Annotated in this window: 48 protein-coding genes and 1 pseudogene; 27 read left to right on the top strand and 22 right to left on the bottom strand. The window is 70.8% G+C overall.

Annotated elements, in window-relative coordinates; translation table 11 throughout:
- Positions 1 to 414: 414 nt before the first annotated feature.
- On the top strand, positions 415 to 873 hold the full coding sequence (locus tag ACFYWM_RS38300; RefSeq protein WP_389924651.1) for a hypothetical protein: 459 nt from the start codon (positions 415 to 417) through the stop codon (positions 871 to 873).
- A 213-nt stretch (positions 874 to 1,086) separates the two neighbouring features.
- Here the strand turns inward: ACFYWM_RS38300 and ACFYWM_RS38295 are convergent, their stop codons facing one another.
- Entirely contained in the window at positions 1,087 to 2,184 is a 1,098-nt protein-coding gene (locus ACFYWM_RS38295) for a hypothetical protein (RefSeq protein WP_389924648.1), read from the bottom strand.
- A gap of 228 nt (positions 2,185 to 2,412) precedes the next feature.
- On the opposite strand from ACFYWM_RS38295, the gene ACFYWM_RS38290 reads away from it, so the two are divergent.
- Positions 2,413 to 3,321: a recombinase family protein gene (locus ACFYWM_RS38290; protein ID WP_389924645.1), complete on the top strand. Its 909-nt coding sequence runs from the start codon at positions 2,413 to 2,415 to the stop codon at positions 3,319 to 3,321.
- Here the strand turns inward: ACFYWM_RS38290 and ACFYWM_RS38285 are convergent.
- Entirely contained in the window at positions 3,318 to 3,809 is a 492-nt protein-coding gene (locus tag ACFYWM_RS38285; protein WP_389924642.1) for a hypothetical protein, read from the bottom strand. The two genes, ACFYWM_RS38290 and ACFYWM_RS38285, sit on opposite strands and share 4 nt — an antisense overlap.
- An 85-nt stretch (positions 3,810 to 3,894) precedes the next feature.
- Here ACFYWM_RS38285 and ACFYWM_RS38280 point away from each other — a divergent pair, with 85 nt between their 5' ends.
- The 3 genes from ACFYWM_RS38280 (at position 3,895) to sigJ (ending at position 6,393) form a co-directional block, all read left to right on the top strand.
- Positions 3,895 to 4,548: a TetR/AcrR family transcriptional regulator C-terminal domain-containing protein gene (locus tag ACFYWM_RS38280; protein ID WP_389924639.1), complete on the top strand. Its 654-nt coding sequence runs from the start codon at positions 3,895 to 3,897 to the stop codon at positions 4,546 to 4,548.
- A 260-nt stretch (positions 4,549 to 4,808) separates the two neighbouring features.
- Positions 4,809 to 5,249 carry a hypothetical protein gene (locus ACFYWM_RS38275; protein WP_389924636.1) on the top strand — a complete coding sequence of 147 codons (441 nt, stop codon included), beginning with the start codon at positions 4,809 to 4,811 and terminating at the stop codon, positions 5,247 to 5,249.
- Between the two features lie 223 nt (positions 5,250 to 5,472).
- On the top strand, positions 5,473 to 6,393 hold the full coding sequence (gene sigJ, locus ACFYWM_RS38270) for an RNA polymerase sigma factor SigJ (protein ID WP_389924633.1): 921 nt from the start codon (positions 5,473 to 5,475) through the stop codon (positions 6,391 to 6,393).
- A 46-nt stretch (positions 6,394 to 6,439) separates the two neighbouring features.
- Here the strand turns inward: sigJ and ACFYWM_RS38265 are convergent, their stop codons facing one another.
- From ACFYWM_RS38265 to ACFYWM_RS38245, 5 genes are all read right to left on the bottom strand, one after another.
- The gene (locus ACFYWM_RS38265; RefSeq protein ID WP_389924630.1) at positions 6,440 to 6,577 is read right to left on the bottom strand and encodes a hypothetical protein; all 138 of its coding nucleotides are present in this window, start codon (positions 6,575 to 6,577) and stop codon (positions 6,440 to 6,442) included.
- 111 nt (positions 6,578 to 6,688) lie between these two features.
- Positions 6,689 to 8,041: a cytochrome bc complex cytochrome b subunit gene (locus tag ACFYWM_RS38260; RefSeq protein ID WP_389924627.1), complete on the bottom strand. Its 1,353-nt coding sequence runs from the start codon at positions 8,039 to 8,041 to the stop codon at positions 6,689 to 6,691.
- A gap of 163 nt (positions 8,042 to 8,204) precedes the next feature.
- Positions 8,205 to 8,567: a DoxX family protein gene (locus ACFYWM_RS38255; RefSeq protein ID WP_389924624.1), complete on the bottom strand. Its 363-nt coding sequence runs from the start codon at positions 8,565 to 8,567 to the stop codon at positions 8,205 to 8,207.
- Positions 8,568 to 8,739: 172 nt separating this feature from the next.
- Positions 8,740 to 9,312: a sigma factor-like helix-turn-helix DNA-binding protein gene (locus ACFYWM_RS38250; protein WP_389924621.1), complete on the bottom strand. Its 573-nt coding sequence runs from the start codon at positions 9,310 to 9,312 to the stop codon at positions 8,740 to 8,742.
- Between the two features lie 197 nt (positions 9,313 to 9,509).
- Entirely contained in the window at positions 9,510 to 10,535 is a 1,026-nt protein-coding gene (locus ACFYWM_RS38245; protein ID WP_389924619.1) for a patatin family protein, read from the bottom strand.
- 427 nt (positions 10,536 to 10,962) lie between these two features.
- Here ACFYWM_RS38245 and ACFYWM_RS38240 point away from each other — a divergent pair, with 427 nt between their 5' ends.
- A complete protein-coding gene (locus tag ACFYWM_RS38240) occupies positions 10,963 to 11,187 on the top strand; it encodes a hypothetical protein (protein ID WP_389924617.1) in 225 nt (74 codons plus the stop codon).
- Positions 11,188 to 12,290: 1,103 nt separating this feature from the next.
- Here ACFYWM_RS38240 and ACFYWM_RS38235 read toward each other — a convergent pair.
- On the bottom strand, positions 12,291 to 14,549 hold the full coding sequence (locus ACFYWM_RS38235; RefSeq protein WP_389924657.1) for an ATP-binding protein: 2,259 nt from the start codon (positions 14,547 to 14,549) through the stop codon (positions 12,291 to 12,293).
- A gap of 291 nt (positions 14,550 to 14,840) precedes the next feature.
- Positions 14,841 to 15,500: pseudogene (locus tag ACFYWM_RS38230) on the bottom strand (BTAD domain-containing putative transcriptional regulator); the annotation flags it as partial.
- 168 nt (positions 15,501 to 15,668) lie between these two features.
- Here ACFYWM_RS38230 and ACFYWM_RS38225 point away from each other — a divergent pair.
- Positions 15,669 to 16,169, top strand: coding sequence for a hypothetical protein (locus tag ACFYWM_RS38225; protein ID WP_389924614.1), 501 nt, complete (start codon positions 15,669 to 15,671; stop codon positions 16,167 to 16,169).
- A 106-nt stretch (positions 16,170 to 16,275) separates the two neighbouring features.
- Here the strand turns inward: ACFYWM_RS38225 and ACFYWM_RS38220 are convergent, their stop codons facing one another.
- From ACFYWM_RS38220 to ACFYWM_RS38210, 3 genes are read right to left on the bottom strand one after another with little or no spacing between them, the layout of a single operon-like run.
- Positions 16,276 to 16,446, bottom strand: a complete 171-nt coding sequence (locus ACFYWM_RS38220) for a hypothetical protein (RefSeq protein WP_389924612.1) — start codon at positions 16,444 to 16,446, stop codon at positions 16,276 to 16,278.
- Positions 16,443 to 16,862 (bottom strand): hypothetical protein, encoded by a 420-nt coding sequence (locus ACFYWM_RS38215; protein ID WP_389924609.1) that lies wholly within the window; start codon positions 16,860 to 16,862, stop codon positions 16,443 to 16,445. Before ACFYWM_RS38215 ends, ACFYWM_RS38220 begins: the two co-directional genes overlap by 4 nt.
- Positions 16,862 to 17,305: a serine hydrolase domain-containing protein gene (locus tag ACFYWM_RS38210; protein WP_389924606.1), complete on the bottom strand. Its 444-nt coding sequence runs from the start codon at positions 17,303 to 17,305 to the stop codon at positions 16,862 to 16,864. The genes ACFYWM_RS38215 and ACFYWM_RS38210 overlap by 1 nt, the downstream gene beginning before the upstream one ends.
- A 200-nt stretch (positions 17,306 to 17,505) precedes the next feature.
- Between ACFYWM_RS38210 and ACFYWM_RS38205 the strand changes: the two genes are divergently transcribed.
- From ACFYWM_RS38205 to ACFYWM_RS38190, 4 genes are all read left to right on the top strand, one after another.
- Positions 17,506 to 18,189, top strand: coding sequence for a BTAD domain-containing putative transcriptional regulator (locus tag ACFYWM_RS38205; protein WP_389924604.1), 684 nt, complete (start codon positions 17,506 to 17,508; stop codon positions 18,187 to 18,189).
- Between the two features lie 23 nt (positions 18,190 to 18,212).
- Positions 18,213 to 19,181 (top strand): tetratricopeptide repeat protein, encoded by a 969-nt coding sequence (locus tag ACFYWM_RS38200; protein ID WP_389924602.1) that lies wholly within the window; start codon positions 18,213 to 18,215, stop codon positions 19,179 to 19,181.
- A complete protein-coding gene (locus ACFYWM_RS38195) occupies positions 19,181 to 19,504 on the top strand; it encodes a hypothetical protein (RefSeq protein WP_389924599.1) in 324 nt (107 codons plus the stop codon). The genes ACFYWM_RS38200 and ACFYWM_RS38195 overlap by 1 nt, the downstream gene beginning before the upstream one ends.
- 174 nt (positions 19,505 to 19,678) lie before the next feature.
- Positions 19,679 to 20,575, top strand: a complete 897-nt coding sequence (locus ACFYWM_RS38190; protein ID WP_389924596.1) for an NAD(P)-dependent oxidoreductase — start codon at positions 19,679 to 19,681, stop codon at positions 20,573 to 20,575.
- A gap of 45 nt (positions 20,576 to 20,620) precedes the next feature.
- Here the strand turns inward: ACFYWM_RS38190 and ACFYWM_RS38185 are convergent, their stop codons facing one another.
- The 4 genes from ACFYWM_RS38185 to ACFYWM_RS38170 form a co-directional block, all read right to left on the bottom strand.
- Entirely contained in the window at positions 20,621 to 21,496 is an 876-nt protein-coding gene (locus ACFYWM_RS38185; protein WP_389924594.1) for an AraC family transcriptional regulator, read from the bottom strand.
- 47 nt (positions 21,497 to 21,543) lie between these two features.
- Complete coding sequence (locus tag ACFYWM_RS38180; RefSeq protein ID WP_389924591.1) at positions 21,544 to 22,269, bottom strand: SDR family NAD(P)-dependent oxidoreductase; 726 nt, start codon at positions 22,267 to 22,269, stop codon at positions 21,544 to 21,546.
- A gap of 1 nt (position 22,270) precedes the next feature.
- A complete protein-coding gene (locus ACFYWM_RS38175) occupies positions 22,271 to 23,020 on the bottom strand; it encodes an exo-alpha-sialidase (RefSeq protein ID WP_389924588.1) in 750 nt (249 codons plus the stop codon).
- A gap of 277 nt (positions 23,021 to 23,297) precedes the next feature.
- Positions 23,298 to 23,546 carry an alpha-L-rhamnosidase C-terminal domain-containing protein gene (locus ACFYWM_RS38170; protein WP_389924586.1) on the bottom strand — a complete coding sequence of 83 codons (249 nt, stop codon included), beginning with the start codon at positions 23,544 to 23,546 and terminating at the stop codon, positions 23,298 to 23,300.
- Between the two features lie 57 nt (positions 23,547 to 23,603).
- Between ACFYWM_RS38170 and ACFYWM_RS38165 the strand changes: the two genes are divergently transcribed.
- The 3 genes from ACFYWM_RS38165 (at position 23,604) to ACFYWM_RS38155 (ending at position 25,623) form a co-directional block, all read left to right on the top strand.
- On the top strand, positions 23,604 to 23,888 hold the full coding sequence (locus ACFYWM_RS38165; protein WP_389924582.1) for a hypothetical protein: 285 nt from the start codon (positions 23,604 to 23,606) through the stop codon (positions 23,886 to 23,888).
- A 255-nt stretch (positions 23,889 to 24,143) separates the two neighbouring features.
- Positions 24,144 to 24,647, top strand: a complete 504-nt coding sequence (locus ACFYWM_RS38160) for a hypothetical protein (RefSeq protein WP_389924580.1) — start codon at positions 24,144 to 24,146, stop codon at positions 24,645 to 24,647.
- Positions 24,648 to 24,945: 298 nt separating this feature from the next.
- A complete protein-coding gene (locus ACFYWM_RS38155; protein ID WP_389924577.1) occupies positions 24,946 to 25,623 on the top strand; it encodes a hypothetical protein in 678 nt (225 codons plus the stop codon).
- A 64-nt stretch (positions 25,624 to 25,687) separates the two neighbouring features.
- Here the strand turns inward: ACFYWM_RS38155 and ACFYWM_RS38150 are convergent, their stop codons facing one another.
- Together ACFYWM_RS38150 and ACFYWM_RS38145 are read right to left on the bottom strand one after the other, a co-directional pair.
- Complete coding sequence (locus ACFYWM_RS38150; RefSeq protein ID WP_389924574.1) at positions 25,688 to 26,350, bottom strand: response regulator; 663 nt, start codon at positions 26,348 to 26,350, stop codon at positions 25,688 to 25,690.
- Entirely contained in the window at positions 26,347 to 27,477 is a 1,131-nt protein-coding gene (locus ACFYWM_RS38145; protein WP_389924571.1) for a sensor histidine kinase, read from the bottom strand. The genes ACFYWM_RS38150 and ACFYWM_RS38145 overlap by 4 nt, the downstream gene beginning before the upstream one ends.
- Positions 27,478 to 27,707: 230 nt before the next feature.
- On the opposite strand from ACFYWM_RS38145, the gene ACFYWM_RS38140 reads away from it, so the two are divergent.
- Positions 27,708 to 28,130 (top strand): DUF6223 family protein, encoded by a 423-nt coding sequence (locus ACFYWM_RS38140; protein ID WP_389924569.1) that lies wholly within the window; start codon positions 27,708 to 27,710, stop codon positions 28,128 to 28,130.
- 129 nt (positions 28,131 to 28,259) lie between these two features.
- Here the strand turns inward: ACFYWM_RS38140 and ACFYWM_RS38135 are convergent, their stop codons facing one another.
- Positions 28,260 to 29,693 carry a serine hydrolase domain-containing protein gene (locus ACFYWM_RS38135; RefSeq protein WP_389924567.1) on the bottom strand — a complete coding sequence of 478 codons (1,434 nt, stop codon included), beginning with the start codon at positions 29,691 to 29,693 and terminating at the stop codon, positions 28,260 to 28,262.
- A 175-nt stretch (positions 29,694 to 29,868) separates the two neighbouring features.
- Between ACFYWM_RS38135 and ACFYWM_RS38130 the strand changes: the two genes are divergently transcribed.
- Positions 29,869 to 30,810 carry a LysR family transcriptional regulator gene (locus ACFYWM_RS38130; protein ID WP_389924564.1) on the top strand — a complete coding sequence of 314 codons (942 nt, stop codon included), beginning with the start codon at positions 29,869 to 29,871 and terminating at the stop codon, positions 30,808 to 30,810.
- A 61-nt stretch (positions 30,811 to 30,871) separates the two neighbouring features.
- Here ACFYWM_RS38130 and rox read toward each other — a convergent pair whose 3' ends face one another.
- Positions 30,872 to 32,419: a rifampin monooxygenase gene (gene rox / locus ACFYWM_RS38125; RefSeq protein WP_389924561.1), complete on the bottom strand. Its 1,548-nt coding sequence runs from the start codon at positions 32,417 to 32,419 to the stop codon at positions 30,872 to 30,874.
- 683 nt (positions 32,420 to 33,102) lie between these two features.
- Between rox and ACFYWM_RS38120 the strand changes: the two genes are divergently transcribed.
- The 3 genes from ACFYWM_RS38120 to ACFYWM_RS38110 are packed head-to-tail and all read left to right on the top strand — an operon-like array spanning position 33,103 to position 35,575.
- The gene (locus ACFYWM_RS38120) at positions 33,103 to 33,903 is read left to right on the top strand and encodes an alpha/beta fold hydrolase (RefSeq protein ID WP_389924558.1); all 801 of its coding nucleotides are present in this window, start codon (positions 33,103 to 33,105) and stop codon (positions 33,901 to 33,903) included.
- Complete coding sequence (locus ACFYWM_RS38115) at positions 33,903 to 35,153, top strand: PP2C family protein-serine/threonine phosphatase (protein WP_389924555.1); 1,251 nt, start codon at positions 33,903 to 33,905, stop codon at positions 35,151 to 35,153. The genes ACFYWM_RS38120 and ACFYWM_RS38115 overlap by 1 nt, the downstream gene beginning before the upstream one ends.
- The gene (locus ACFYWM_RS38110) at positions 35,150 to 35,575 is read left to right on the top strand and encodes an STAS domain-containing protein (RefSeq protein WP_389924553.1); all 426 of its coding nucleotides are present in this window, start codon (positions 35,150 to 35,152) and stop codon (positions 35,573 to 35,575) included. The genes ACFYWM_RS38115 and ACFYWM_RS38110 overlap by 4 nt, the downstream gene beginning before the upstream one ends.
- 152 nt (positions 35,576 to 35,727) lie before the next feature.
- On the opposite strand, the gene ACFYWM_RS38105 is transcribed toward ACFYWM_RS38110, so the two are convergent.
- Positions 35,728 to 36,942 (bottom strand): RNA polymerase sigma factor, encoded by a 1,215-nt coding sequence (locus ACFYWM_RS38105; RefSeq protein WP_389924550.1) that lies wholly within the window; start codon positions 36,940 to 36,942, stop codon positions 35,728 to 35,730.
- A complete protein-coding gene (locus ACFYWM_RS38100; protein WP_389924547.1) occupies positions 36,942 to 37,328 on the bottom strand; it encodes a YciI family protein in 387 nt (128 codons plus the stop codon). Before ACFYWM_RS38100 ends, ACFYWM_RS38105 begins: the two co-directional genes overlap by 1 nt.
- An 861-nt stretch (positions 37,329 to 38,189) precedes the next feature.
- Between ACFYWM_RS38100 and ACFYWM_RS38095 the strand changes: the two genes are divergently transcribed.
- From ACFYWM_RS38095 to ACFYWM_RS38060, 8 genes are all read left to right on the top strand, one after another.
- A complete protein-coding gene (locus tag ACFYWM_RS38095) occupies positions 38,190 to 39,008 on the top strand; it encodes a helix-turn-helix transcriptional regulator (RefSeq protein WP_389924654.1) in 819 nt (272 codons plus the stop codon).
- A 95-nt stretch (positions 39,009 to 39,103) separates the two neighbouring features.
- Positions 39,104 to 40,159 (top strand): aldo/keto reductase, encoded by a 1,056-nt coding sequence (locus ACFYWM_RS38090; RefSeq protein WP_389924544.1) that lies wholly within the window; start codon positions 39,104 to 39,106, stop codon positions 40,157 to 40,159.
- Between the two features lie 9 nt (positions 40,160 to 40,168).
- A complete protein-coding gene (locus ACFYWM_RS38085; RefSeq protein ID WP_389924541.1) occupies positions 40,169 to 40,531 on the top strand; it encodes a nuclear transport factor 2 family protein in 363 nt (120 codons plus the stop codon).
- A 63-nt stretch (positions 40,532 to 40,594) separates the two neighbouring features.
- A complete protein-coding gene (locus ACFYWM_RS38080; protein ID WP_389924538.1) occupies positions 40,595 to 41,464 on the top strand; it encodes a helix-turn-helix domain-containing protein in 870 nt (289 codons plus the stop codon).
- A 116-nt stretch (positions 41,465 to 41,580) separates the two neighbouring features.
- Positions 41,581 to 42,609: a saccharopine dehydrogenase family protein gene (locus ACFYWM_RS38075; protein ID WP_389924535.1), complete on the top strand. Its 1,029-nt coding sequence runs from the start codon at positions 41,581 to 41,583 to the stop codon at positions 42,607 to 42,609.
- A gap of 34 nt (positions 42,610 to 42,643) precedes the next feature.
- Complete coding sequence (locus tag ACFYWM_RS38070) at positions 42,644 to 43,021, top strand: hypothetical protein (protein WP_389924532.1); 378 nt, start codon at positions 42,644 to 42,646, stop codon at positions 43,019 to 43,021.
- A gap of 81 nt (positions 43,022 to 43,102) precedes the next feature.
- Entirely contained in the window at positions 43,103 to 43,858 is a 756-nt protein-coding gene (locus ACFYWM_RS38065; protein WP_389924529.1) for an SDR family NAD(P)-dependent oxidoreductase, read from the top strand.
- Between the two features lie 40 nt (positions 43,859 to 43,898).
- On the top strand, positions 43,899 to 44,501 hold the full coding sequence (locus ACFYWM_RS38060) for a hypothetical protein (RefSeq protein ID WP_389924526.1): 603 nt from the start codon (positions 43,899 to 43,901) through the stop codon (positions 44,499 to 44,501).
- The last annotated feature ends 124 nt before the right edge of the window (positions 44,502 to 44,625 follow it).

Raw genomic sequence — 44,625 nt, 5'->3', positions numbered from 1 at the left:
AAGCTACCTCGCGGGCCTTCATCTACGCGGAGCCATCGTGTGGCTCCGAAGCCTTCAACCCATCTAAAGATTCAAAGCCCGTACAGGCCCTAGGACGCCTGAACGTCATGATTCGGCCACTGCCCCGCCCTGGTTGTCCACAGCCATAACCACTCCGTCGGCTACCCGCCGTCCGGGCCCTCTGACCAGTGCGAACGCTCTACTTTGCGTCTGGTGACACCGACCCGAGCGCCGGGCCAACGGGTCGTCTCGTCTCCGGTCCGAGTTCGCGCTGACCGTCGCAATCGCCGACAGCCTTCTTGGCGAAAAGTTTTTGTCGTGTTTCTCCCATTGACATGGCCTAAATCGGAATAAACACTGTCGAATGTCATCCTCGCCTACTTTCGGTTTCGGTCGCCCAAAAGGAGTGAAAGTATGTCCGAGTTCGGCATCGCCCCCGGTAGAAACCAGTATTTAGTGAAAGCCGATGAGCCCAACTGGGGGGTCAATTACCAGGCGTGGGGCAACTACGACTACGCGCTTATGAGTACCGACCGCAATAACCGGGGCAGCTGGGTCGTATTTCACGAGAAGGACGGCGGCTACCTGATCGAGTCGATCGGCAGCAACTGGGAGGGCTTCCGATTCTGGGCGGCCCCGCGAGGGGACAGTCCCGTCCTTGGCGGCGAGGGCATCTGGCTCTCCGAGGAGTACAGAGCCAGCGTGTGGCAGGTGCGCAGAGCCCCAGTCGGTGCCGGTTTCGATCTATGGACCGGCGACCCGAACACGCCCCTGAACGTCTGCTACCGCGTCGTAGACAACTGGTTGTGCGCCCAAAACAGCTTGTACGGCAACGTCAAGCAATGGATCAGCTTCCTCGCCCTGGATGCCTGAGAAACTTCGTGGTAATTGTTCTTGAAAGCCGAGAACTCATCCCCCGAGAGACCCTTCTGGCCGACGCGCGGCCGACTGTCCAGTTCGCCGACCGAGCGCCCCCGAAGGAGCGGACTTGATCGGCGGCACGGTCACCGGCGATGAGTCGTCAATCGCTCATCAGGGGCGACGAGGGCTTAGCGCGAGTTTTCGTTCCGATGTTCCTTAACCCCCCTATCGGCCGCGGCCACCACGCCCATGCGAGGGGCCACCTCGTAGCTTCGGCCGGGAGCTGCGCTGGGCCTGCTGGGCATGGGCACGCTCGGTGCGCTCGGTGTGCTCCTGGGCGGCTCGCCCGGCGGGCAGCGCGGCGCGCAGGTCGACCTCCTCGGTGACGGCCGCCAGGCGCCGGCGGGCCTCTTCGGCGGTGGCCGGGGCCCGGTAGCCGGGGAAGGCCAGTATGGCCGCGCGAGAAGGGGCCGGGGTCGGGGTGCTGAGCCGGGCCACGTCGTCGGTGAGCACGGCGCTCAGCCGCTTCAGGTGGGCGTCGGGGAAGGCGCCGTAGCGGCGCGCGCTCCAGGCCGGGGCGGCCGCGATCCGGCGCCGACGCAGCTCGCGCGCCAGGGCGTCGGCGTGGGTGCTCAGCGTGGCGGCCTGGCGGTGCTGGCGGTGGCGCCGGTGCCAGGTCTGGATGGTGGCGGCCAGCAGTACCAGCGCGGTGGCCACCAGCATCCATGTGGCGGCCGCCGGTCCCTGGCGGGCGGCCGCGATGATGATCCGGGTCGCGGCCCGCACCTCGGCCCGGGCCGGTACGGGAACGCGTGCCTGGGCGCGGAGGGCTTGGGCGGACCAGGCCAGGCGATCGGCCAGTGCGGCGATCGGCCCCGGCCCGCCCGTCCCGTCCGGGCCGGGCTTTTCGACGCGCTCGGCGAGCGCGGCCAGCATCGCGGCCGCGCCCCGGCACCCGCTGCGCCAAGCTGCGACGTCGCCGTCCGGGGTGCGCTCCAGGCGTTCCCGGACGGCGTCGACGAGCTGCGCGGCACGCTTCCACTCGGCGACGTCGACGGCGGCCCGCTCGCCGGGACCGGCCAAGCCGGCCGCCTCGGGGGAGCGGCGCCACTCGGCCAGCGCCGGGCCCTGGCCGTCGACGTCGTCCCACTGCTGGCGCAGCTGAGGCAAGGTCAGGTCCGCGGCGAGCTTGCCGCCGCCGAACCACACCGGCGCCCGCCCGTCGGCCGGGCGCAGCGCCGCCGAGTAGCCGACCACGCGGTCGCAGCCGCCGGTGGCGAACCGGGCTCGCACCAGCACGCCGCAGGCCTTGGCGCGGCGCACGAACTCCGCTTCGCTCGCCGAGCTGGCGGCCGCCGCACGCACCAGGCGGGCCAGGCGCAGCCGGTCGACGTCCCCGCTCCCCGGGCCGGTGTGGCCGGCCGGGCTCCTCGATGGCGGACCGGTGCCGGCAGCGTGCGTGCGGGCTCGCTTGGTGCGTTCGGCCTCGGCGCGGCTGTAGCCGGGCAGGCCCCGCCCAGTTCACCAGCGAGCGCCTTGGGGACGCCGGACGTGGCTGACCGCATCTACTTGCGGCACTCCACCGACAAGCAGACCGACGCCCGCCAGCGGCACGCCCTGGCCGTCCTGCTGGCTACCGGTGCCCCCGTCTACGAAGACCCCGCCACCTCCAGCCGCCAGCTCTCCCTCGACCGGGCCGGGTTCACCACGCTGCTGCACGAGGCCGCCGTCGGCGACACCATCCGCATCGCCGACGCCGCCCGCCTGTTCCGCTCCGTCGCCGACATCTTGGTCCTGCGCCCCGTGCTCATCCGCCGCGGCTTGCGCCTGCGTGTGGAGTCCGGGCTGCTGCCCGGCATCGACCTGGCCAGCGACGACCCCGGCACCAAGATGATGGTCTCCGTCCTGGCCGCCGTGCTGGAGTTCCAGCGCGACATGATCAGCGAGAACACCCGCGAAGGCGTCGCCGCCGCCGAGGCCGGCGGCAAGACCCTCGGCCGACCCGCGGCGCTCGCCCCGGACAAGGCAGCCGACGTCGTCAACGCCTACCGTCAGGGCGCCGCCGTCAAGGCCCTGGCCCGCCAGCACCGGGTCGCCCCCAAGACCATCCGCCGCATCTTGGACACCGCAGGCGCTCGCGACCTCCCCAGCCAGCTCACTGAACCAGGCGCCGACAACCCGGACACGAACGTGACCCTCGACCTTCCCGGCTTGCTGGTCGACCATCTGCGCGTCGCCGGCGACCAGTCCATCCGCCAGGCCCTCTCCGCCGGGCAGATCGTCCGCCGCGGTAGCGGCTACTCCGTTCGTCTCACCGCCCCGCTCACCCTCCACCAGACCGCGCTGGCGCAGAGCGCCGCATTCGCCGAGGGCGCCGGACCGTCCGAGCGCAAAGCGCACCGTGTCTTCACCGCCCGCGTCACGGGGGTTGAGCAGCAACCGAACTGTCAGTGGCGTTAAGCGAGCACGAGGAGGATGACCAGCGATCCTGCGGTCGTGAGGAGAAAGCGCGCCAGGACCAGGGGGCGGAACCATCTGGGGAAGGCCGCCTCGGCTGCCCTCATCAGAGCCTTGGCGTCGATGTCTGTGGTGCCGGACTTTCGGAGCGCGGCCTCCACGTACCGGACGACGAAGACCTGGGCGGTGGTGATGAAGCCGCCGGCGATCAGCAAGATGGGCTGGAGGATCCAGGTGAGCAGTGGTTGGCCGTTGAGGTTCAGTACGGCGAGCGCGGCCAGGCCCAGGGCGATCGCCATTGACACCGCCACGCTGGCGGTGCCGGCGGTGAAGTCGAGGCCGTTCTTGACCAGTACGGCACGATCACGGCCTTGCCGCTGGATCTCGGTATCGGCGGCTTGCTGGGCCGCGCTGCCATACCGGTGGCCGGCGAGCGGGACAAGCAGGTACGTCAAAGCCAACAGCAGTTGAAGGGTGACAACGGTGGGCACGGGGGCTCCTCGGGGAACGGGTGAACTTAGTTCAACAACGTAGCCTGGGGTTGAACAAAGTTCAACAGCGGTTAGGCTGAGCGTCATGCTGACCAGGGAGCAGATCGTCCGGGCCGCCGTCGCGGTGCTCGACGCGGAGGGCGTGAACGGGCTGAACATGCGCCGGTTGGGCGCACACTTGGGATCGGCCGCGTCGGCGATGTATCACCACGTGCAGAGCAAGGACAAGCTGGTAGTCCTCGCCGCCGACCACGTGTTCGGCGAGATCGCACTGCCCGATCCGGCCGGGGCCGATTGGCGAGAAGCTGCCGCGTCCCTGGCGCGTGGCGCGTATGCCATGGTCGTCCGGCACTTCTGGCTGATCCCGGCCATGAGCACCCATCTCATCTACGGCCCCAACAAGGCTCGCTTCGATGAACGGTGCTTGACGGTCTACGAAAGTGCCGGGTTCACCGAAAGCGCGGCCGATCAGGCGGCTGCAACCGTGCTCATGTTCGTGATCGGCGCGGCGCAGGGTGAGGCGGCGCAGGCGGCCTGGCTAGCGCGCCTGCGCCGAAGCGGAGCTGATGCCGAACAGGAACTGCGGGAGATCACCGCAGAGATAGTCGAGATCGCCCAGGATTTTCCCCGCCTGCGAGTCCGGCTCGGTTCCGTCGCCGCCTCCCCGCCCGAAGATCCCTTCGAGTTCGGGCTCCACACGCTGCTTACCGGCTTGGAGTCGCACGCCGCTCGAGGTTGACGTGGCGGTAACGCGCGCCGCGAGGACTCGTTAACGCCACTGACGGTTCGGTTGCTGCTTCAAGCCCCGCTTCCTCTCGTCGCCAAAGCTGCGACATGCGGAAACAGGCCCGTCGAACGCATCCGAACGGAAAGTCACGGTAGGACGGCCTGATCCATTCCACTAACGGGACTTTTCGTTCGGATGCTCGTCATGCCCCGATTCCGCCGCGTGCGGCCGGGCGCCCGCGTCCCGGGGAAGGCACGGCCGACGGCCGGCCGGTGGGCTTGCGGGGACCGGGCCACCGGCATGACCACGTCGTCCAGGTGTTCAAGGACGTCTGCGAGGGGACGGACGAGGCCGCTGCCTTGAGCGCCCTGCTCGCTCCCGGCGTCGTCGTGATCACCGACGGCGGCGGCCGGGTACGTGTCCCGCTGCAGCCGGTCAGCGGCACCGAGCAGGCCGCGCGCTACCTCCTCGGCCTGTTCGGCGGGCAGGCCGAGGTGACCTTCGCGGAAGCGTCGGTCAACGGCGGGCCGGGGCTCGTCGTCCGCGTGGCCGGCACCACGGCCGCGGTCGTCGTCCTGCACCTCTGCGACGACCTCATCACGGACGTGTGGATCGTGATGAACCCCGACAAACTCGGCGCGTTTCAAGGGTATGAGGACCCTCCGACGAACCCTCCGACGGACCCTCCGACGGACACGACGCGAACACGATGACGTGCTCTGGACGACGTCGTCCAGAGCACACCTCCTCACGTTCGTGGTGGCGTTCCCCCGCCGGCCGTTCAGAAGCCGAAGCGCTCCCAAACGCCTTTGTACATGGCCATGGCCATGCCATCTCGTCGTTAGGTGGAGAGCCGTCACGCCGACGGCCCACGAGGCCGCCCCCGCGGGCGGGCACATCTCCTCACATTCATACCGGCGATATCGTCATAGGTGCATGACAGACGAAGTACGGCGGGGGGCGCGGATCCTTGACGACACGGCTCCCGCCGAGCGCCGGACCCTGTTGGGGCTCGCCTACCGGATGCTCGGTTCCGCGCACGACGCCGAGGACATCGTGCAGGAGGCGTACTCACGCTGGTACGCGATGGCCGAGCGCGAACGGCGCGAGATCAGGTCGCCCATCGCGTGGCTGAGCAAGGTGACCAGCCGGATCTGCCTGGATCACCTGATGTCGGCCAGGGTACGGCGCGAACACTACGTGGGCGAGTGGATACCCGAACCCCTGCGCGACCACGGCGCCTGGACCAGCGTCACCGGCCCGGCGGACGACCCCGCCGACCGGACGACGCTGCAGGAGTCCGTCAGCATGGGCATGCTGACGGTGCTGGAGACGATCACACCCGCCGAACGTGTCGTGTTCGTGCTGCACGACGTCTTCGGCATGCCGTTCGCCGAGATAGCCGAGGTGGCCGGCCGCAGCCCGGCGGCCTGCCGCCAGCTCGCCGTCAGCGCCCGACGCGGACTGGCCGCGGAACGGGCCCGCCCGGTGAACGACGCCGAGCGGCACCGCGAGGTCGTCTCCGCGTTCAGGCGGGCCTGCGAGAGCGGGGACATCGACGCCCTGGTCGCCACGCTGGACCGCGCCGTGGTCGTTCGTTCCGACGGCGGGGGCAAGGCGCACGCCGCCCTGCGCCCGGTCCTCGGCGCCCGGAAGGCGGCCCGCCTGTTCCTCGGCCTGCTGCGCAGGCGACCGGACATGGAATTCGGCGAGGAGGACGTCAACGGACGGCCCGGCGCCGTCATCCGCCAGGGCGGCGTCACCGTGGCGGTGATCGCGACCGAGACCCGCGGCGAGGTGCTCACCCGGATGTGGATGGTCGTCAACCCCGACAAGCTGCGCGCCTGGACCGGCTGAACCACGCGCGGCCTCCCGGCTCCCGGCTCCCGGCGTCCCGGTGACCTCAGGCCGCGCTCAGCGGCTGCTCCGGCGCGCGGATCAGGTCCGCGACGGAGTCGTGGACCCGGTGCCGGTACGGCCGGCGCGAGCCGTGGCCCAGGGAGGCCGCGACGTTGGCGCCCGCCCGCCGCCCCCCTGGCACAGCGCATGCCGCCCGTTCATCGGGGCGATCCCGCCTCGCGAGACAGGGGCAGTGCCGTCTGGTGTCCGGCGACCCCGGCTCCGACGATCACCACCTGTGCCCTGCTCGGCGTCACCGCCGTTTCCCCGGGGTGATCGTCGGCTCCCGGCTCTCCTGTCGCGCCGGTGCCGGCCGTTCGTGGTACCCGCCGTCCGGGGATCGCATGATGATCCCGCTCTCTGCCCCGTGCTCGGCCGCGTGGCGATCCGCCTGCTGGAGCGCGAGGCAGATCCGCCGGGTGAGGACGAAGGCGATGACGGGGCCGGCGACCACGGCGAACCTGAGGAAGATCGTCACGGCCTCGACGGTGAGATGGAAGTGGAAGGCGATCTGGTCGTTGGCCGCGGCCGTCCACAGCAGGCCGTAGAACGTGACGCCGGCGACCGCGACGGCAGTCCTCACCGGCCTCTCGCGGGGCCGGTCGAGCAGCTCGTGCGCGAGCGGCCCCCGGCCCGGCGCGAGCCTGCCCTGGGCCGTGCGGCTCGCGCTCCGGGGCCGGCCCTGCGCGTCGCGGCGGCCGCGGCGCGCCAGGAGGAGGCGCTCGGCCGCCGGGTAGGCGGCCAGGGCGGTGAAGAAGATCCCCGGCACCACCAGGGCGGGGACGAGCACCGCGAGGCTGAGCGTGTGGTCGCCGACGGTGAGTTCCCACCCGGGCATGATCCGCAGGGCGCCGTCGAGGAACCCCATGTACCAGCCGGGAACCGAGCCCGCCGAGATCTGCGTCGGCCTGGCCGGGCCGTACAGCCACACGGGGGCGATCTGGACGCCGTACCCGAGGATGATCAGCATGCCGATCGTCGCGAGCGCCATCATCGGGCGTGCGCCGCGTCGCGCCGGCAGCGAGGCGGCGAACCGGGAGTGGCCGTGCCGCCGCACCAGCAGTTCACGGGCGATCAGCAGCGCGGCCACGACGACCGCGATCAGCAGGTGCCCGCCGTACATGAGCGGAACGATCCTGTCGCCGGGGAAGTCCGGGCCGAACAGCAGCGACAGCGCCCAGGTTCCGGCCACGGGGACGGACTGCGCGACCGACATGATCAGCCACAGACTCCCGCCCGACAGCATGTCGTCGGGCAGGACGTTGCCGGTCTCGCCCGCGGCCATGCCCAGCGCCAGCAGTGTCACCCAGATCAGCCACTGGCCGGTACGCGGGCGGCGGAACGCGCCGGTGAGGAACATGCGCAGCAGCTGCGACACCACGGCCGCCACGAAGACGAGTGCCGCCCAGTGGTGGGCCTGGCGGATGAGCAGGCCACCGCGCAGCTCCAGGCTCAGACGCATGGTCGAGTCGAAGGCCTCGCTGACCAAAAGCCCGCGTAGCGGACCGTAGGAGCCGTCATAGCTCACCTGGGACATGCCGGGGTCGTAGAACACCATCAGCACCGCCCCGCTCACCACCAGGACGACGAACGACCATAGGGCCATCTCCGCGAACATGAATGACCAGTGCGAGAACTGAAACGAGCGGCGCTTGGCCGTCAAGGAAAGCATCCGGGCCCCTAACCTTGCCTTACTCACACGACACTCACACGACGAAACAGAGCCGGCGGTTGTGACGGCGACGGCGCCTCGGCGACGGTGACAAGCGTCACCACGCGGTTCCTTCTTCGGGGTCTCGGCCACCCCGTGCCCGCCGAGCCGCCTGCACTCCGGGCGGTGACGTACTCATGTGCTCCAAGAACACGGTCAGCAGCAGTTCGAGGACCTCCGCCGGTCCGGCACCGCCCCGCCCGGTGGAACGCCAACCGGGGAGCCCCTGCTCACCCGCGCGTGGGCCTTCTCGCAGGCCCGCCGCCCCCGCGGCCTTGGCCGCACCCAGCCAGGGCCACCACGAGGCGGCAACACCGTACGACTCCAGCGGCCCGACGACCCACGCGGCACGGGTGAGCAGGGCGTAGGCGGAGAACGCCGCCCCCGCGGCGGCCAGAACGGTGACGATGAGGTGAACCACGGGGTGCTCCTTGCTCGGACGACACCGGGCCGGGCTGCAGCGGCGGTGACCGGTGAGCCCGTCACCGCCTCGACCCGCCCCCGTACGGCGATGTGACCGGCGGCGACCGTGATGTGCGTCACAGGCGAGACGGCGGGCAGGCCGATCGCCGCGATCCGCCTGCCCGCCGCTGTCAGCCGAGGACGGCCAGTTCGAGCCGGACGAGGCGATCGGGTTCGGCGATGACGTCGATGGCGGTGATGAGGTCGTCGACGATCGTGAAGGTGAGTGCCACCCGCAGACGAGCCCGGGGAGCCATCACCAGGCCGACGGCGCCGTCGAGGAGGGCGGGTCCGGTGAACCGGGCCCGCCCCATGGCGGCCATCGCGCCCCTGGCGACGTGCTCGGCCCCGGCCACCGTGACGGGTCCGGCGCTCAGCATGACCGCCCTGTCCGCCCGGAGCGTGACCTCGGGGTGCAGCAAGGTGATCAGCGCCCGGAAATCCTGGCCGCGAGTGGCCGACAGGAAGGCCTCGACGATCTCCCGCCGAGGGGTCAGATCGGCGTGCGGCGCGGGTGCGGCGCCCCTGACCCGGCGACGCGCACGACTGGCCAACTGCCGGCCCGCCTGCGGCGATCGCTCCAGCAGGGCGGCGATCTCCTCGAACGGCACGGCGAACAGATCGTGCAACACGAAGGCGAGCCGCTCGGCCGGGCCCAGGGTGTCGAGCACCACCAGCAGCGCCACCCCCACCGAGTCGGCCATCTCCGCCTCCCGCCCGGGATCACCCGCCGCCGCGGAGCCGAGCAGCGGATCGGCCGCCCGGACGTCTGACCAGCGCCGACAGGGAAAGATACTTTCCGGCACACCACCCCGTGGAGGAAGCCATGACGTCCGGACGAGCTGCTTCGCTGACCCGCTTCCCCTCCCGGCGCGCGCCGCTCGCGCCTACGCCACGGCCCTCAGCCGCCGAGAGGCCGCAACAGACGATCGACAGCCACGCGACCGGCTTCCAGCGCGGCCTTGAGGGGCTTACCGTTGCGGGTGAGGCGGCCGACACGCGGGGCGTCGGGCCCGGGACGCACGGACAACACCGCCGGAACCCGGCCGTCGGCAGAGGGGCCGGGCATCGGCGGCACAGCTTGGTCGTAGCGCGCGAGCAGCGCGTCGTCGTGCAGCAGGCGGTGGCCACGCGTGAGGAAACTCCGGTGCAGTTCCTCAGGATGGCGGCGCAGAACGGTCGCGGCGATCAGACGTGCCCCGTAGGACGGACGCGCGCCGGGCCCGGCGACCGGTACTCCGATTCCGGCCACGGGCGCGGGACGAGACCGCAGGACAAGAACATGGCTGGCGCCCTGCGCCAGAGCGGTGCGATAAGGGACGGACTCGGCCAGTCCCGCGTCGTAATAGAGCCGCCCTGCCAGCTCGACGGGCGGACCGGCCAGGAACGGCAGCGCGGCACTGGCTCGCAGCGCCAACCGCAGTTCTGCGGGACCACTCAGATGCGGGCGCAGATCGGTGGACAGCCCGGTGCGGACATCGGTGGCGAGCGGGTGATACTCGACCGGGTTGGCCAGGACGGCGTCGAAGTCCATCCGGGCCACCTCGCGGTACAGGCGCTCGACGAGGTTGTGCACATCGACCACCGGCCGGCCGCGCAGCAGGTTGGAGGGGCGGATCATCTGTCTCGCGTAGACGGGTTCGGCCCAGCCGCTCAGCTGCTCGGGGGTTCCGCTGAGCAGCCAGGCCGCCGTGATGGCCCCCGCCGAGGCTCCGTAGACCGCGTCGAAGGCGTGTGTCACCCCGCTTTCGTACAGGGCCAGGGCCATACCCGCGGAGATCGTGCCGCGCATGCCGCCACCCTCGATGGCCAGGGCCACCCGGTGGCCGTCCTGGCGCTCCCCCGGGCGGCTGCCGTGGCGGACCCGGTCGGCCAGGACGCGCAGTACCTCATGCCGGCCGGGCTCGATCACCGGTTCGCCTCGCATGTGCCATTCTCCTTTCGCGGCGCCGGTCATGGTGCCGCGGCATCGTCACCGGACAGGTAGGGACGGGCCTGAGCCCAGACGCCCCGATCGGGCCGGACGGCCCTGAGCCGTCCCCGCCCCCGGTGGCGTCGCATGATGGTGACATGGCCGGGCCGGGCGGCGAAATCGCGCAGGGCCTGGCCGGCTCGTGGCCGGGCCGTCAGGGCACGGGAGGGCACGGGAGGGCACGGTGATGCCCGCCGCGACGCCCATCCGTCGCCGCCGCCCCGGCCATCCCGGCCCCATCACACTGCGTCACCTTTCCCCGCCAACCGCCTGACGCCGGGAACCGGAATTTCAAAAGATGGTCTTGCATATCGGTGATCGCTAGTCAAAGATCAATGTGCAGCGGCAATTCCCCACGGGGGTCTACAGGAAGGTCCAAAGCATGAGTCTCATGAAAAGAGCGGTCGTCGGCCTCGCCAGCTTCGCAATCGCCGGAACGGTCCTATCCTTTGGGGGCGTAGCCCACGCCGAAAGCAAGTTCTACGGCGGTTACTCCGACGCCGGCACCTGCAACTACTGGAGGTACGCGGTCAGGGACTCCGGATACCAGGTGACAGCCTGTACCTGGTCGCAGCCCAACAAGTGGCACTTCACCGCCTGGCGGTAGCACCCGCGACGGACCCGCGGTGAACCACGCGCCGGTCCAAGGGCCCGGCCCCCTCAAGGGGCCGGGCCCTTCACGCGTCCCGGGCGGTGCGTGACGGCCCTTCCGGCTCCCGCAACATCACCCCGAGAACCGACCCGCCCGCCACACACCAGACGGCGTCGGACGCCGGGAAGGTCCGGCCACCGAAGGAGGACGCCGGACTCGCCGGTGAACCCACCCTCCCGGACGTCACGGCCGGAGCGATAGTACGCCCAGGTCAAACACCAGATCACCTCAGAGGGATGCCCGCAAGAACGACACCGGGCACACCCCGGGCCACCAGGTGGCCAAGCGCGATCAGGCCGGGGCGACAAGACCCGCCAGACCCTCGTCGCGGCCACCGGGCGGGCCCCTGCCGCCCCGGCCGCCCACCCGCCCCTCCTGACGAGATCAGCGCCCCACCGGCCGCCGCCCGCGACACCGCGATCCGGCGGCGACTCCCGGAGACGCCCGCGGCCACCACCGCGAGACCACCCCCGCCCCCTTCGGGAAAGCGGTGCGAGCCGGAGCCGCCGCACCGCCGGCGAACACACAGCGTCACCGCGAAACCTTGCGGGAACGACAACCGGCACCCCTCCGATAAGCGAGCTTACCGATCGGAAAACCGGATCGAATTGGACTGTTCCAAAGCTTCCCCGGCGATTAACCGGAGCCATTCCCATTCGGCTGCGAATTCGAGAAAATCGAATTCACCAGGAGGAACAGGGAGGTTCGGCTTCCGCCCGGAGATCTCGCCCGCAGCGGAAACGACGAATGGACCGATTAACCTTTGTGGAACGAACGCACGAGCCCCCCGCCGTCCCGGCCGGACCCCACCGAGGGTAAGCGACAGTGACGGATCTCCCCGCGCAGCCGACCTCCCCGCCGGCCTGCGGCGGATACGCGGGTTCACCGGCGAGGCACCTCATGCCAGGACGGCGCCTCCTGCCCTCCGGAGTGAAGACGAAAGTGCCTTCGAACGGCCCCCCAAGGGATGTGACGCCGGCATCGAAGACGACCGCCCCCGCCCCCCCGCGACCGTCCTCGAACGCAACCGCCCTCCGCCGTCGAACACGGCGAAACCCTCACCCCAGAGCACGGACCAGGGACTCGGCCCTGCGACGGTCATACGGTGCGGCCAGACGTTCAGCGGCCACCACCGCCCGCTCGGCCGCCCGCAGGGCCTGCCTGCGCCCGCCCGACACCGCCCGGACCAACGCCAGAGCCCAGCCGATCCGGGCACCGGCCCCGGGATTGCGAGCCGCGTACCGGGAAAGATGCCCAAGCAGAACACAAGCCACGCCCCGATCCCGCCCCGCCTCCCACAACACCTCCGCGAGACCGGTCCAACACTCCAACATGCCAGGCTGCACCACCGGCAACCGCCCGGCCAGCACCAACGCCTCGGCCAGCACCACCGGCGCCCGCGCCGGATCCAGCCGAGCCTCGATGGCCAGCAGACGCAACTCCTGAATCGTGCGGCCCGCCGGACTGTCACGCAAACCGATCTCCCTGGCATGCGTACGCCGCCGCTCATGCGAAGCCCGAGCCGCCACCAGCAACTCCCGGACCCGCTCCACCGGCACCCCGTCCAGACGCAACAACGCCTCGGCCCGGCCGGTCAGACACCAATGACGACCGATGTCGTCACCCACCCGCGCGACCGCCAGCTCCTCCGTCTGCGCGTACCCCACAGCCGCCACCGCGAACTTCCCCTGCCACAACGCGGTCTCGGCCAGCATGCCGGAACAGCTCTCCGCCACCCGCGGATCGATCGTCCGCGACCGCCCCCGCACGAACGACCGCCTGGCATCCTCGAAACGACCCGCGTGCAACAGATCGATCCCACGAGCCAGCCACGCCCGATGCACAGCCTCATCCGGATGCTCCACACCCGAAAGCGCCCGATCCGCGAGCCCCCCATAGCGAGCGGCGAGACGATGACGACCGGCCAGACGAGCGATGGTGGCGAAATTCGCGTACGACTCGGCGCACAAAGCACGGTCGCCACCACGATCAGCGGCATTGAGCTGACGCAGCGAGGTCACCAGCATCACCGGCAGATCCTGCCGGTGATAGGCCAACCTGGCGAGCAAGGTCAACACCTGCGCCACCTCGGCCTCCTCCACCCCACCCGCACGCGATCCGGGCAGCAAACGGCGAGCGGCGGTGACCGGCAGCAGACGATGAGCCACCTGACAGGTGGCGGCACCCAGCAAAGCCGCCACCAGACCCGCACGAGTGGCGGGCAGCGACCCACCCAGCGTCTCAAGAGCGGCACAGGCCAGCCGGGCGGCGGCACGCTCCCTGGCGAGCTGATGAGAACTCACCGCGGCCATCCGCAGCAGACGAGCCCGCGACCCCGCATCCCCCGAAAGACCGTCAAGATACTCGCCGACGACCGCCACCGACTCCTCGTACAACCGCAACCGCAAACACAACGTCCAATAATGATCCAGAAAACGCGGCTGCCCGGACACCCGCCAGGCCAGGCGAACATTGTCCATCTCCACACCGAGCACACGCACGACCTCATCATCCGAACCATCCTGAAGCGCACCGGCGTGCCCCTCGAGAAGACGGGCGTAATGGCGAGCATGCCGCTCACCCACCCCCGGATCCTCCACATGGGCGGCGGCAAGATGCTGGATGACAGGATGAAGGGTGTACCGGCCGGACGAAGTGAGCTGTAACACGCTGTGATCGACCAGATCGACCAGCACCTCAGGGCCGACCCCGGCGACCTCCAGGGCCGCACGCAACGTACAACCACCACCGAACACCGACAACGCCGCCAGCGCCGCCCGCCTCGCCGGATCGAGCAACCGCCAGGACGTCTCGAAGACCGTGCGCATACTCGCGTGCCTGGACCGCACCGCAGGCCCGGCCGCACACAGCAACCCCGTGTCCACTCCCAGCCGCTCGGCCAGATCCGCGCACGGCACGGCACGCAACAGACCCGCCGCCAACTCGATCGCCAACGGCAACCCGCCGAGCGCGGCACAGATCGCGGCCACCAGCGAACCCTCACGCTCGGCGTCGAACCCCGGCCGGGCCTTGAGCGCCCGCGCGACGAACAACGCCTCGGCGGCCGGCGCCGCAAGCCCCTCCACCACCACGACCACCTGACCCGGCACGACCAGCCGCCTCCGGCTGGTCGCCAGCACCCGCACCCCCGGCGCCTCCCGCAGGATCTGCGCGATCACCCCGTCGAAGGACGGCAGATGCTCCAGATTGTCGAGCACCAGCAACATCGAACGACCGGCGAGGGCAGCGAGCAGCAACTCGGCCGCGGGCCGCGGCGGCGACAGATCCACACCGAGCCGACGCGCGAGCGTCGTCACAGCCGCCTCCGCCCGCACCCCAACAAAAGACACAAACGCGACATCCCCCCAGGGGGAGGAGACATCGCGCCCACCAACCCCCTCGAAAGACAAAGACGCACCCCCCGCCACGGCAACGGCCAACCGCGTCTTACCGATCCCACCCGGACCCGACAACGTCACCAGACGCTCCCCAGACAACAGAACACGCAAGCGACGCACATCACACTCACGACCCACCAACTCCGACCCCGGAACCGGCAAAGCAGCCCGGCGAGCGACCACAGGCCGAGGCGTAAGATCCCGGCGAAGCGCACGAGTCTCGAACGCGGGATCCACCCCCAACTCCCGCGCCAACCGCAGACGCAACTCCTCATAGCACGCCAGAGCCGCCGCCCGATTCCCGACACCGGCCAAAGAGGCGATCAACACCCGATGCGCCTCCTCATCGTAGGGATCCAGCTCCGTCACAATCCTGGCCAACCCCACGACATGCTCACACGCGGCAGGCCCAGCACGCACCAGCAACTCACGCAACACCAACCGAGCCCGACGCCGCTCCCCCTCCAACCACCCCGCGAACGCCGGCGCGTCCCCGAAGGAAAGACCCTCAAGAAACTCCCCACGCCACAACTGAAGCGCCCGCGCCACCGTCGGATCCCCAACCAACTGCCAGTAATCCACGAAACAACCATCACCGACACGAAACCCGACATGATCACGAGTGATGTCCAGCCAACCCCCCACGTCCCTACGCAACTCCGACAACGCCAACCGCAAACTCCCCCTGGCATTGGCGTCAGGACGCTCACCCCACAACAACCCCGCCAACTCCGCCCGCGAACGCACCCCTGGCGTCGCCACGAGATAACAAAGAAGCGCCCGGGCCTTGGCGGAACGAATCCGCACCGGCCTCCCCCCGACAGCCAGCTCAGGCGTGCCGAGCAGCAGCAGGCTGAAGGAATCTGCCATACGAAGACAGTAAACGCGCCCCCGCCACCCGGCTATGCCAGAAGACACGCCCATCATGCGCCCCACGCCCTTGACCTGCGATCTAACGATGTGCTCACGCCACCTCCGCGACCCTGATGCCGCGTTTCACGACAGCCGCGAAACGCCAGTGTCTCCAGGAGGAGCAACATGCACTCTCGTAAGACGATCGCCGCACTCGCCCTGGCCACAGGCCTGCTGGCGCCCACGGCGTTGACCACGACCCCGGCGGCCGCCACAACCGCCACAACCGCCACAGCCGGCTCGTGCCGCGTGGAACTGTACGACGTCGACGCCGGCAACGTGGCCGACCGAGACGGCCGAGACGAGATCCGCTTCCTGGTCGACGGGAACCTCTTCCCCAGGATCAACGCCAACTACTTCGGCATGAACGCCGGTGGCGACGGGGACCCCGGCGACTTCGAAGACCCGACCTCCATCATCCTGAGCAGCCAGGACGTGGACTTCGACCTGCGCGAGACCGACGGCCCGGTCTGGGGACAGGGCGACCTGCTCGGCACGGTGACCGCCCTCGGCAGCACATGCGCCGGACTCACCACTGGCGCCACCAGGACCATCACCAGAACCCTCACCGGGAACGAGCAGACGGCCTACTCGTACGTGGTCAGCCTCGAGATGACCGCCCTGTAACCGCCCCGGAGCCGAGGCCGCGCCGCCACCCGCGGGACGGCGCGGCGAGAGCTCCGACGACCGGCCCGGCGACGGCCCGGCCCGACACCAGACCGGGCCGTCACTGTCAGGTCACCCAGAGCGACAGCCCAAGTACGGGAGAAAGGAATAGTGAGGTGTTGAGGTGCTGCTCAGAGGATTCGCTGGCGTCGGCCGCACCGGCCGGCCATACCTCGACGGCGGCGCCAATGCGCCGGGTCACGCCGATACGGAGGTCGATGGCGGGCGGCATGCTCACGCACCAACGGAAACACCGAACTCCGCCTCGACGACTTTGAACATCAGGTCCCAAGACTTCCACTCGGTGTTGGTATACACGGCGACGGTGTGCCGGCCATCGCGAGTGCCGACCACGAAGAAATACGAGCCCCAGAGACTACCGCCGACGCCGCGCAGCGCCAGGCCGCCGGTCACCTGCTCGTCGAACTCGAACACCCCCAGGCCGTAGCGGGCGTACGGCATCCAGTAACCGCCCTCAGTCGAGACCGTGGTCCACATCCGCCGGTGCTGTGCGGGCGGCAGCAGGCTGCCGGTGATCATCGCGTTGAAGAAGCAGATCATGTCCGTCGTGGTGGAGACGACATTACCGGCCGCATACCCCAGGGAGGAGTCGAACTCGGTGACGTCCAAAGGCGGCAGACCGGGCTCCTCCATCAACGACTCCCAATTCTCCACGGTGACCACGGCCGGATCGGCGCCGTCCTCGAAGAACTGATGAGAGTAACCTCGCGGGTGCGGGTGGCGTAACGATGGCTGACCTCCGGAGCCAGGCCGGTGGCGAACAGGCCGCTGGTATTGCTGAGCAGATGCCTGATCGTGATCTTGTCGCCGTCGTAGCCGTTCACGTCCAGCACGCCGGGCAAATGGGCGTTGACCATGTCATCGAGACTGAGGCCGCCCTCGGCCTCCAAAGCCAGAAGCGTCGCGGACGTGAAACCCTTGCCACTGCTACCGGCATGAAAGTACTCACCCGGCACACACGGGAAGCCGGTTTCGAGGTCGGCCACGCCGGCGGTACCGAACCAGGTGCCATCGCCATCCTTGACCTCGGCGACGATGCCGGGAACACCACCCTCGGCCACCGACCAGTCAAGCACCCGCCGCACGTTCCCATGAGCTGCCATCGCACTACCCTTCGGACGTTTCTCCCGTACGCCCTCCACGATGCCCACCGGCACTTACATGCCTCTTAGAACGCCCTTTCAGCCGATGGGGAGAACACCCACGCGGGGGCACCCTCAACGCACTGCACGGGCTGACACATCGACTGCGCAAAGCCCTGGGCGAAGCCGAGACCGTGGAGAAGACCACCGGCGGATACCGCCTGCACGTACGCGCCGAGGACGTCGACGCCTACCGGTTCGAGGAGAAGGCGAAACGGGGTGGTCACGAACTGGCCACGGGCGACGTGCGCCGAGCAGCCTCCCTGCTGGACGAGGCACTGGCACTCTGGAGAGCAGACGCACTGGCCGACGTGCGCGACACCCCCTTCGCCGCCACAGCCGGCGCGCGACTGGACGAGCTACGAGTCACGGCCAAGGAAGACCGCTTCGAGGCGGAGCTACGACTGGGCCACCACGACAAGATCCTGGCCGACATGACGGCGACGGCCACCGATCACCCACTACGCGAACGGCTGGCCGCACTACGCATGCGAGCATTACACGCCGCAGGCCGCCAATCCGACGCGCTGACCGTGTTCGACCAGGTCCGCACCACCCTCGCCGAGGAACTGGGCATCGACCCCTCCCAAAACCTCCACAAGACGTACCTCGCCATACTGCGGGGCGAACAAGAACACCCCCAGGCACGACAGACCCGGCCGCACGCGGCACCAGGACGCCTACCCGCCCAGCTGACCAGCTTCGTCGGCAGACAGCCGCCCGAATATCAACATTTCCGGCACGGACAGGTATCGCCGCGATCGAAGCGGTCTGCGCGGACAAAACGCTCCCCGCCAACGAGATCATCTACCTCCTGAACTCCCTCATCGACAAATCCATCGTGGAACGCGCCGACGACGGCTACCGGATGCTGGAAACCATCCGGGCACACGCGGCAGAAAAGCTCCGACTCACAGGAGAGACCGACACCCTCCTACACAGGCTCACCCGGTACTTCGCAGACCTGGCCGACGAACACGAGCCACTGCTGCGCTCGGACAAGCAGGCGGAATCACTCCGGCTGTTCCAGGCCGAGTATGACAACCTGACATACGCCCCGCAAACAGCCATCGACGAAGACGACGCCGAAACCGCGGCCCGGATACTCGGACCGCTGTACTGGTACTGGGTCATGCTCCACTACGACGCCCGGGCCGAAACCTACATCGCCAAGGTCACCCAGTTCGGCGACGCACTGCCCGCCGACGCCCGCGCCGCGTTCACCGCGATCCACCTGACAGGCGTCGAAGGCGGGCCGATCACCGACCACGAACGGCTCCACACGCTCATCACCGACTGCGCACGCACCGGCGCACTACGCCGCTACCCGATGCTGCTCACGACAGTGCTGGTGATGGCGGCGACACTCGGACTGGACGAACTGCTCGACCAAGAGATCGCCCAGGTACGCAGCGGCCCGGACCGCTGGGCGATCGCCTGCACCTTCATGATCGAAGCCATGCGCCATCGCGAACAGGGCGACCAGGAGAACTCAGCGACCGCGATGACCACGGCACTACGCTTGTTCGAGGAGACAGGCGATCGGTGGTGGACGGCGAAGGCACTGTACGGCCTGGCCCAGATCCACGCCATCACCGGAGACCACCACCAGGCGATCACCGCCTACCAGCACAGCCTCGCGATCGCCACCGACCTCGGCTCCCAGGACGAGGTCTCCACCCGCCTCGGGCTCGCCACGGAACGCATACGCGCCGGCCACCTGGCCGGCGCAAGGCGCGACATCGACACCGCCGAACGAACGGCCTGGCGGCGTGGCCAGCCGGCGACGCCGTACGCGCCCGCCAGCTGATGCCCCGCGCCGTCGAGGCGGCACAGGCGATCATGGATGCCCCCCTGGCCGCCCAACTCCTGGCCAGGCTACTGTCGCTGGAGGACGATCCGGCAGGCGCGGCCACCGCGCTCGGCCTGAGTCAGGCCATCCGCGGCGCCTTCGACCACGGCGACACCGAACTGCGCCGCCTCTCGGAGACGCTCACGAAGTCGCTCGGCCGTACCGACTACCACAGCGCCTATGAACGGGGCGCCGGCCTGACCCTACACGAGGCCACCGATAAGTCCAGGCACAGGTCGGCGCAGTCCGACAGCACCCAGCGAGCCCTTGCTTGTGGGTGATGAGTCTTCAGTCCCCTGTAAATGATCTTGAACTTCCGGCCACCGCCTTTACAATGTAGATTTATTAGAAGCGATACACAGGCTGCCCGCACAATCGTTCAAGACCGCTGCCGCCACCTGCCGCTACAACTGTCCTGCCGGTGCTCCGCCGTGGGGCGCGGCGGAGGTGGGCGGATGGACGTCGGTTTTCTCGGTCTCGGGCTCATGGGCCGGCCCATGGCGCTCAACGCGGCCCGGGCGGGCACACCCCTCATCGTCTGGAACCGCTCCCCCGGCCGGTACGACGACCTGCGCGCGGCCGGCGCGAAAGTGGCGGCGAGCCCCGCCGAGGTGTTCGGACGGGCCCGCGTGGTGATGCTGATGCTGGCCGACGAGACCGCGATCGACGCCGTGCTGCAACGCGGGACACCACGGTTCTCGGCGAACGTCACCAGGCACGTCATCGTCCACATGGGGACCACCGCGCCCGGCTACTCGGCCGCGCTGGAGGCCGACGTCCGCGCCGCCGGAGGGAGCTACGTCGAGGCTCCGGTCTCGGGGTCACGCGGACCCGCCGAGGCCGGGCGGCTGGTGGCGATGCTCGCCGGGGAGCCGGAGGCCGTCGAGGAGGTCCGGCCGCTGTTCCGGCCGATGTGTCACGAGACGGTCGTGTGCGGCGCCGTCCCCTCGGCGGCACTGACGAAACTCGCGGTCAACCTGTTCCTGATCACCATGGTGAGCGGTCTCGCCGAGACCGTGCACTTCGCCGAACGGCACGCCCTCGACCCGGACGTGCTCCTGCGCGTGCTCGGCGCCGGGCCGATGGCCAGCGCCGTCTCCCGCACGAAGGCCGTCAAGCTGGCCGAGCGCGACTTCAGCCCCCAGGCGGCGATCGCCGACGTGCTGAAGAACAACCGGCTGATCGCGGAAGCCGCCCGCGGCTCGGGGACGGCCACTCCCCTGCTGGACGTCTGCCTCGCCCTGTTCGGCGAGACCCTGGCGCTGGGACACGGCGGGGCGGACATGGCGGCCGTCATCCACGCCGTCGAGGCCAGGACCTCCCGGCCGCCCGCGGGACGCGGTGACGGCTGACCCTCCGGCTACCGCCGCGGCCCGCGAGGTCCCGCGCGGCCGGGGTCACGGTCCGGCGAGCGCCGCGGTCCAGACCGCCGGAGTCAGCCCGTACGCCCGCTTGAACATCCTGGTCAGGTGGCTCTGGTCGGCGAAACCCGCCTCCAGCGCCGCCTCGCGCGGCGGCGTGCCACCGCGCAGCAGCCGCCGCGCCCGGTCCAGCTGCCGCATCGTACGGAAACGGGTCGGGCTGGTACCGAACACGGCGCGGAACTGGCGGGCGAGCGTCCACCGGTCCAGCCCCGAGAGCCGCTCCAACTCCTCGGCGGAACGCCTCACGGCCGGGTCGTCGGCGATCAGCTCGCGTACGCGCGACAACGCCTCCAACGCCGGCGCGGACCGCCTCGCCGGGCGGGCGGCGGAGTGTTCCTCCAGCGTGTCCGCGACCAGCAGCCCCAGGTCGATCCGATCGAGGTCGTCGAGCGGCTCGTCGATGTGGCGCAGCCACTCCCACAGCGGGGAACGTGCCTCGCCCCGCCTCACGACCGGGTCGGCGACGAACGGCAGCGGCCGCCCGCCCAGCGCCTGCTGCACGAGGAACGGATCGACGTAGAGGATGCGGTAGCCGAAGCCCTCGTCCGTGCCCGGCATGCCGTCGTGCACCTCGTCGGGATGCAGGACGTGCCAGTCTCCGGGCAGGCAGTGGCGCAGCTCGCCCCGGTAGCGGAAGGTCTGCACACCCGCCAGGGTCACCCCGATCGCGTAGGTGTCGTGCCGGTGCGGCGCGAACCCCTCACCGACCAGCGACGCCTCAAGACGCTCGATCCCCGCGGCACCGGAGCCGAACCGCAGCCGATGCCCGCCCACCCCCGCGGTCAGGTGGCCCCGCAGCCCGTCAAGGCCGCCCGCCCGGCCCCCCTCACCACGACACCGCCCCGTCATCGGCCCAGGCTAACCCCCACGATCTCGACCGTGCGAGAACCGCCGGTTCACAGTGACGCCCCGGCGCACATCACCAGGTGCTGGCCGGTGATCGCGCCCTCCTCCGGGCCGAGCAGGAAGGAGATCAGCCCCGCGACCTCCTCGGGTCTGACGAACCGGCCCAGCGGCGGAACCCGTGGCGGGGTGGAGGCGCGTCCGGGATCTCGGAGCATGGGGGTGTCGGTGGGCCCCGGAGCCACCACGTTGACGGTGATGTCGCGCGGCGCCAGCTCCATGGCCCAGGAACGGGACAGCCCCGCCAGCGCGGCCTTGGTCGCCGCGTACTGGCTCTTGCCCGCCGCGCCGGCCATCGTACGGCTTCCGACCAGCACGACACGGCCACCGGGACGGATGGCCTCGGCGAGGGCGTCCACCAGGACGGTCGCGGCCTCGACGTGGACCCGCCACATGAGGGCGCCGTCGCGCGCCGAGAGGCGTCCGAGTTTCGCGGAGCGCTGCACGCCCGCCGCGTGGACGACGGCGTCCACGGCGCCCACCTCCGCCGCCGCGGCGCCCAGCCGGTCGTGGTCGGTCACGTCGACCTGGATCCAGGAGCGGGTGGAGGTGTCCTCGCGGTGCTCCGGGGGGCGCGTACGGCTCATCCCGGTGACGTTCCAGCCCTCGCGGAGCAGGCGGGCGGCCACCGCCCGGCCGATGCCGGAGCTGGCCCCGGTCACCACCGCGTGCCGCGGACCGCCCGGCGCCCGTCCGGCCTCACCCGTGTCCCCGGACATGTCAGGCACGAGCCGCCCAGTCAGGTCGTACCCGGACGTACTTGATGACGCGGCGATGGCAGGTGAAGACGATGTGCAGGTCGCCGTCGGAGGTCTCCTGGAGGGACGGGTAGGAGAACTCCTGGTTGAGCCCGTCACGGGAGTTGTTGGTCATGCAGTACCCGTCGCCCACCTCCAGGTCACGGCGGACCGGCCAGGTGAGCCCTCCGTCGCCGGACAGCGCGAGGGTCATCGGCGCACGCGGGGCGCCCCAGAACGCGGCCCGCTCGCCGGGGCCGGTAGGCGCCGGTTCCTCACCGGCCGGTTCAACCGTCCCGGCCGGACTCGCCGGGGTCGCGGCGAGGCCGTCGTCGTCGATCTCGTCGTAGAGGGACACCCTGCGCCCGGTGGCGTCCGCCGCGCCGGCGGCGTTGAACACCAGCGCCAGCCGCCCGTCACGCAGCACGACGTACTGGATGGAGGAGTTGTTGTTGGGCAGCCCGGTGGCGGCGGGGACGCTCCAGGTCTCCCCCTCGTCCCGCGACCGGCTCGCGTGGATCGAGTCCGCCCACCGGCTCCGGAACAGCGCCAGGAGCGTGCCGTCGGCCAGGAGGTGGACGTTCATGTGGACGTGACCGGTGCTCCGCGGGACGGGTTGTTCGCGCCGGCTCAGGAGATCCTGCCAGGGTAGGAGGGGTTGGCGAACAGGCAGGCGACGATGACCCACCACCTCGGCAGATGTACGGCCCCGCCACACGGCGGGGCCGTACATCTGCCGTCAAGGGATCGTGTCCGGCCACGTGGCTCCGGAGATTCCCGGCCGTCCTTCGCCGGGACTCACATGCGGTCCCCTGGACCTGACCGGTTGTTGGCGGGCTGCTCATGACAGCCAGCATGCAGGGTTGACGCAGCGTCAGGGTCAAGTCCTCCGGCAGATTCGTGTGTCTGGCGGCGACAGTGGGCGACGACGATATGGGTGCCACCGTAGGTGGCACCCATACCGTGCCCGTCAGGGCGGAACGGCGGGCGCTTCGATCAGCGCCCCGGCGTTATCTCACGACGAAGACGAAGTCGTCGCCGGAGGGGACCGAGTAGACGGAGTGGCCTCCTTCGACACGCTCGAAGGTCGCCCTGTGCGGGGCGATCACCGTCTGCCGGTCGGTGGTGGGGACCCGGACCTCCGCCGTGGTGTTCGGGGGAACCGTGATCTTCAGCTTGAAACGGTCGTCGGACTTGGTCCAGGAGCTCTTGGCGAGGCCGCGAGGCGTCGTGTAGCTGCCCCACTCAGCGTTCGTCATCCCGCCCAGGTCCTGCGCCTCGCCCTCGTCATCGCCCTGGCATCGACCACCGGCGCGGTGCTGTCCGCTCCCACCGCGCTCGCCGCCGCCTACCGCTCGGCCACCTCCTCAGGCTGGGGCCCCAGCCCGGAGGCGGGAAGGAGCGCCGCCGAGGGCAACGCCCGCGCCGCGCTGAACCAGCAGGCCGCCGCGGCGGGCGAGGTCTGCTCGGGCGTGTCCGCCACCACCAGGCACCTCTACACCGCGCCCGACGGTTCGGCGTGGATATACGAGGCGACCGCGTCGGGCGACTGCGTGGTACCGCCGCCGGCGCCGTCCGCCGTGGCCGCCGGAACGCGATGACCGGCCGTGGAGGCCGGAGGGGCCGGGAGCCCGGGGATCGGCCGGTGACGCCCGCCGGCCGCCCGGGCGCGTCACGCGAACCTGGTGATCGCCTGACCGTGCGGGTCCGGGCGAGCGGCGTCCCGTCCGGCGCTGTAGGTACTTGGACCGGTAGCGGGCGCGCATTTCAGCACAGAGCGGAGGGCGGCGAGGCGGTTTCCTTGGGTCATCGGCCCGACGGGGGCCGGGATCACCGAATCGAAGGACTGGATGAAAATGCGTCGTCACATCGCCGCCCTCGCCCTCACCGTCGCCGGTTTAGCCGGCATGGTGTCCCTGTCCGCTCCCGCCCAGGCGGCCGCGCCGATCAACGTGACCGTGAGCCTCGGCGGCCTGTCGGTCACCGGCACGACCGTGTCCGACCTGATCACCCTGGCCGAGGGCACCGGTGGCGCCATCAGGGTGACCGGGGTGGGCGTCACCTCCACCGACAGCGACTGCCAGCCGATCTCCGGCGGGGTCAGCTGCAACAACGCCAGCACGATCATGGTCAACATGCGCCAGGGCGACGACATCGTCAACAACGACACCGTCAACCGGTTCACCGAGATCTTCGGCTCGGCCGGCAACGACACCCTGTGGGGCGGCAGCGGTCGCGACGTCCTCGTCGGCGGTACCGGCGACGACTTCCTGCACGGCCGTGGCGGCAACGACACGACCGACGGCGGCGCCAACACCGACAACTGCACCGGTGAGACCGAGGAGAACTGCGAGATCTGAGCGACCGGCCTCACGGGAGCGGGCCGGTGGCGGGCCGGGCGTCCAGCGGGACGCCCGGCCCTTTTCGCGCCCGGCTTTTTAGCGCCCGGCTTTTTCGCGTTCGCCCCTTTTCGCGGCCGGCCTCACCGGCGGCCCGCCTCGACAGGCGTGCCGGACACAGGTGGTCAGCGCCTGGACGAGTCCGTCTGTCCGGGGAGGGTCGATATGATCTTCCCGGATGGGAAAGAGAGCAAGGGTGACCACGAGCGCCGGCAGCGAGATCGACAACGGTGACGATCGGCGCGTCCGAGGAGCCGCCGTGAACGACGCGATCGGACCTGAACACCACGTAGGGACCGCCGACGCCGCGGCACTGCGGGCACGGCTGCGGCACGTCCACTGGATCGGCGGCGGGAGCGGCGCGGGCAAGTCGACCATCGCCGGGCGCATAGCGGCCCGCCACGGTCTGCGGCTCTACGCGACCGACGAGGTGATGTCGGATCACGCCGGCCGGAGCACGCCCGAGGACAGCCCGTTCCTGAGCGCGTTCAAGGCCATGGACATGGACGAGCGATGGGTCGGCAGATCTCCGGAGACCATGCTCGAGACGTTCCACTGGTTTCGCGGGGAAGGCTTCCACCTGATCGTCGAGGACCTCCTGCGCCTCCCGAGGGACCCCCGCGTGGTCGTCGAGGGCTTCCGGCTGCTGCCACACCTCGTGAAGCCCCTCCTCACCACGCCGGACCAGGCCGTCTGGCTCCTCCCGACGCCCGGCTTCCGCCGGGCGGCGATCGACAGCAGGGGCTCGACCTGGGACATCGCCCGCAGGACCGGTGATCCGGACAGGGCCCTGCGTAATCTGCTCGAACGCGATCGGATGTTCACCGAACACCTTCGCGAGCGGACGAAGTCCCTCCGGCTGCGCGTCATCGAGGTCGACACCACGATGACCGAGGACGACCTGGCCGGGCGGGTGACGGCGACGTTCGGGCTGTGAGCCGGGACGTCACGGCCCCCGCCGGTTCGTCTCGCCCTCCTGGAACGCGGGCGACGGGGAGATGTCAGGAGCCGTACGGGACCACCAGGCCGGATTCGTAGGCGAAGACCACGAGCTGTGCGCGGTCGCGGACGCGGAGCTTGGCCATGGCCCGGTTGACGTGGGTCTTCGCGGTCAGCGAGCTGATCACCATCCGCTCGGCGATCTGGTCGTTGGACAGGCCCCGCGCGACCAGGGCGACGGCCTCGCGCTCGCGGTTGGTCAGCCCCGCCAACCCGGCGTCCGCTCCGGCGTGAAGGGGCTGGGCGACGTACCGGTCGATCAGCTTGCGGGTGATCGACGGTGCGAGCAGGGCGTCACCGCGGGCGGCGACGCGCACGGCGTGCAGGAAGTCCTCCGGCACGATGTCCTTGACGAGGAACCCGGCCGCGCCGGCGCGCAGCGCGTCGAGGACGTACTCGTCCAGGCCGTAGTTGGTCAGGATGACGACGTGCACCCCGGCCAGGGCCGGGTCCGCGGCGATACGCCGGGTCGTCTCGATGCCGTCCATGACCGGCATCTGGACATCGACGAGAGCGACGTCGGGCAGATGTTCCCTGGCCAGGGCCAGACCCTCCATCCCGTCGCCGGCCTCGGCCACCACCTCGATGTCGTCCTCGAGGTCGAGGAGCGCGCGAAATCCGCCGCGCAGGAGAGGCTGGTCGTCGACCAGCAGGACACGGATCACGACACCTGGTCCACGGGGAGTTCGGCGTGCACGGTGAAGCCCCCCTCGCCGCGCGGCTCCGCCCGCAACCGGCCGCCGAGAGCGGTGACCCGTTCGCGCATCCCGAGCAGCCCGACGCCGCCGCCCGCCGGAACGGCATCCGGTGTGGCCCTGCCGTCGTCGTCGACGCGGACGGTGAGGGCGCCGGGACGGTAGCCGATCCGGACCGACGCCGTGGCGGCGTCCGCGTGACGGGCGACGTTGGTGAGCGACTCCTGAACGATCCGGTAGACGGTCCGGCCCACCGCGGCCGGCACGTCGTGTCGTTGTCCCTCGACCGTCAACGTCGCGTCCAGGCCGGTCGCCCGAGCCCGTTCCACCAGTTCCGCGACGTGGTCAAGGCCACGCGGCGGGCCCGTACGGTCCTCACGCAGCGCCTCCAGGGTCGCGCGCAGCTCCCGGGCCGCCTCGCGTCCGGCCTCCCGGATCGCCAGCAGGGCCTCCGGTACCGGCTCCCCCCGCTTGCGGGCCGTGTGGACGGCGACCTCGGCCTGCACCTTGATGACCGAGATCTGGTGGGTGAGCGAGTCGTGCAGCTCCCGCGCGATGTGCAGCCGCTCCTCGTCGGCACGGCGCCGTGCGGTCTCCTCCCGGGTGCGCTCGGCCTCCTCCGCCCGCCGCTCGGCCTGGCGCAGCGCCTCGCCCGCGGCACCGGCCGCGATCAGCCAGGCCACCTCCAGGGCGCCCCTGGCCTGCGCGAACGCCTCGCCCACCTCGTGCAGGCCCGAGGCCAGGGCCGCGAGGGGAAGGGCGGCCAGCATGGCCACGCTCGCCGCCACCGTGACGGCGCGGTGTCCCGCCCGTACGGCCGCGTACACCGCGAACAGGTACGCGACGGCGGGCACGTCGAGACCGGCGGCCTGGTAACCCGCCGCGCACAGCCCGGTGACGGCCAGGACGGGGAGCGGGGCCCGGCGGCGCGCGGCCAGCGCCAGGCCGCCCGCCGCCAGCAGCGCGTAGCCGAGCAGGTCCGCTCCCGTGGCCGGGCGCTGCCCGGACAGGGCGGTGACCAGCAGCGTCGCCGTCACACCGACGGCGATCGCCCAGTCGGTGACAGCGGCCCGGACACCGGGCCGTCCTGTGCTCATGCGCGCAACCTACCCGGATGCCCGCGCGGGCGACTCCTGCGTGCGGATGACCGGCCGCCTACCGCACACGCGGTAGCCTCGCGGCTCCCACGGCTCCCGCGGTAGCCGGCCACGGTACCGGCGGCAGCGCGAAGTGTCCGCGTCCGCCGGATGACCGGCCCCGGTTCCGGCGGACATGATCGGGCGACGTCCACCCGAAGAAACGTCCATCCGAAGAAGAGGAGCACCCCGTGTCAGTCCGAAGTGCGCTCACCGCGGCCGGCGCCGCCCTGGTCGAAGGTTTCGAGCCTGCCGCCCCGGCGGCCGTACACGCCGTGGCCCAGCTGGAACCCGTCGGCACTTACACCTTGACCGCCGGGCGTCTGTGGTCCCTGGTGGCCGTGCTGCTGGGGTTGGCCGGCGTGGTCGTCGGCGGGCTGGCCCTGGCCCGCCCCACCGGCCGGGTCGGCTCCGGCCCTCGGAGAGGGTGGGCCGTCGCGGCCCTGGTGGCGGGACTGTCCGGCGCGGTCGCCGGCGGGCTGGTCGTGGCCGCCGCCGAAGGTGGTCCCGGCACCGGTTACGGATCGGTCGGTGGGGTGGTGGCCCTGGCGGTCGGGCTGATCGCCGTGGTCCTCGGCGGGCTGGTGCTGGCCCGCTCCTCCCGCGCCGTCTGATCGCAACGAACACGGCCGATCGCGCGACGGCTCCCACGACCGGTTCGGGTGCCGGCCACCCCCGCCGGGCCGGACCACCGCCCGCACCGGCCGCGAACCCGGGCCCCGCCGGCGTCGTCGGCCGCGGGATCAGCCGATCTTGGGGGTGGCTCGCATGCCGACGTAGCAGACCCGGGTTCCGTCGGTCAGGGTGGAGAAGACCACGGGCATGTAGTCCTCGCTGAAGGAGGGGCCGGCGCCCGAGGCGGCGAACACCGTCTGCGAGAGCGGGGTCAGCTCCATGTCCAGCGGCGGGGAGAGGTCCTTCATGCCGTCGACGAACTCGTAGAGCATGCGTGCGCCGCCGCCGTCGTGCCGGGTGACGGTGATGACCACGCCTTCGCGCCGGTAGGTGCCCACCAGCGCGGTCATGTCCACGACGGGAGGGTTCCGCGCGGGCGCGAAGGCGTCCGGCACGCGCACCCCGGCGAGCTCGGCCAGCAGTTCGGCGAACAGCTCGGCGTAGAGGCGGCGGGCGGCGCCGCCGTTGGTGAGCAGGACGACGGCCACACCGGCCCGCGGCACGACGCGCAGGTAGGAGTACTGGCCGATGGCGGCGCCGTCGTGGCCGTAGCCGGCGATGCCGTCCCAGTCGTACAGGGTCCAGCCCAGGCCCCAGCCGTCGGCGCTGACGGTCCACTTGTCCGGCACGTCGACCTCACGGCGCTGCATCGCCGCCACCGCCTGGGCCGACATGACGCGGGTGCCGTCGGGGGCGAGGCCGCCGTCCAGGTGCATCCGGGCGAACCGGGCGAGGTCCCCGGCGGAGACGATGACGCGGCCGGCCGGGCCGGCCGAGCGCGGCATCAGGTCCCAGGCCGGCGCCGGGTCGGGGTCGGCGCCGGGGTCGCCCAGGTGGCTCATCGCCGTCCGGAAGCGCAGCGCTTCCTCGGGCAGGGTCATCGAACGCTCCAGGCCGAGCGGGGTGAACAGCAGGTCTTTGAGCGCCTGGTCCCAGGTCCGGCCGGTGAGCACCTCGACGAGCCGGCCGAGCACGATGTAGCCCAGGCCGCCGTAGGAGATCGCGGTCCCGGGCGGGCAGTCCAGCGGCACGTCCCTGGCCGCCTGGACGTACCTGGTGAGACAGTCGTCGCCGCGGCCGCTGTCGTGGTTGAAGTCGTTGGTGACGCCGCCGGTGTGCGACAGCAGTTGCCGTACGGTGATCGCCTTGGTCGCGGCGGGGTCGGGGGTGGCGAACTCGGGCAGCACGTCGCACACCCGCGCGTCCAGGTCCAGCCGGCCCTCGTCGACCAGCCGCATGACGAGCGTGGCGGTGTAGACCTTGGCGATCGAACCGGACAGGAACACCGAGTCCGTCGTCGTCTCCACCCCCGTACCCCGGTGCAGCACCCCGCTGGCCAGCTCGTGGATCTCGCCGCCGGACAGCACGGCCAGGGCCGCTCCGGGGACGTGGTGGGCGGCGCGCAGCTCGTCGAGCCGGTCCTGCCAGTGCTTGGGGTGGAAGCCGGGGCCCTTCTCGGCCGGCCGGCCGCCTTCGGCGTTCCAGCTCGGATTTTCCGGCATGAGTTCTCCTGAGGGTGAGGTGCGAGAGACGGGCGGTGAAGATCAGCGTGCTCCACCGGCGTCACCGGGCGAGACCGCCGGTGACGGGCTCAAGCATCCGCCCCGGCCGGGGCGGAGAACAACGGGAGATCCTTTAAGGTTCGTTAACACAGAGGTTCATGAACCGGGGGCCGGGGTGGAGCTGCGCGACATCGAGATCTTTCTGACCCTGGCCGAGGAGCTCCACTTCGGTCGCACCGCCGAGCGGCTCCATGTGTCCCCGGCACGCGTGAGCCAAGCGATCAAGAAGCAGGAACGCGGGCTCGGCACCGCGCTGTTCGAGCGCACCAGCCGGCAGGTGAGCCTCACCCCGGCCGGACGGCGGTTTCGCGACGACCTGCTTCCCGGCTACCGGCAGATCCGGGAGGCGATCGCCAGGGCGACCGCGGCCGGCCGCGGCGTCACCGGCACGCTGCGCGTGGGGTTCTCCGCCGCCTGGTGCGGCAACCTCGTCGTCAGGGCCGCCGACGCGTTCAACGCCGACCACCCCGGCTGCGACGTCCAGATCCACGAACTGGCGCTCAACGACGGGTTCGCGTTGCTGCGCGCGCGGGAACTCGACCTCCAGCTCACCGAACTCCCGGCCGACGAACCCGACATCACCACCGGGCCCACCGTCTTCTCCGTCCCACGTGCCCTCGTCGTCCCGGCCGGCCACCCCTTCGCCGCACGCCCGTCCGTCTCACTCGAAGATCTCGCGCACGTTCAGCTGATCACGGTCACCGGTCCGCCGCGGTACTGGCTGGACTTCCACCTCCCGACCCACACCCCCTCGGGCGCCCCCATCCCCCGCGGCCCGGCGACCGTCGCATGGCAGGAAGTCCTCTCACTGGTCGGCGCGGGCAAAGGAGTCTGCCCCACCTCCGCCCTCGCCGCCGACTACTACTCCCGGCCCGACCTCGCCTTCGTCCCCCTCCACGACGCCCCGCCCATCGACTACGCGCTCATGTGGCCGTCCACCGGACAGACCCCCAGGGTGAACGCCTTCGTCCAGACCGTCCTCACGGTCGCCGGCAGGCTCGACGAGGACGCCGCGGCCGGCCGTCCGACCGGTACGCCGCGACAACGAGGACGATGAGCGGCCGGCCGTTCCCGCGGCCGGCCGCTCGTCAACCGGTCGTGCGTTAACCGGTCGTGCGTCAGCCGGTGGACCTGCCGAACCAGCGGGAGAGGTGGTCGTCCAGGTCCCGCTGATCGTCACCGATCCAGGCGACGTGGCCGTCGGGGCGCAGCAGGAGGCACGGGACGTCCAGTCCCGCCGTGGGATCCGCGAGGTGGTCGACCCGGTCGGACCAGCCGCCGGCGGTCAGGCGTCCGGTGCGGTCCAGCAGCAGGCCGCGGCCGCGACGCAGCAGACCGTAGAGGTTGCCCTGTTTCACCTCGATGTCGCGCAGGCGGCGGCCGAGCAGGTCGGGGCCCTCCCCGAAGTCGTAACGGACGCCGACCGCGGTGATCTTCTCGATCAGATGGCGGTTCACCTCCTCGAAATCCATCAGCTCGGTCAGCAGCCTGCGCACGGCCTGCGGGCCCGGTTCGGCGGACGTCAGCTCCACCTGGGCACGGGTGTTGTCCAGCACGCCCTCGGCGACCGGACGACGTTCGGCCTGGTAGGTGTCCAGCAGCGTCTCCGGCGCCCAGCCGCGGATCTGCGCGGCCAGCTTCCAGCCGAGGTTGAACGCGTCCTGAACGCCCAGGTTGAGCCCCTGCCCGCCGATGGGCGGATGGATGTGCGCCGCGTCGCCGGCCAGCAGCACCCGCCCGACCCGATAACGCTCGGCCAGCCGGGTGGCGTCCCCGAAGCGGGACAACCAGCGCGGGGAGTGCACGCCGAAATCGGTTCCGGCGATGGCGCGCAGCTGCCGTTTGAAATCATCGAGGGTGGGCGGTTCCGTGCGGTCGCTGACTCCCTCGGCGGGGACCACGACGCTGTAGGCCCCTTCGCCGAAGGGCCTGAGCCAGAACGGCCGATGGGGCTCGCTGATCTCGGCCACCCTGGCGGCGATCTCCTCCTGCGACGCGCTCGCCTTCATCTCGCCCATGAGCGTGTCGGTCCGTGAGGGCTCGCCTGGGAAGCCGACGCCGAGCAGCTTGCGCACCGTGCTGCGCGCGCCGTCACAGCCGACGAGGTAGCGCGAACGCAGCCGTTCCCCGTCGGACAGCTCGACGGTCACCCCCTCGTCGTCCTGCTCGAAGCCGGCGACCGCGCGACCGCGCCTGACCTGCGCGCCCAGTCCGGCCGCGTGTTCCTCAAGCAGACGCTCGACGACCGGCTGCGGGATGCCCAGCAGATAGGCGTACGCGGAATCCAGGCCCGTGGGCACGGGTTTGGGGATGGCGGCGAAGAAACCGCCGGCCGGACGCCGCCTTCCGTGCTGGAGAAGGCGATCCAGCAGCCCGCGCATCGCCATCAGCTCGAGGCTGCGAATATGCAGGCCGACTATGCGGACGAACGACGCGGGCTCGGTCTCCTTCTCCACGACGAGGACCCGCACGCCGTGCAGCCGCAGTTCGGCGGCGAGCGTCGCACCGGTCGGCCCGCACCCGGCAATGATCACATCGAAGACGAGGGGCGCGCGATCGGCGCCGGAGGCCGGCGACCGGAGAACTCCGGGAACCTCGCCCGCCGTGGAGTCACGCTCGACGCCGTCGTCCGACGACGGCCCGGCGGTGACCTGCTGAGAGTGCATAGGTGTTGCCTTTCGGGAGTGCCTGGTGGCGAGGCGCTCCCGGCGACACCTACGTCGATCGCCCGTCCGTGACGGCAGGGGGGAGCACCCACATCGCTACAGCGTTCATGGGTCTCACCTCCTCGGGCGGTGTCACGGGCCAACCGCAAGCTACAAGCCCGGGCGTCGTCCCGTCCAATCATTATCCGCCTGCCCGGCCGGCCACCCCCGCGGCCACCGGACCGGACGAACCCCGGCGGCCCGGGGCGAGGACCCGGTCGTACCCGGAGCAGCCCGCGGTGGATCGCGGGCTTCCGACGGCGGCGCGTCCCATCTGCGAAAACGCTCCGCTTCGGGGCTTGCTCGGCACCCGCTTCGGGGCTTGCTCGGCACCGTTGTTCCGCTCCGCGAGCCGCCCTCGCCCCGGCCCAGATCAAAGCCGCCATAGAAATACTCATCAGTTGAAGAGAAGGTGTGGCTCGCACGCATACGCGCGAGCCACACCGCGGTGAGCTCGGCCCCTGGATCCGGCGACACCATCGGCAGGCGTTGACGAAAGCGTCCTCCCAGACCACGCGCGGGTGGTGGACCACGGTCACGACCGGACCGGGGACCCGGTCCCGCCCTCTCCGCTCGACCCGATCACGGTCTCGACAGCGGGGGCAAATTCCCCCGGGGAGTGAAACAGGTGAAAAGATGGGCCAATGACAGCAATGGTCAGAAACAACGTGGTGATGGTCGGCAGGGAAGACGGGCCGCTGCTGATGCTCGCCCACGGGTTCGGCTGCGACCAGAACATGTGGCGCCTGGTGGTGCCCGCGCTGGCCGAGGAGTTTCGCCTCGTGCTGTTCGACCACGTCGGGGCGGGCCGATCGGACCTGTCGGCCTGGCAGGCCGAGCGGTACGCGACCCTGGACGGCTACGCCGAGGACGTACTGCGAATCTGCCGGGAGCTGGACCTCCAGCAGGTGACCTTCGTCGGGCACTCGGTCAGCGCCATGATCGGAGTGCTCGCCGCGGTACGCGAGCCCGACCGGTTCGCCAAGCTGGTCCTGCTCACCCCCTCCCCGCGCTACATCGACGACGGCGACTACCGGGGCGGGTTCAGCGAGGCCGACATCGAGGAACTGCTGGAATCCCTCGACAGCAACTATCTGGGCTGGTCGGCGGCGATGGCACCGATCATCATGGACAACCCCGACCGCCCCGAACTCGGCGAGGAGCTGACCAACAGCTTCTGCCGCACCGACCCGCGGATCGCCTCCGTCTTCGCACGCGCCACCTTCCTGTCCGACAACCGCGCCGACCTGGCCAAGGTGGAGCTGCCGACACTGGTGCTCGAATGCGCCAGCGACGTCATCGCCCCCCGGCAGGTGGGCGCGTTCGTCCACGCCCAGATCCCCGGAAGCCACCTGGTCACCCTGGACGCCGTCGGGCACTGCCCGCAGCTGAGCGCCCCGCAGGCCACCGCCCAGGCGATCGCCTCCTTCGCGGCCGACCGGTGATGTCGGGCACCGGGGCCGTTCCCGGACCGGCCGACTCCGGCAACCACAGCATCCCCCGGGCACTGTTCAACGCGCTGCTGGAAGACAGCGCCGAGGACCTCTACGAGAACGCGCCGTGCGGCTACCTGTCCACCCTCCTGGACGGTCAGATCGCCAAGATCAACACCACGCTGCTGACCTGGCTTGGCTACACCCGCGAGCAGCTGGTGGGCCGGCGACACTTCAGCGACCTCCTCACCGTCGGCGGCAAGCTGTACCACGAGACGCACTTCGCCCCCCTGCTCCGCATGCAAGGCGAGCTCGGCGGGATCGCCCTGGACCTGCGGGCCGCCGACGGCACCCGCCTGCCCGTACTGGTCACCTCGGTCCTGAAGACCGGCACCGACGGCGAGCCCCTGCTGATCCGCACCACCGTCTTCGACGCCCGCGACCGCCGCGCCTACGAACGCGAGCTGCTGCGCGCCCGCCAGGAGGCCGAACGCGAGCGCGAACGCCTCAAGCGCCTGGTCACCACCCTGCAGCGCAGCCTGCTGCCCGCGGTCCTCCCGGCGGTACCCGGCCTGGAGGCCGCCGCACACTACCACATCGCCTCCGCCGACCAGGTCGGCGGCGACTTCTACGACCTGTTCCCCCTCGGCGACGGCCGCTGGGGCTTCTTCCTGGGCGACGTGTGCGGCAAGGGAGCCGGAGCCGCGGCCCTGACCTCCCTGACCCGCTACACCCTGCGCGCCGCGGCCGTCCACACCCCCGACCCCACCGAGGTGCTGGCCACCCTCAACACCGTGCTGCGCCAGGAGTACACCGGCGAGGACCTGCGCTACTGCACCGTCATCTTCGGCCTGCTCACCCCGGACGACGACGGCTTCGCCCTCACCCTCGCCAGTGGCGGCCACCCCGCCGCCCTGCTGATGCGCGCCGACGGCGGGGCCGACTACCAGCCCACCCCCGGCGGCCTGCTCGTCGGCGTCCTGCCCGACGCGCGCTTCGCAACCACCACCACCCGGCTCGCGCCCGGCGACACCCTGCTGCTCTACACCGACGGCCTCACCGAGGCCCGCCTCGACACCGAGGGCAACCGCCACGGCGAAGAGGCCCTGCAGGCCTTCGCCGCCGCCCTCTCCCCCACCACCGCGACCGCCGCCGTCGCCGCGGTGAAGGAGCTGCTGGCCTCCTTCGGCGACGGCCTGGACGACGACACCGCCATCCTCGCCCTCGGCGTCCCCGCCCCGGCCGCCGAAGAGGCCCGATGAGCCGCCTGAGGGTCACCACCCACGACACCGGCACCGGCCCGACGCTCGAGGTCGCCGGCGAGCTCGACTTCCACACCGCGCCACAGCTGCGCGAGGCACTCCGGAGCGTCGCCCCGCTGCCGGGCCAGCGGCTCGTCATCGACCTGGCCGGCCTCATCACGTGCGACTCCAGCGGCATCACCGTCCTGCTCGTCGCCCGCAACCGCGCGCTGGAGGCCCACGCGGGCATCACGCTGGCCGCCACCCCCGACCACCTGGCCCGCGTCCTGCGCATCGTGGGCCTGGACCAGGTCTTCGCCATCCACCACCCCGCGCCGGCGGACCCCGCGGACGGTACGGCCGGGGCAGGCGAGACGGGAACGACCGGAAGGCGTCCCGCGGCCAGGCCACGACGGGCGCTCCCGGACCGCGAGCGCCCGTGAGGACGACGGACCGGCGGCCCGCCCCACCCCGGCCCCCGGTCCGCCCCGCCGCCAGAACCCGCGCCTTCACCCGCCCGCGACACGCGAGCACGACGACACCCCGGAACACATCGGCCCCACGGCCTCCGATCCGGGCCGGCCCGCCGGGAAGGTCAGCCCAGCGCGGCCGCCTTGCCCAGCAACACCGAGCGTTCGCGCCGGTTGGCGCACAACCGGGCGGCCAGCTCCAGCTCGGCGCGCGCCTCCGCCCGCCGGCCGAGCCGGGCCAGCAGCTCCCCGCGTACGGTCGGGACCAGATGCGAACCGGGGAGCCGGTCGGAGGCGACCAGCTCGTCCACCATGGCCAGGGCCCGCGCCGGCCCCGAGGCCATCGCCACGGCGACGGCCCGGTTGAGCTCGACCACCGGCGAGGGCGCGACCCGGCCGAGCATCTCGTACAGCAGCACGATCCGGTCCCAGTCGGTCGTCTCGACCGAGGACGCCGACGCGTGGACGGCGGCGATCGCGGCCTGCAGCCCGTAGGGACCCAGACCACCGCTCGACGCCCTGGCCAGCGCGGCCAGCCCCCGGCGGATCGCCGAGAGATCCCACAGCCGCCGATCCTGGTCCCCGAGCAGGACCGGCGAACCGTCCGGGCCGGTCCTGGCCGGAAAGCGCGCGGCCGTCAGCTCGCACAACGCGAGCAGGCCGTGCGCCTCCGGCTCCCCGGGCTGCAGCGCGGCCAGCGTACGGGCCAGCCGGATCGCCTCGTAGGCGACGTCGGGACGCAGCAGCCGGTCACCCGAGGTGGCCGTCGACCCCTCGGTGAAGATCACGTACAGGACGCTGAGCACGCCGCCCAGCCGCTCCCGGCGCTCATCGGCCGACGGCAGCTCGAACGGCACCCCGGCCGCCGCGATCGCCTTCTTGCCCCGGGTGATACGAGCCTGCACGGTCGCCACGGGCACCAGGAACGCGCGGGCGATCTCCTGGCTGGACAGGCCGCCGACCACACGCAGGGTCAGCGCCACCCGGGCCTCACGGGAGAGCACCGGGTGACAGCTGACGAACATCAACGCCAGGACGTCGTCGTCGATCACGTCGACGTCGATGTCCTGATCGGCCACGGGGTCGGCCGCCAGCAGGGCGTACCGGTCCTGGAGGGCGGCCCGGCGGCGGATCGCGTCGATCGCCCGCCGCCGGGCCGTGGCCATCAGCCAGCCGGCCGGATTGGCCGGACAGGCACCCGGCCACGACACCAGCGCCTCGGCCACCGCCTCCTGGGCCGCGTCCTCGGCCAGCCCGAAGTCACCGGTGAACCGGGTCAGGGCGGCGACGATCCGGGCCGACTCGATCCGCCAGACGGCCTCGACGTCAGCCCCGCCCATCAGATCCGGCCGCCGCTCTCGCCGCCCCGCGGGACCTCGTCGGCCCCGGCCACCCGCCGGACCTCGATCTTGGACCCGCGGACCGCCGGGACCCGCTTCGCCCACTCGACCGCCTCCTGCTTCGTGGCGACATCGAGCAGGAAGTAACCCCCGAACAGTTCCCTGGTCTCGCCGTACGGCCCGTCCGTGACCACCGGCACCTCGCCGCCGAAGTCGACCACGACACCCTGGCCCGGATCGTCCAACCCCTCCGCCGCGACGAGAACCTCGGCCTTCATCATCTCCTCGATGAACCGGTGGGTCGCGGCCATCATCTCGTCGAGATCAGCCATCATGGCCGCGTTCGTCTCGTCGGTGCCCCGCATGATCAGCACGTATTTCGGCATCGCGTTCTCCTCGTCCGGCAAGGCCGCCCCTCGGCCCTCGCCCCCATACGTCGAACGGGCGGCCCGCCGATCGACACCGCCCCGGAGAAATCTCTCCCCGCGACACGGCCGACCGCGACGTGACCCATGCTGTCGGCGGGAGTCTACGGCGCCGGGCTCAGCTCGGCCCGGCTCGGCGTCGTGGGTGCGCTCCCGGCGTCCTGGACATGGGTGATCGCGTTCCAGGGCTGCCTGAGTTCAGGCGGCCGGGGTGTTCCAGTCCTGCTGTGCCGCCCACTGTTCGAGGCCCCCCCACTCGGGTCGCCGTCACCAGGGGCAAAGTAGCTCTACGAGATCGTGGTTCGGGTGGCTCGCAGGATACGAGGGCTGTCCGAGCCGGAGGCCGGTAACTGTTTGTTGCATCTCAGGTACGCCACGTTGCGGTTGCGGCCCGCACATACCGGTTGGTAGTCGAGCGATTACAAATCATGCTTCTCCTGCTTCGTGGGTCCGTCGGACCACCCGGCGATCTTGCTGGGCTGCCCTCTGGTGGCGGTGCCTCGCCGGCGGCGCTGCTGTTCAGGTCTACAGTGCGCTAGTCATGGTTGGTTGCCATCAGCTCTCTTCGAGGGACGTCTACCCGGGAGAGATGGCGTGGCGGTGGTGGGCTAGGGTGATCGCAGCGAGGTTGTCGCGTCCCAGGGCACGGTAGGCCATGTAACCATGTCGGCCAGCGCTGCGGGGTGAAGGGGCAGATCGGTCGCTCCCGCGGTGAGCGGGCCTGCTGTCTGCGGGCAGGGTGAGCGCCCGGGGTGAGGCGATGCTCATGCCTGAAATGCGGCGCCTGGTGCGAGGGGTTATAGGTTGGGTGGGGTGACCAGCATGTATACGACAGAGTTCGGCGATTTTCTCAAGGCGCATCGGGCGCGGATCGAGCCTGGGGAGGTCGGGTTTCCGTCGGGTGCCAAGCGGCGGGTGGCGGGGTTGCGCCGGGAGGAGGTCGCGGTGCTGGCGGGGGTCAGCAGCGACTACTACGCCCGGCTGGAGCAGGGGCGGGAGCGCAATCCGTCGGCTCCGGTGCTGGAGGCGATCAGCCGCGCGATGCGCCTGGATCACGATTCGCGCGAGCATCTGTATCGGCTGGCCGGCCTGAATCCGGGCCTGGCCCCGGACGCGGACCGGACCCGGGTGCATCCCGCGCTGGCCCGGCTCCTGGACGCGTTTCCGGCGTCGGCGGCCTACGTCCTCGGTCCCGCCTTTGACGTGCTGGCCACCAACGCGGTCGCGGCCGCGTTGCTATCGCCCTTCGGCGGCGAGCCGAACATGGTGCGGGTCCTGTTCACCCACCCTCAGGCCCAGGTGGTGTTCGCCACCTGGGACGAGATCGTGCCCAAGACCGTGCACGCGCTGCGGCTGCACGCCGGCCAGTTCCCCGATGACCCGCAGATCAAGGACCTGGTCGAAGAACTGCTCGGCGCGTCCGAGGCGTTCCGGTCGCTCTGGCACGACCAGGTCGTGGGCGAGCTCACCCGAACGTACAAGGTCTTTGTGCATCCGGAGGCCGGGCGGGTGGAACTGACCTATCAGACCTTCGACGTCAGCGACGCGCCCGGTCAGCAGCTCCTGGTCGGCACGCCCGAACCGGGCAGCCCCAGTGCCGTGGCCGTGGCCGGGCTCGTCGCGGCGCGAAGCCGTTCCTAGGGGTCGGACACCCCCTCTCGCGCGGCCTTCTTCAGCGGCTCGTGAGGGACGAAGGTGGGTTGCGGAACAGCTCGTACCGCACACCAAGGAATGTCATGTCCCTCACCTCATATCGCACGCTGGGCACCTCGGGCCTGCGGGTCAGCCCGCTGGCGCTCGGCGCGATGACCTTCGACGACGGCAGCTGGGGCTCCGGCCCCGATACCTCCTTCGCCATCCTCGACCGCTACCTCGACGCGGGTGGCAACTTCGTCGACACCGCCAACATGTACAACGGCGGCGCCTCGGAGAGCACGCTCGGCGCATACTTCGGCAAGCGCCCCGGGATCCGGGATCAGGTGGTGCTGGCCACCAAGTTCGGCGGCAGCATGGCGCCCGACGACCCGAACTCCGGCGGCGCCGGCCGCAAGGCGATCCGGGCCCAGCTCGACGCTTCGCTGCGCCGGTTGAACACCGACTACGTGGATTTGTACTGGATGCATCAGTGGGACCGGCACACCCCGATCAAGGAGACCCTGTCCACCCTCACCGACCTGGTACGAGCCGGGAAGATCCACGCGATCGGCCTGTCCAACGTGCCGGCCTGGCAGGTGGCCGAGGCCGCCACCGCCGCCCGGCTCCTAAGCTGGGAGCCGATCGCCGCGCTGCAGGTCGAATACTCGCTGCTGGCCCGCAGCGTCGAGGGGGAGACATTCGGCGCGGCCCGGCGGTTCGGCCTTGGCATCACTCCGTGGAGTCCGCTGGCCAGCGGGGCCTTGTCCGGCAAGTACGCGCGCACCACCACGGAGGTGGCCGGCTCGGGGCGCACCGCGTACGCGGGGCCGCACCTGACCGAGTCCACGTTCGTCCTGCTCGACGCGCTACAGGAGATCGCCGGCGAGCTCGGCGCGACGGTGGCCGCGGTCGCGCTGGCCTGGGTCCGGCGGCGGCCCGAGGTCACCAGCACGTTGATCGGGGCCCGTACCCCCGAGCAACTGCAGGCCAACCTCGCCTCGCTCGACGTCACCCTCACCGCCGAGCAGGCGGCCCGGCTCGACGCGTTGACGGCGCCTGACCTCGATTACCCGTACAACCTGATCGAGTCGATGGTCGGCTTTCAGCAGGGCGACACCACCGTCAACGGCCTGGCCGCCCAGGCGTTCGTTCGCTGAGGAGTATCGATGCTGACGAACGAGCAGCTCACCGGCTGGGTCGAGCGCTACGTGCACGCCTGGCGCACCGCGGACCCCGCCGACATCGCCGCCCTGTTCACCGCCAACGCCGAATACCACGAGCAGCCGTACGAGACCGACTGGATCGGGCGCGAGGCCATTGTCCAGGGCTGGCTGTCCCGCCGGCCCTGGCAGGAGGGCGGCTGGGACTTCGACTGGTCCCCGCTCATGATCACTGGAGACACCGCGGCGATCCGTGGCACCGGCGTCTACACCGAACTCGGCAGGTTCGACAACCTGTGGGTCGTCACCTTCGCCGGCGACGGACGCTGCAGCAGCTTCCGCATGTGGAACAACGAAGCCGGAACCTGACACCGTCCAGCGCGCGGCCCAGGCCGCCGCGAGCGGATACGCGTTGCTTTCAGGAAGGACGACATGACGGGCGCCAACCCCTTGGGGGGCTTTCTGGCCTCGCGCCGGGCCGGGCTCGATCCCGCACGGACGGGGCTACCCGCCTGCCTGGCACCGCGCAGGGTGCCAGGGTTGCGCAGAGAGGAGGTCGCCGCACTGGCCGGCATCAGCACCGCGTACTACACCAAGCTGGAGCAGGGCCGCGCGGGCAGAATTCCCGCCGAGGTGGTCCGGGCCGTTGAGGACGCCCTTGAGCTGGGCGACCTCGATCGCCTGCACTTTCGCGCCCTCGTGAAGAACGCCTCCGGCCGCCCCATGGCTCGCCCGGTCGCCGGGCCGGTCGCCCGGCCGGCCAAAGTGCGCCCGGCCCTGATCGCGATGATGAACGCGCTCGACGCCCCGGCCCTGCTGCACGGACCCTGGCTGGACGTCCTGGCCACCAACGACCTGGCGAAAGTCGTGATCGACGACTTCGACCGGCTGCCGATCAAGGACCGCAATCTGGCCCGATGGACGTTCCTCGACCCACGCGCCAGGATCGTCCACCCCGACTGGCGGCAGATCGCCCCGCAAGTCGCTGCCGCTCTGCGCCGCCTCACCGCCGGCAGGCCCGCCGACCCGCGGTTGGAACGGCTCGTCGGCGAGGTCCTGCTCGCCGCACCCGAGTTCGCCCGGTACTGGGCGGAGTACCGCCTGCATCTGCACCCCCGAGGGACAAGGAGGTTCTTTCACGAAGCCGTAGGCGAGTTCACCCTGCACTACGAGACGCTGACCCTGCCGAAGGACGATCAGAGCCTCCTTGTCTACACCGCCGAGCGCGGCTCCCCGGCGCAGGAGAAGCTACGCCTGCTGGCCAGCTGGACCGCGCCGGTGGCCGGCACCCCCGCCACCTGACTGCCACGTTCTCCACTCTCCTTGATCAGGAATGACGGCCGCCGATCCCACCAGAAGTGATCGTGCCCGCGTCTGGTTCTAGCGTGAACCTTGTCGCCACCATACGGAGCAAACTCATGACAGAAAGTAATAATCTGCTCGTCTACGGATCCACCGGCTACACCGGACGGCTCATCGCCGAGCACGCTCGACACCTGGGCCTCGACCTCATCGTCGCCGGCCGGAACCGGGAACGTGTCGCGGCCCTCGCCGGCGAGCTCGGCGTGGAAGGTCGCGCCTTCCCGCTCGACGATCCGGCGTCGGTACGCGACGGCCTGCGCGGCGTCATGGTCCTGCTGAACGTGGCCGGTCCCTTCCGTCAGACGGCGCGCCCCCTGCTGGAGGCCTGCATCGCGACCGGCGTGCACTACCTGGACACCACCGCGGAGTACGACGTCTTCGCCGCCACGCAAGCCCGTGGCGCCGACGCCGCGGCGGCCGGAGTGATGGTCATGTCCGGCACCGGCTGGGACGTGGTGCCCAGCGACTGCGTCGCCGCATACGCCGCCGCCCGTGTCACCGAGCCCGTCCGGCTGCGCATCGCGCTCAAGCTGCTCAGCGCCACCCCCGAGGAGGCCGCCGGGCTGAACCTGTTCTCCCGAGGCTCCATCGCCAGCGCCACCGCAGGCATCGGCGACCTTGGCGCCCTCGTCCGCGCAGGCGGCGACATCGTCACGCTGCCGGAGCCTCAGGTCGCCGCGTTCGACTTCGGCGACGGCGGCCCGGAGGAATGCGTGTCCGCGCCGATGGGAGACCTGATCACCGCGCATCTGTCCACCGGCGCACCCGCCGTCGAGGTGTACGTCCAGACCGGGCAGCCCCTGCCCATCGACCTCGACCTGGCCACCTTTCCCGACGGCCCCACGGCGGCCGAACGGCAGATGGGCCGCAGCAAGGTCGTCGCCGAGGCGACCGGCCGCGACGGCACCGTGGCCCGCGCCCTCATCGACACGCCGACCGGCTACCGCTTCACCCAGCTCTCCTCCGTGGAGATCGCCCGCCGCGTCCTCGCCGGCTCCTACACCCCGGGCTTCCAATCACCGGCCTCCGCTTACGGCCCCGGCCTGGCTCTGTCCATCGCCGACACGCGCATCACCGACCTGTGACCCCGCGCCGACCACACCAGAGAGGAACCATCTCATGAACGAGACCCGGCCTCACGACACCCCGACCGGCCTGGCCGAGGCGGCCGAGATGGCCCTGCGCGTGCGAGCCCACTACGAGCAACTCGAACAACGCCTCCTGGGCAGGACCTGGACGCTGCCGGAACTCGCGGTCGGCTTCACCAATGACGCCGCCTACGTCGGCCGCCTGGTGCTGGCCGCCGAACGCACCTGGGACATCGACGGCGACGTGGACGCCGAACTACGCCACAAGCTGGCCGAATGCCTCTGGTGGGCGTTCGTCCTGGCCGACAAGCTCGGCGTCGATCTCCCAGAGGCGTACGAGGCCACGATGGACCGCATCGACACCGGCCTGCGCAAGACGCTGCGCGGCACCCATGGGGATGGACAGTGAAATCCGGACTGCACGGTGTCAACACCGCGACCGGCGCGATCGCGCAGGGCGCTTTCGAGATTCGCTATGGAGGTACACAGAATGGGTCAGCTTGACGGTAGAACTGCGGTGGTCACCGGGGGCAGCTCGGGCATCGGACTTGCCACCGCCCGGCGGTTCGCCGAAGAAGGGGCGCACGTCTACCTGACGGGCCGCCGCGCACCCGAGTTGGCCGCCGCGGCGGAGCAGATCGGCGAGCGGGCGACGCCCGTGCGGGCCGACATGGCCGAACCGGCCGACATCACCCGGCTCATGGACACGATCGCCGCCGCTGGGGAAGGGATCGACGTCCTGTTCGTCAACGCGGGCGGCGGATCCTTCGCCACGCTGGAGGAGGTGACCGAGCAACACCTCGACCAGATCTTCCGGACCAACGTACACGGCGTCGTCCTCACCGTGCAGAAGGCATTGCCCCTGCTCCACGAGGGCTCCTCGGTAATCTTGAACGGATCCACCGCCGCCTTCACCGGCACACCGTCCTTCGGGGTGTACGGGGCGTCGAAAGCGGCCGTGCACGCCCTGGGCCGGGTCTGGGCCAACGAACTGGCTCCGCGCGGCATTCGGGTCAACACCCTGGCTCCCGGCTACATCGAAACGCCCGGAATCCTCGCTGACGCCGGCGACGACGAGGCCGCTCGCGCCCGTCTGCGAGACCGGCTCGCCGAGGGCGTGCCCCTCGGACGGCTGGGGCAGGCGGCCGAAGCCGCCGAAGCGGCGCTCTTCCTGGCCACCGATCGCGCCGGCTTCGTCACCGGAGCCGAACTCGTCATCGACGGCGGCGAGAGCCGTCGGCGTTGACGCCCCGAGTCACACCTTCGCAGACAACTCAGGAGGACCCATGGACACCACCGGCAATACCGCGATTCCGGCGACAGCGCACCTGCACGCCGCCGATACACCCGAGCTCGTGCGGGCACCGCGCGCCACCTTCATCTCCACCACCGGTAAGGGGCGTCCGGGCACCGACGGCTTCTACCGCAAGAAGGCGCTCGTCGCGGCGGTCGCCGCCGCCCTCCCACCCGCCCTGCAGCCGGACGACACCGCGAACGTCGTCGAGATCCTCTACCGGTACCCCGCCGAGGCCGTCCCCGTCGAAATCGCCGACTTTTACAGCGTCAATCCCGTCGACACACTCGAATACCGCGTGCTGGCACACGTCAGCGACGACACCACCGCCACTGACCTCTCATCCGCCCGACGCGCGGTCCCCTCGGCCGATGACGAGCTGACGCTCTTCACCCTGCCCGAACAACTGGTCGTGCAGATCATGCACCACGGCCCTTTCGCGGACGAATTCGGCACCCTCGCACGGCTCGGCGCCTTCGCATCGGACCGCGGCCTGCGGCGCGTCGGCGCGCACCACGAGATCCACCTGGACCCCTTCACTGCCACCACCCCGCAGGAGCACCTACGCACCATTCTGCGGGACCCGGTCGGATGACACCGCGCGGGGGGGGGGGCCGGGGGGGGGGGGGGGCGCGGGGGGGGGGGGCCCCCCCCGGCCCCCCCCCCCCCCCCCCCCCGGGGGCCCCCCCCCCCGCGGGGCGGCCCCCCCGGGGGGGCGG

Source organism: Streptosporangium sp. NPDC002721 (assembly GCF_042888905.1).
Taxonomy (GTDB): domain Bacteria; phylum Actinomycetota; class Actinomycetes; order Streptosporangiales; family Streptosporangiaceae; genus Streptosporangium.
The sequence above is the reverse complement of the archived record's forward strand: the minus strand, read 5'-3'. Positions and strand labels throughout refer to the sequence as shown.

Coding starts and splice junctions, on each gene's coding strand:
- ACFYWM_RS38070 (WP_389924532.1), top strand. CDS start 42,644: ATGAACGAGACCCGGCCTCACGACACCCCGACCGGCCTGGCCGAGGCG.
- ACFYWM_RS38135 (WP_389924567.1), bottom strand. CDS start 29,693: ATGCCGGAAAATCCGAGCTGGAACGCCGAAGGCGGCCGGCCGGCCGAG.
- ACFYWM_RS38215 (WP_389924609.1), bottom strand. CDS start 16,862: ATGGAGGAGCCCGGTCTGCCGCCTTTGGACGTCACCGAGTTCGACTCC.
- ACFYWM_RS38075 (WP_389924535.1), top strand. CDS start 41,581: ATGACAGAAAGTAATAATCTGCTCGTCTACGGATCCACCGGCTACACC.
- ACFYWM_RS38145 (WP_389924571.1), bottom strand. CDS start 27,477: ATGAGCACAGGACGGCCCGGTGTCCGGGCCGCTGTCACCGACTGGGCG.
- ACFYWM_RS38300 (WP_389924651.1), top strand. CDS start 415: ATGTCCGAGTTCGGCATCGCCCCCGGTAGAAACCAGTATTTAGTGAAA.
- ACFYWM_RS38105 (WP_389924550.1), bottom strand. CDS start 36,942: ATGGGCGGGGCTGACGTCGAGGCCGTCTGGCGGATCGAGTCGGCCCGG.
- ACFYWM_RS38260 (WP_389924627.1), bottom strand. CDS start 8,041: ATGGCCCTATGGTCGTTCGTCGTCCTGGTGGTGAGCGGGGCGGTGCTG.
- ACFYWM_RS38085 (WP_389924541.1), top strand. CDS start 40,169: ATGCTGACGAACGAGCAGCTCACCGGCTGGGTCGAGCGCTACGTGCAC.
- ACFYWM_RS38250 (WP_389924621.1), bottom strand. CDS start 9,312: ATGGCCGACTCGGTGGGGGTGGCGCTGCTGGTGGTGCTCGACACCCTG.
- ACFYWM_RS38115 (WP_389924555.1), top strand. CDS start 33,903: ATGTCGGGCACCGGGGCCGTTCCCGGACCGGCCGACTCCGGCAACCAC.
- ACFYWM_RS38100 (WP_389924547.1), bottom strand. CDS start 37,328: ATGCCGAAATACGTGCTGATCATGCGGGGCACCGACGAGACGAACGCG.
- ACFYWM_RS38095 (WP_389924654.1), top strand. CDS start 38,190: ATGTATACGACAGAGTTCGGCGATTTTCTCAAGGCGCATCGGGCGCGG.
- ACFYWM_RS38175 (WP_389924588.1), bottom strand. CDS start 23,020: ATGTACGGCCCCGCCGTGTGGCGGGGCCGTACATCTGCCGAGGTGGTG.
- ACFYWM_RS38225 (WP_389924614.1), top strand. CDS start 15,669: ATGCACTCTCGTAAGACGATCGCCGCACTCGCCCTGGCCACAGGCCTG.
- ACFYWM_RS38120 (WP_389924558.1), top strand. CDS start 33,103: ATGACAGCAATGGTCAGAAACAACGTGGTGATGGTCGGCAGGGAAGAC.
- rox (WP_389924561.1), bottom strand. CDS start 32,419: ATGCACTCTCAGCAGGTCACCGCCGGGCCGTCGTCGGACGACGGCGTC.
- ACFYWM_RS38245 (WP_389924619.1), bottom strand. CDS start 10,535: ATGCGAGGCGAACCGGTGATCGAGCCCGGCCGGCATGAGGTACTGCGC.
- ACFYWM_RS38065 (WP_389924529.1), top strand. CDS start 43,103: ATGGGTCAGCTTGACGGTAGAACTGCGGTGGTCACCGGGGGCAGCTCG.
- ACFYWM_RS38170 (WP_389924586.1), bottom strand. CDS start 23,546: ATGACGAACGCTGAGTGGGGCAGCTACACGACGCCTCGCGGCCTCGCC.
- sigJ (WP_389924633.1), top strand. CDS start 5,473: ATGACAGACGAAGTACGGCGGGGGGCGCGGATCCTTGACGACACGGCT.
- ACFYWM_RS38190 (WP_389924596.1), top strand. CDS start 19,679: ATGGACGTCGGTTTTCTCGGTCTCGGGCTCATGGGCCGGCCCATGGCG.
- ACFYWM_RS38280 (WP_389924639.1), top strand. CDS start 3,895: ATGCTGACCAGGGAGCAGATCGTCCGGGCCGCCGTCGCGGTGCTCGAC.
- ACFYWM_RS38080 (WP_389924538.1), top strand. CDS start 40,595: ATGACGGGCGCCAACCCCTTGGGGGGCTTTCTGGCCTCGCGCCGGGCC.
- ACFYWM_RS38160 (WP_389924580.1), top strand. CDS start 24,144: ATGCGTCGTCACATCGCCGCCCTCGCCCTCACCGTCGCCGGTTTAGCC.
- ACFYWM_RS38180 (WP_389924591.1), bottom strand. CDS start 22,269: ATGTCCGGGGACACGGGTGAGGCCGGACGGGCGCCGGGCGGTCCGCGG.
- ACFYWM_RS38060 (WP_389924526.1), top strand. CDS start 43,899: ATGGACACCACCGGCAATACCGCGATTCCGGCGACAGCGCACCTGCAC.
- ACFYWM_RS38240 (WP_389924617.1), top strand. CDS start 10,963: ATGAGTCTCATGAAAAGAGCGGTCGTCGGCCTCGCCAGCTTCGCAATC.
- ACFYWM_RS38090 (WP_389924544.1), top strand. CDS start 39,104: ATGTCCCTCACCTCATATCGCACGCTGGGCACCTCGGGCCTGCGGGTC.
- ACFYWM_RS38195 (WP_389924599.1), top strand. CDS start 19,181: ATGCCCCGCGCCGTCGAGGCGGCACAGGCGATCATGGATGCCCCCCTG.
- ACFYWM_RS38185 (WP_389924594.1), bottom strand. CDS start 21,496: ATGACGGGGCGGTGTCGTGGTGAGGGGGGCCGGGCGGGCGGCCTTGAC.
- ACFYWM_RS38110 (WP_389924553.1), top strand. CDS start 35,150: ATGAGCCGCCTGAGGGTCACCACCCACGACACCGGCACCGGCCCGACG.